The following is a 57,671-nucleotide window of genomic DNA, read 5'->3' as shown; positions in this document are numbered from 1 at the left end:
GCATCACAGAACATATCTGCACAAGTAGAAGAGCTTTTGGCGTCTTCTGAGCAACTTTTGGATATTATAAACAGAGTAGACGAAAATAACACAAAGAATTTGGACTATGTAAATAATCAGGTTGCATTTACAGAGGAACAAAAAGCCAATATGGAAAGCATAACGAAAGTAGTTAAAAAGTTATGATGGTTTTACATTTTCATAAAGATTTGGTATAATTACATTAGATGGCGTGTAACTCTTAATGAGGCATTAGCCGGTAAGGTTTTATTACCTTGCCGGCTATTATTTTTTAGGAAGAAAGGGTGGTAATTTATGAAGAGGATTTTTGAGGTAACATCAAGCGACATCATGAACATGACAGGCAGAGAATTGATTGAAACGATACGGCTATCTGAGGGAAGGACTGTCATGGCAGAGACGATAGTAACTTTTCCAACGCCGATTTATGGTGTATCAAACCCGGAGTTGGCAGCAGCATTTGGTGCAGATCTCATAACGCTAAACTTTTTTGATTTTAAAAGCCCGTTTATATTCGGAATTGATGATCTGGATGTAAATATCTCTAAAGGATTTGGAGAGATAGAAGCGCTTGCAGAAAAAGCATTAAAAAATTCAAACGATCCAAATTACATTAAGAAATTAAAAGAGATAACTGGTAGGATAATCGGCGTTAACGTAGAACCTGTTCCTGATGATGTCCAGTATGTAGAAGGCAGGAAATTAAACAGGGAAAATCTTGAAAAGGTTAGGTTTTATGGCTTTGACTACATCATGATAACAGGAAATCCAAATACGGGAGTAAGCGTCGAAACAATAGTAAATGGCATTGAAATGGCGAGAAGCTTATTAGGTGACGACATGATTATAATTGCTGGCAAGATGCACGGTGCAGGGTCAGGCAATATATACGATCCGCAATTGCTTGAGAAGTTTGTCAAAGCTGGTGCTGACTGCATACTCATACCCGCACCAGGGACTGTGCCAGGAATCGATTTGTCTGTAGCCAAAAGGATGATTGATGTTGTGCACGATGCAGGTGCATTAGCACTTAGCGCCATTGGTACATCTCAAGAAGGATCGCAAAAAAGTGTAATTGAGAACATTGCACTGCAATCAAAAATGGCTGGCAGCGATATACAGCATATAGGCGACGCGGGATTTACATCTGGCATAGCAACGCCAGAAAACATAATGGCTTTATCTATTGCCATAAGAGGCGTAAGACATACGTATAGAAGGATGGCTTATTCAATAAAAAAATAGGTATTGACAAGATAAAGAGTGTAGAGTATAATTGGATTGTAAACGAATAAATGATGATTTCAGCGTGTTACTGGTAAAGCAGGCATGAGCTGGTTAGGTTTTGATACCTTGCCAGCTCTTTTTTATGCCAAAAAAATTTAAGGAGGTATAGTCAATGAAAGGATTAGGTAATTTACAAAAGCTCGGAAAAGCCTTGATGCTTCCAATAGCAGTTTTACCTGCTGCTGCATTGCTTTTAAGGCTTGGCGCAAAGGATGTATTCAACATTCCGTTTATCACAAATGCTGGTGGTGCCATATTTGACAACTTGCCACTTATCTTTGCGATAGGCATAGCAATAGGCTTCGCTGGCGGCGATGGAGTTGCTGGTCTGGCGGCTACTGTTGGATATTTGGTTTTGACGAAAGGTGCAACGACGATAAATAAAGACATAAACATGGGCGTTTTAGGCGGTATCCTTATAGGTATCATAGCTGGTTATTTGTACAATAGGTACCACGACGTAAAATTGCCCGATTTCTTAGGTTTCTTTGGAGGCAAGAGATTTGTCCCTATAATCACATCATTGGCAGCTTTGGTATTGGCTTTTGCTGCAGGTTATGTATGGCCGCCAATACAAAATGTCATATATGCTTTAGGAAAATGGATAATAAGCGCAGGAGCATTTGGCGTATTTATCTATGGAGTATTGAATAGGTTGCTTATTCCTGTTGGACTTCATCACGTGATTAATAGCCTCGTTTGGTTCGTATTTGGGTCGTTTAAATCTGCATCTGGTGCAGTTGTCACTGGTGATTTAAATAGATTTTATGCAGGAGACCCAACTGCCGGTAGATTTATGACAGGCTTCTATCCTATAATGATGTTTGCACTGCCTGCAGCAGCGCTTGCTATGGTGATGGCTGCTAAGCCAAAGAACAGAAAAGCAGTATCCGGTATTATGATTTCTGCGGCATTAACGGCTTTCCTCACAGGTATAACAGAACCGATTGAATTTGCTTTTATGTTTTTAGCGCCTGTTTTGTACGTTGTACACGCAATTTTAACAGGCTTGTCCCTGGCAATAACGTATTTGCTTGGAATAAGGATGGGCTTTGGATTCTCTGCAGGTCTTATAGACTACATCCTAAGCTTTGGAATATCATCTAAACCGCTACTTTTATTGCTGATAGGAATAATTTACGCTGTAGTTTACTTCGTTGTATTCTACTTCCTCATCGTCAAATTGAATTTGCCTACACCAGGAAGGCTTGATGAGGATACGGATGAAAGTAACGAGCAATTGTCAAGTTCTGATATAGGTGAGCTGGCGCAGAACTACTTGGCACTTTTAGGAGGGGCTGGTAACATCGTGTCTTTAGAATCCTGCATCACAAGGCTGCGCTTAAGCGTCAAAGATGACACTGTCATAAACGACGATGAACTTAAAAAAGCTGGAGCGAATGGCGTCATAAGGATGGGCAAAGGAGCACTACAGGTTATTGTTGGTACAAAAGCTGATTTAATAGCACAAGAGATGCAGAAGAGAATGAAGAAAAAATGATCATTAGCGGCCTTTACGGCCGCTTAAAATATATTTTACTATTGACAATAAATTATATATTATTATTTTATGCACAATATTATTGAAAGGATTGGTTCTTATGTTCAATATATTTAAGAAGAAGTTTATAGGCGAAACAATAGTATCACCATTTAACGGAAAACTGATAAATATTGAAGATGTTCCTGATCCAGTATTTTCAGGAAAAATGGTTGGTGATGGTGTCGCGGTTGAACCTAAAGATGGCATGGTGTACTCGCCTGTAGATGGGGAGGTAATTCAACTTTTTCCTACGAAACACGCCATAGGCATAAGATCGTCTGGTGGGCTTGAAATACTTATTCACATTGGAATGGATACAGTTGAGATGAAAGGGGAGGGCTTTGAAAGTTTTGTTGAAGAAGGGCAGAAAGTTAAAACAGGTGATAAACTTATAGTGTTTGACATTGACAAGGTAAAAGAAAATCATCCTATCATAAGCCCTGTAATCATTACTAACATGGAACTTGTAGAAAAGATGAAGAAAAAAGAGAATGGAGTCACAGTTGAAGGGGGAAAAACTGAAATAATGAAAATAAATTTAAAATGACATATAAAAACTTTAGGAGGGGAGGGTAATGTTCACTGCTTTAAAGGTATTGAATAACAATGTTGTGATGGCCTGTGATGAAAAGAATGTAGAGTGTATAGTTGTAGGAAAAGGCATAGGGTTTTCTAAAAAGCCAGGCGATGCGATAAATGAAAGAATTGAGAAGGTTTATTATCTGCAAGAAAAAGCCAATGTTGTAAAGTTTTCAGAATTACTTAACAATATAAGAGATGAAGTTATTGGAATATCTGAGGAGCTTATAGCATACGCTGAAAATGTGAAAGGTCGGAAACTGAATGAACACATCCACATAGCGCTTCCTGATCATATAGCATTTGCCATTGAAAGAATAAAAGGTGGAATAGACATAAAAAATCCTTTTAATCAAGAGATAAGTGCCCTTTATAAAGATGACTATAAAATAGCACTTAGGGCCATAGATTTAATAAACGACAGGCTAAATGTAAAGCTTCCTGAGGATGAGGCGGGGTTTATTGCGCTGCACCTTCATGCGGCATTTGAGAATTCAGGCGTGTCAGTCACTATGAAAAATACGAGGTTGGTTTCAGAGCTTGTGAAAAATATTGAAGAAATGATAGGCAGGAAGATTGAAACTGATTCTATTGACTATTTAAGGCTTATTACGCACTTGAAATTTGCAGTAGACAGAATAGAAAGGGGCATGCCGATTTCAAATGAACTTCTTCTTCCAATAAAGCGAAAGTTTAAGAAGGCTTATAAAATAGCTGCAAGCATTGCCAAACACATTGGAAATTCATTAGGGACGAATGTGCCTGAAGATGAAATAGGCTATTTAGCCATACACATACAGAGATTGATGAATGATGTGCAAAAACCAGATTAGTAAGTATAATCTGGTTTTTGCAATTTTATATATAAAAAATTGCAAAAACTATTGACTTTATTTCTTTATATGAATAAAATATATACATAAGTTTCTTTGATTTAAGAAGGGGGAAGTTCGATGAAATTCAAAAAAGAGGATGGTAAATTGTACCTCGTTGATACAACACTGAGAGATGGAGAACAGACAGCCGGTGTTGTTTTTGCTAATAGTGAGAAGATTAGGATTGCGAAAATGTTAGATGAAATTGGCGTGCATCAACTGGAAGTTGGAATTCCAACAATGGGCGGAGATGAGAAAGAGACGATTGCAAAAATTGCAAAACTTGGACTAAATGCCAGCATAATGGCATGGAACAGAGCTGTTGTAAATGATGTGAAAGAATCATTAGAGTGCGGTGTTGATGCTGTTGCGATTTCAATCTCGACTTCAGATATACACATAGAACACAAGCTAAGAACTTCAAGGCAGTGGGTTTTAGATCACATGACAAGCGCTGTTGAATTCGCTAAAAAAGACGGCGTATACGTTTCTGTAAATGCAGAGGATGCATCCAGGACAGATATGGACTTTCTCATAGAGTTTACAAGATGTGCAAAACAAGCAGGTGCAGATAGATTGAGATTCTGTGATACTGTAGGCATATTGGATCCTTTTAAAACGTACGACATCATAAAAAAGATTAAAGAAGCCATAGATATAGATATTGAGATGCATACGCACAATGATTTTGGAATGGCGACGGCAAACGCTCTTGCTGGTTTTAAAGCTGGTGCTAATTTTATAGGCGTCACTGTAAATGGCCTCGGTGAAAGGGCCGGAAATGCAGCGTTAGAGGAAGTAGTGATGGCGCTAAAGCACGTATATAAGTACGACATCAATATAGACACAAAAAGGTTTAGAGAGATTTCAGAGTACGTATCTACAGCATCTGGAAGGCAACTGCCGTCTTGGAAGGCAATTGTTGGCACAAATGTGTTTGCACATGAGTCAGGAATACACGTTGATGGGGCTCTTAAAGATCCTCACACATATGAAATATTCGACCCAGACGAAGTAGGTCTTGAAAGACAGATTGTAATAGGCAAGCACTCAGGTACAGCAGCGCTAATAAATAAGTTCAAAGAGTACGGAAGAGTATTGCCTGAGGAGGAAGCAAAAGAACTTTTACCTTATGTGAGAAGTTTGTCTATTCAGCTTAAAAGGCCGCTTTTTGATAAAGAATTGATATATCTCTATGAAGAGCACATATCTAAGATTAAGGCAATTTAATTAGAGGGGGATGACAAGTGAATTTAACGCAAAAAATTTTGAAGAAGCATTTGGTGGAAGGAGAACTTGTTAAAGGACATGAAATAGCTATTAAAATAGATCAGACACTGACGCAGGACTCTACAGGCACTATGGCTTATCTGGAGCTGGAAGCTTTAGGAGTAGACAAAGTCAAGACAGAGCTTTCTGTAGCTTATGTTGATCATAATATGCTGCAGGAAGGTTTCGAAAATGCAGATGACCATAAGTACATCCAGACTGTTGCTGCGAAACATGGAATATACTTCTCAAGGCCGGGTAATGGTATTTGCCATCAAGTCCACCTTGAGAGGTTTGGAAAACCGGGTAAGACGCTATTAGGATCTGACAGCCATACGCCAACAGGTGGTGGCATAGGTATGCTGGCAATAGGCGCTGGTGGACTTGATGTGGCATTGGCTATGGCAGGTGAGCCGTATAGGCTGGTAATGCCAGAAGTGATTAACGTTAGACTCACTGGAAAATTAAAACCATGGGTATCATCGAAAGACATTATACTTGAGTTATTAAGAAGGCTTACTGTAAAAGGTGGAGTCGGCAAGGTATTTGAGTACACAGGCGATGGCGTTGCAACACTGTCCGTTCCTGAAAGAGCTACTATAACAAATATGGGAGCAGAGTTGGGAGCGACTACATCTATCTTCCCATCTGATTTCCGCACGTATGAATTTTTAAAAGCCCAAAAGAGAGAAGATGACTTTGAAGCACTGCTGCCAGACGATGATGCTGAGTATGATGGCGTCATTGAAATCAATCTTGACGAATTAGAGCCGATGGTTGCATTGCCACACAGTCCTGACAATGTAATAAAAGTGAAAGATGCAGGAAAGTTAAAAGTCGATCAAGTGGCGATTGGATCTTGCACAAATTCGTCCTACATGGACATGATGAAGGTAGCGGCCATATTAAAAGGTGGTCTTATCGCAGAAGGTGTAAGCTTGGTCATATCGCCTGGTTCGAGGCAAGTTTTAAATATGCTTGCAAAAAATGGTGCATTATCAGACATGATTTCGGCTGGCGCCAGGATTTTAGAGACAGCTTGCGGCCCGTGTATAGGCATGGGTCAGGCTCCTGCTACAAATGCTATATCCCTTAGGACATTTAACAGGAACTTTTATGGAAGGTGTGGCACAAAATCAGCAAAAGTGTATTTGGTAAGTCCTGAAGTAGCTGCTGCATCCGCATTGGCTGGTTATCTCATAGATCCGAGGGAGTTAGGGGAAGAAATCAAGATAGAGATGCCCAGTGAATTTTTGGTGAATGACAATATGATAATAAAACCGCCTGTAAATGCAGATGAATTTGACGTTGTAAGAGGTCCAAACATAAAGCCTTTTCCAATCAACACTCCTCTTGCAGATATTGAAAAAGCCGTTTTGATAAAGGTGGGAGACGACATTACGACAGACCACATTATGCCGTCTAATGCTAAGCTTTTGCCACTTAGATCAAATATTCCAGAGCTTTCAAAGCATTGCTTTGAGACGATAGATCCTGATTTCTCTAAGAGAGCTTTAGAAAATGGTGGCGGCATAATAGTTGGCGGAAATAACTACGGTCAAGGTTCCAGCAGGGAACACGCTGCGTTGGCGCCGCTTCAACTGGGAGTAAAAGCAGTAATAGCAAAGTCATTTGCAAGGATACACAAGGCAAACCTTATAAATAGCGGAATTCTTCCTTTAACATTTGTAAGTGAAGATGATTATGACAAGATCGATGAAGGCGATGTGCTTAAGATTGAAGATGCTGTAAATCAAGTCAAGTCAAAAGGCAAGATTGTCGTTAAGAATGTGACTAAAGGGTACGAATTTGAAGTGGATCTGGATGTTAGTGACAGAAATCGGGAAATTCTAATAGAAGGCGGACTCATAAATTACGTGAGAAAAAAAGATAAGGTTTAATGAAAAAGCATGCTACGGCATGCTTTTTTTAGTAGGCTCTTTGGTATATAATAAAAATATATGCGAAAAGAGGGGTATTTACTTATGGAAAATGAAAGACTAAAAAAGCAGATAGAGTTTTTGAAAGAGATAGACAAGTTAAAGCAAGTATTTAGGCAGACGCTTCTTATGGATGGCACACGCCATGAGAACGACGCTGAGCATTCTTGGCATCTTGCAATGATGGCTATGGTTCTTTCTGAATATGCATCTGAAAAGATAGATATAAGCCATGTGATTAAAATGGTGATTGTACACGATATAGTAGAGATTGATGCTGGTGACACATTTGTATACGATGAGAAAGGATATGAAGACAAAGCAGAAAGAGAGAAAAAAGCGGCAGAGAGGCTATTTAATATTTTGCCTGAAGATCAGGCAAATGAGATAAAAGGTTTGTGGGAAGAATTTGAAGAGCGCAAAACTAAAGATGCAAAATTTGCATCTGCTCTTGATAGGATGCAACCTATAATACATAATTACTATACGAATGGTCATTCGTGGAGAGAACATGGTGTAAAAAGCTACCAAGTGCTTGAGAGAAACAAAATTATAAGCGAGATAGCGCCAGAGCTATGGCAGTTTATTAATGATATATTGGAAGATTCAATAAACAAAGGATATATTGAAAGATAATTAAAATTTTTGAAAAATATTATGAATATAGGAGGTCAATTTGATGTCGGTTTTTGATGTGTTGAAAGAGAGAAATTTTATACAGCAGATGACTCATGAAGATGAAATCAAAGAATTATTGGAGAAAGAAAAGGTTACTTTTTACATAGGTTTTGACCCGACGGCAGATAGCCTGCATGTTGGACATTTTTTGCAGCTTATGGTTATGGCTCACATGCAAAGGGCAGGACACAGGCCTATTGCTTTAATTGGCGGTGGCACTGCCATGATAGGCGATCCGACTGGCAAGACAGATATGAGAAAGATGCTGACGAAAGAGGAGATATCTCACAATGCAGAGGCTTTCAAAAGACAAATGAGCCGTTTTATAGATTTTTCAGATGGCAAAGCGATACTTGCTAATAACGCTGACTGGCTTTTAAATCTTAACTATGTGGAGTTCTTAAGAGATATAGGAGTACATTTTTCTGTAAATAAGATGCTTACTGCCGAATGCTTCAAGATGAGGCTTGAAAGAGGACTTTCTTTTTTAGAGTTTAATTACATGCTTATGCAAGCGTACGATTTTCTTATGCTAAACAAAGAGTACGGCTGTGTGCTTCAGATGGGCGGAGACGATCAGTGGTCAAATATATTGGCAGGCGTCGATCTGATAAGGAGGAAAGAAGGAAAACAAGCATACGGCATGACATTTACTCTGCTTACTACAAGTGAAGGGAAGAAGATGGGTAAGACTGAAAAGGGAGCTATTTGGCTTGATGCTGATAAGACGCCGCCGTATGATTTTTATCAGTATTGGCGAAATATAGATGATTCAGATGTTGAAAAGTGCCTCTCATTGTTGACATTTTTGCCTATTGATGAAGTCAGAAGACTTGGCTCTTTAAAGGATAAGGAGATAAATGAAGCCAAAAAAGTTCTGGCGTACGAAGTTACAAAACTTGTACATGGTGTGGATGAGGCTGAAAAAGCAAAAAAGGCAGCAGAAGCCTTGTTTGAGGGCAGAGGAGATTTAAGCAATGTGCCTACTTCCACGATTACAAGTGACATGTTAGGATTAAATTTGTTGGATGTTCTTGTAAAGACGGGCATAATTCCTTCAAAGAGCGAAGGAAGGAGGCTTATTACTCAAGGTGGCCTTTACGTAAATGATGAAAATGTAAAAGACGTAAATGCTGTAGTTACAGAAGACATGTTTAAGGAAGGTTACATGATTTTAAGACGAGGTAAAAAGTCTTACAACAAGATAATCCTTACATGATGTGTGGCGTACATAGTGTGCGCCATATTTTTTATAAATTTTATAATTAATTAATTATTACTTATTTGTAAAATATTATATAATTATACATGGGATAAAAGAGGTGGGCATTGTGAAAAAATTTATAATTTCTGTACTTGTGATGATAGCTGCATTTTTTATATCGTACGGGATGACAATGGGCAAAAATGGCATCATACAAGAAGCTTCTAAAGTTGGCAATGATAATTTAAAGCAGACGGCATCAAATGGCGATAAAAATGTAAATAATGCTTCGATAAAGATCACCATAAGCGCTGCAGGTGATACGACGCTGGGCTCTGACGAAAGCTTTGGAAAAGAGTACACATTTGACGCAGAGTTTCAAAAACACAGTAGCGATTACGGATACTTTACTCAAAATGTGAAAAGCATCTTTACAAATGATGACCTGACAATAGTCAATTTAGAAGGGACGTTGACAAATGCTTCAAAAGAGGCTGACAAAGAGTACAAATTTAAAGGAAATCCCATTTATGTAAATATATTAAAAGATGGAGGGATTGATGCTGTAAATTTGGCTAATAACCATTCTTTTGACTATGGAAGACAAGGATTTGATGACACAGTTTATACCCTTAAAAAAGCAGGAATAGGCTTTTTTGGATATGGGTACAAGTACATAAAGGAAATCAAAGGAATAAAAGTTGGAATTTTAGGTTATACAGGTTGGAGTTTTCCTGAAGATTTGAAAAAGCAAATAAAGGAAGATATTCAGGATATGAAAAGGCAAACCAATTTAGTCATCGTATGCTTTCACTGGGGTGATGAGGGGAAATACTATCCCAATAATACACAGATTGCATTAGGACATTATTCAGTTGATGAAGGGGCAGATCTCGTTTTGGGCACACACCCTCATGTGATTGAGGGCATAGAAAAGTACAATGGCAAGTACATAGTCTATTCTTTAGGCAATTTCATCTTTGGCGGCAACAGAAACCCATCAGACAAAGACGCATTCATCTTTCAACAGACTTTCACATTTGATAATTCAAAAAGATTGATCGATTCAAACATGAACTTAATACCTATATCGATTTCCTCTTTAAAAGAGCGGAATGATTTTACACCTGTTATATTAGAAGACAGCGAAAAAGAAAGGGTATTAGAAAAGATTGCGGATCTATCAAATGGGATTAAATAAAATAAAAGAGCAATGTATTGAAATTACACTGCTCTTTTTAAATTTTTAGTCTTTTAAAGGCCTATTTTTTTCGTCAACAAATACGACTTTCGGTTTATAAGTTTTAGCTTCTTCATTATCCATCATTGCATATGAAATTATGATCACAATATCACCGGGGAGGCAAAGTCTTGCCGCAGCACCGTTTAAACATACAGTGCCTGAATCTTCTTCCCCTTCTATGACGTACGTTTCGAATCTTGCGCCGTTGTTGTTATTGACGATCTGCACTTTTTCTCCTGGCAGAATGTCGGCAAGATCCATTAACCTCTTGTCAATAGTTATAGAGCCCATGTAGTTTAGGTTTGCATCTGTGACAGTTGCTCTGTGAATTTTAGATTTCATCATAAATCGCTGCATTATTCATCAACACCCCATAGTAAATTATCAATTAATCTCGTATTCCCTATATAACATGCAATTGCAATCAATGCTTTATCGCCTATAGTTGTCAGATCTTCCAACGTATCAGGGTGAACACATGAGACGTACTGTACTTTGCACTGAGGCTCGCTTTCTAAAGTTTTTCTCACAGCGTCTAAGACTTTTTCTGCACTTCTTTCTCCAGATACAAGGAGTTTTTCAGCCACCTTTAATGACTTGTTTAAAATTAGTGCTGCATGTCTTTCCTCATAAGTTAAGTAAGTATTCCTTGAACTTAGTGCTAATCCATCTTCATCCCTTACTATAGGCGATGCGATTATTTCGACTGGAATATTTAAGTCTTCTACCATCTTCTTTATTACAGCTACTTGCTGAGCGTCCTTTTGGCCGAATACTGCTATATCAGGCGCAAATATATTAAAAAGTTTTGCTACTACAGTGCATACACCATCGAAATGTCCTGGTCTATATGCCCCGCAAAGCTTGTCTGTGATTTTACTTACGGTTATTGTCGTAAGCCTTTCGTTTGGATACATTTCTTCTACCGATGGTATAAAGACAAGATCACAACCTTGATTTTCCAACAGTTTAATGTCTCGTTCAATATCTCTTGGATATTTGTTATAATCTTCGTTTGGGCCAAATTGAATTGGGTTTACAAATATGCTGGCACATACGAAGTCCGAATTTTCTTTAGCTTTTTTTATGAGGGAAAGGTGCCCTTCATGAAGATAGCCCATGGTAGGCACAAGCCCTATCTTTTTATTTTGCTTCTTTTGTGACTTTATGATTTCTCTGACATCTTTTATCTTTTCAACAACCATCATTTTTCATCACTCTTTCTATTAGCAAATGAGTATTCTTCGGTTGGAAATAATCTATTTTGGACATCTGATATATAGTTTCCTACGGCATCTTTTATTATTTGGCTGATGTTTGCGTACTGCTTTACGAATTTTGGCTTGTGTCCTTGAGTAAGCCCTAACATATCGTGAAGTACAAGTATCTGACCATCGCAGTATGGCCCTGCTCCGATACCTATTGTAGGTATTGATAGGGATTCAGTGATTTCTTTCGCCAAATCCATTGGCACGCATTCCAGGACAAGAGCGCAGATACCGGCATCTTCTAATGATTTTGCATCGCTTTTTAGTTTTGATGCTGTCTTATCATCCTTGCCTTGAACCTTGTATCCACCTAATTGGTTCACAGATTGAGGTGTAAGGCCTATGTGACCTACTACTGGGATGCCGGCATTCACGATCGCTTTTACTGTTTCAGCTATTTCGACGCCGCCTTCCAGCTTTACGGCTTGAGTGCCTCCTTCAGCCAAAAGGCGAGCAGCATTTTTAAGCGCATCTTCTTTAGATATGTTGTAAGACATAAAAGGCATGTCAGCCACAACAAAAGCATTTTTCGCTGCTTTTGCGACAGCTTTTGTGTGGCGCACCATGTCATCCATTGTGACGGGTATGGTGCTTTCATATCCTAATACTGCCATGCCGAGGGAATCGCCTACAAGTATAAAATGAATACCGATTTCGTCCAATATCTTTGCTGTCGGATAATCATAGGCAGTCAATGCAGTTATCTTTATGCCGTCTTTTTTGAGCTTCTTTAATGTAGAAACTGTTATTTTATCATTCATTAAAAATCTCCTCCAATTCGGCTATTTTTTCATCACCTGAAATTTTAAAAAATTTTATTGTGGCATTCCCCATAGCTTTGTATAGCATTAAAAGTTCATCATCGGTTATGCTTTTAATATGTTTTTTGACCGTTTCCATGTCGCATCTGGCAATAGGACCTGACAACGATGCGTCACATCCTCTTTCACTTATGTTCTTCAAAGTTCCATTTATAAGTGGCAAAAGTAAATTTGGATGTTTGTCAAAAGGAAATCCAGAAGCTTTTAAAAGTTCATTAGCAGCTTTTATAAGAGTAACAAGGTAATTTGATGCCATGACACATGCTGCGTGATAGAGGGGTTTATTAATTCCATCTATCACTATTGGTCTTGCCCCTATTTCCTTTGCGATGTTTATTCCAGCATTTACAGCGAAGTTATCTCCTTCAATTGTAAAATAACTTTCCGGAAGCAGAGAGACTGCAGCTTCTATTGATGGGCATGTTTGGACAGGATGTAGGACCATCGTGTGTCCATATTCTTTAAGAGGCTTTAGTACATCAATGGAAATTGAGCCGCTTAAGTGTGCAAAGATTTTATTTTTTATAATAGATTTGTACTGTAGGATTTCTTCAACGATGGATTTTATACAGTCATCTTTTGTGCTTATTATGATCACGTCTGACGCATTTATGATGTCTTCGTATTTTAAGAAGGCAGTGGAATTTGTCAGAGATGATGCTTTGAGTGAAGAACCAATATTACGGCTTAGATATCCTGAAGCTTTTATTGATGAATTTGTAAGCAAAATACCAAGTCCTGTGCCAACCTTTCCTGCACCAATGAAACCTACTTTCATTTAAACAACACTCCCTTCAAATATGGGAGATAACAAAAAAAACCTTCCGTACGGAAGGCATAATACACCTTTTTATCTCCCGTCCCGGTCATATGATCCTGGCGAGGCATGAACTTTAAAATTTTAGCCTTATGTATGGTTCCACTCGGGATACCATCATAATAAAAATAGCACTTTGATTCAATAAAGTCAAGAAAATTTGATTGTCTTAAGATTTGTATGGTAAAATTTCGTCTAATACAGCAACGAATTTATTGATTGTATACATGGAAAATGGTAAGATTTAATTGTAAAAGATGGATTTAAAATTTAGAATATTACGAATGATTCTGCCAATAGGAAGTGTTAGTTTGGATAAAATAGATAAAAAATTACTTTTTGACAATAATGATGAGATTGAGGCAATAGCAAAAAAATTCAATTTAAAGCTTTTAATCTTGTTTGGCTCTTATGCAAAAGGCTTAAATCATGAAAACAGTGATATAGATCTGGCCTTTGAAAGCTATAAAGCATTATCGTACGATGAAGAGATGAAATTGCTTTTAAATTTATCTCTATATTTTAGAACCGAAAAAGTGGATCTCGTCAATATAAAAAAGGCCGATCCATTGCTGTTATATCAGATTGCAAAATATGGGAGACCTCTTTACGGCTCAACAAATGATTTTGTGGAATTTAAGTGTTATGCATCTTTTAGATATGCTGATACTCAGTTTTTGAGAGAGCAAAGGAGACAGTATCTGAGAAAAGAAATAGACAAATTATTGAGGGGTGAATAAAATGGATGATACATTTCAAGTGATACAAGAAAAATTGGTTAGAATGTTAGAACATATAAATGAGTTAAAGCAGTTGTCTTCGTGTACATACGAGGAATATGTGCATGACATTAAACTGAAATATGCTATTGAAAGGTTATTGCAATTAATAGTAGATTTAGCTTTAGATATAAATAATATGATTCTTGCGTATTTAAAAAGACCGCCTGCTTCGGATTATTTCAATTCGTTTATTGATTTGAGCGAAATTGGAATTCTGGATGTGGACTTTGCGGTTAAGATAGCTCCAGCTTCTGGTTTGAGAAATAGATTAGTGCACCAGTATGAAAAGATTGATGATAAAATTGTATACAACAGCGTCAAGATGACAATAGAGGATTTTAGCAAATATGTAGATATAATAAGCAGGTACATTGGCGTATGATAAGCCATGCTGTTTTGATAACATTCCTCTATGTGGTATAATTCTATTTAAAAATAATATTATTACGAAAGAGGGTATTGCATTATGGAGAATGCTTTAATTAATAGGGATGAAGCTTATAAATTATTAAAGGATTACAACAAAAGTGAAAGCCTTATCACACATGCGTTGGCTGTTGAAGCGGTTATGAGGCATTTTGCTGAGCTTTTTGGCGAAGATGAGGAAAAATGGGGTATCGTAGGACTTTTGCATGACCTTGACTATGAGATGTATCCAAATGAGCATTGCAAGAAAGTAAGAGAAATATTAAAGGAACGTGGATGGCCTGAAGAATATATTCATGCAATAGAAAGCCATGGGTGGAAATTGTGCTCGGATGTAGAACCGGTACATAAAATGGAAAAGGTTTTGTACACAATTGATGAGCTGACAGGACTTATTACAGCTACAGCGCTTATGCGCCCCAGCAAAAGCATACTTGACTTAGAAGTGAAATCTGTAAAGAAAAAGTGGAAACAGAAAAGTTTTGCAGCAGGTGTCAATAGGGACGTCATAGAGGAAGGCGCAAAAATGCTTAACATGGACTTAGATAAAGTGATAGAAGAAACCATCATAGGCATGAGAAGTGTAGCGGATGAGATAGGGCTAAAAGGCAATGTTTGATTCAAAAATTTAATGTCAATGTGGTATTGCCTGACGCTGCTAAAAACGCGAAAGAGTTGACAGTTCCAGCACAAAATTAATTTGTACACTATAAAGACCCGGGAAACCGGGTTTTTATAGTATGTTTTCAAGTGTCAGCTTCTCATTTGATGGTATGTGGCTGTAAAGCTCTTTCAATGTTTTAAGCTCTGATAGGCTTAAATCTTTGTCTTTAGTTTCGATAAAGCTTTTAAGCTTTGAAAGACTCATATCAATGTCGTCTATTTCTCTGTGTTCAATTAAAATTGCCCATTTGTTGCTTATTTTTCCCCAAATCTTTTCTAAATCATCGGCATTTGTTTTGGCACTCATCCACTTCTCACTTTTTATGTCTTGCTCTATAACATCAAGCTTTTTTTCTATGCTGTTGGATGAAGCATATAAGTAGTTGTACGAAGCTATGTCTACAAGTATTATTAAGATAGTTATGGTTGCAATCAATGGAATTACGTGCTTCATTTAATGTATCACTCCTTCTTGTAAACTGTCAATACGTTATTGGGGTCAAGTGATGCCAGTATTACATTATCTATGCTGCTTATATTCCACATCTTCAATTGTTCATTAAGCCAATTCATATCTACATTTGCCATTTCCATGTTCTTACTTATGATTTTTCCGTCTATAATTATAGGAAGAGGTAGTCCTTCATACTGTGGTGTCAGATTTAAGTCATTAGGCGTTACAGGTCTTTTTTCGACTTTTGGTATTACGCTTAAACAGCCATTTGTCTCCAATATTGCATACTCTACATCTGCAATATTTGGATAGCCCATGACTCTAAGCTCTTCTAAAAGATCGTTTATATTGTACCTTTCCTTTTGAAGTTCTTTTGTTAGGATTTTGCCTTTGTCAATTAAAACTGTAGGTTTTCCACAGATGATTTCACGTCCGTGTAGGCTTTTCATTGATACATACGACAAAAAAAGCTGTGATATAAGCAAAGTAAAAATAGGTATTATGCCTGTTAAAAGAGGTATACCCTTGTTTTGCATAGGTACGGCTACCAAATCAGCTATCATTATTGCTACAACCAATTCATATGGCTGCAATTGCCCTATTTGCTGCTTTCCCATTATTCTCATGACTACTACTACCAAGAAATACAAGATCAGTGTACGAAAAAATATAATAAGCATAAGCCCACCCTTCCATTTAATATGTCACAAATATATTTTGAGAGTATTGATGCAAAATATACATTGTAAAAAGTTTGTTAAATAAAAAATGAAAATGTAAAATTTTCAGTGTTAACGTTTTATACTAAATTATGATATAGTATGTAAATTTACAAACTGTTATAATATAGTTATAGAAAAATAAACGTAGGGGTTGAAATATATGTGTAAGTTATTTGTAACAGATGCTGATGGAAGCCTTTTAGATAGCAATAACAAAATATCTGAAGCAAATATTAATGCCATAAATGAATTAAGAGAAAAGGGAGTCATTTACACAATTGCCACAGGCAGGATGTTTTCATCAATATTACCATACGCTTTAGAGCTTAGGGTAAATGCACCTGTCATTTGCTTTAACGGAGCTTTGATAAAAGATATTTACACGAAAAAAGTGTACTATTATAACCCGATTCAGCCAGATGATGCCATAGAGGTCATCGATGTATTAAAAAGTAGTGGCTACCAAGTAAATCTATATATCGATGACAAGCTGGTGGTTGAAGAAATGAATGAAAGGGTTGAATGGTATTTGTCGTTTAATACAGTCGAAGTGGACGCTGTTGGTGATCTTGCTGAATGCATCAAAAATACGGGAAAAGGCACTGCTAAAATATACGCAATAGGCGACATTAAAAATCCTGCCCCTGTAGACCCGGAAGTTTACGATAAACTTTCAAAGATAGTTTCTGTTTCAACATCTGGCGGTGGCCATTTGGAGCTTAATGCTAAAGGTGTTAGCAAAGGCAATGCATTAAAGACGCTGGCAAATATGTACAACATTAAAAGGGAACTTGTTGCTGCTGTAGGTGACAATCTCAATGATTTATCGATGATAGAGTACGCTGGATTTGGTATTGCGATGGCAAATGCGCCTGAACTTGTAAAGATAAAGGCAGACTTTGTTACGAAGTCAAACAATGAAGATGGCATTGCATTTGCGATAAATAGGATTTTTGCAAAGCAACAAATTATGGCTGTTTAGGATACCAAAAACCACCTTTTGCATATAATGTAGTAGGCTTTATAAGTGCCGGAGGTGGTTTTTGTGGAACAGTTGGTTATAAAACTAAGCATTCTTGTGGTCTTAGTTGTAGGCATAATGTACATGGCTATGTCATTTATACCTGTTCTCGTCTTAAAAGATAGAAAAAAAGATGATGATGAGGATGAAGACAAATGATCTTCGTCTTTTTTTGTTGATTTATGAAAAACAATGTAAAATTTTTTCGAAAATCTATTGACAAATTTTCATTAAAAAAGTAAAATATCCATAAGGTATGAGAAAACGATAACTTAGAGGTGGTAAAGAGTGAATGCTACTATTAAAGATGTGGCCAGGGAAGCGAAAGTTTCTATAGCTACAGTGTCGAGAGTTTTAAATAACAGCGCTGTTGTTACTGATGAGACAAAGCAAAGGGTGTTGGATGCCATAAAAAAGACAGGCTATAAGCCAAATGCTTTAGCCAGAAGCCTGAAGATACAGAAGACTCACACGATAGGGCTTATTGTGCCTGACATATCAAGTCCTTTTTATCCTGAAGTTGTAAGAGGCATAGAAGACATTGCCAGCATGTATTCTTACAATATATTTCTGTGCAACACAGACCAAAAAGAAGAAAAAGAGATGAATTATATAGAGATACTTAGCGAAAAACAAGTTGATGGCATCATATACATGGGCGATATAATTAGAGATTCAGTAAAGCAGCAGCTAAAAGACATAGGTATACCGATTGTCTTAGCAGGCACAGAGGATGCTGAGTCGGAGTTTCCAAATGTCAATATAGACAACAAAAAAGCTTCCTATGATGCTGTGAAGTATTTGATTTCTTTAGGGCACAAGAAGATAGGTATGATATCTGGACCTGCTGATGATCCTATCGGGGGCGTACAGAGGATAAATGGATACAAAGAAGCCTTATCTGAGGCGAAAATAAGATTTAAGCCGTCGCTTGTTGTAGAAGGCAGTTTCAAAGCAAGGCAAGCGTACCTTGCAATGCTAAAGCTTTTGGAAAACAATGTTGACGCTGTTTTTGCAGCATCAGATGAGATGGCTGCCGCTGCAATAAATGCCATATTTGACTCTGGATTTAGCGTGCCTGAAGACATTCATGTTATCGGGTTTGATAACACGTATCTTTCATATATGTTTAGGCCTACTATAACTACTATTCAAAGGCCTGCATACGATATAGGCGCTGTAAGTATGAGACTTATGACAAAATTGCTTGCTAAAGAGCCTATTGATGATATGCACGTGGTTTTGCCTCATCAGCTTATTGTCAGAGAATCAACAGGATATGGTGAAGAAAAAAAATAGCCTTATTGGCTATTTTTTTCATAGACGATTTTCCCACCGACAATCGTCTTTTTTATCTCTATATTTTCGTCAAAGATTACTATATCTGCATCGTATCCTTCTTTTATAAGGCCCTTTCTGTCATCAGCACCTATTACTTTTGCACTGTTGTAAGACGCCAGTGCGACAGATTCAGGTAATGATAAATCTGTATTGGATAAAATATTCTTGATAGCCTTGTCTAATGTAAGGGTGCTTCCTGCCAAGACTCCGCTTTTTAGTCTTGCAGCACCGTCTTTGACGTATACGTCTTGACCACCCAACTGATAAAGGCCATCTCTTAAGTTTGCAGCCATCATTGCATCTGTTACAAGATTTACTTTTTCTTTGCCTTTTAGCTTTAGAAGTGTCCTTATGGCTGGGAAGACGGAATGTATTCCGTCAGCGATCACTTCTGCGCTTATGTCAAGATCGAAGACTGCTCCTACTGTTCCTACTTCACGGTGGTGAAACCCTTTCATGGCGTTAAAGACGTGGGTGGCGTGTGTTATACCTGCTTTGTATCCTAAAGCTACATCATCATAAGTAGAATCAGTATGTCCAACAGATGCGACGATGTTTTTTTCTTTTAAATAACGTATAAGCTCTAATGCTCCATCAACTTCAGGTGCTATTGTTACAAGTTTCACAATATTCATGTATTCGCCGCAAATTTCAGTGAAATTTTCTACTGTAGGTTTTAAAATAAATTTATCATCTTGTGCTCCCTTTTGTTTTGGGTTTATGAAAGGACCTTCCATGTGTACGCCTAAGATTTCAGCACCTTCAACACGGTCTTTGTTGTAAAACACATTTTTTATAGCATTTTTGATTTTGTTTTTATCTTCTGTCATGGTTGTGGGGAGAAATGACGTGGTGCCGTGCATTGCTACAGACTTCGATATTGCATTTATTGCTTCAAAAGTACCGTCCATTGTATCAAATCCGGAAGAACCATGTATATGTATGTCTACGAAACCTGGTGATACGTAGTTTCCTTCAGCATCTATTATGTTGTCGCCATAAAGACCACATCCGATAGCGCTTATTTTATTTCCTTCAATCAATACATCTTTGCCGTCTACTATATTTCCGTCAATTAATAATCTGCCATTTACAATTAGCGTCTTCATATTATCACCTCAATTAAATTGTAGACTTATTTAAACATAAAATCAATTATATACAATTTTTACATAGAATATGATATACTAAAAATGGAGGTATCGGCTATGGAAAACATTTTAATTATCGATGATGAAGAAATGCTTGTAAAAGGGTTAAAGCTATCACTCATTCAAGAAGGATACTACGTTGATTGTGCCTATGATGGCGAAGAAGGTTTGGAAAAAATTAAAAATGGCAATTATGATTTAGTTATATTAGATTTGATGCTGCCGAAAATCGACGGTCTTACACTTTGCAAAGAGGTAAGGTCATTTTCAAATATACCTATTATAATGCTTACAGCAAAAGGTGAAGATGTGGATAAGATAGTAGGCATTGAGATGGGAGCAGATGATTACCTTGCAAAGCCTTTCAACACGAGGGAATTGATTGCCAGAATCAGAGCTTTATTTAGAAGGACAACGACGCCTTATGTAAAAAAGCACGACGTAATCAAGTTAGGTGATATTACGATAAATGTTCCTGACAAAATAGTCCAGAAGAATGGCAAAGACATCGATCTTACAAATAAGGAGTTTGAATTATTAGTTCTTTTAGCTTCGAATCCGGGTAAGCTTTATTCTAAGGACAAACTGATGGACTTAATATGGGGATTTGACTTTTATGGAGATACGAATACTGTAAATGTCCATATAAGAAAGCTTAGGGAGAAAATAGAAGATGACCCGGCAAATCCAAAGCATATTTTCACAAAGTGGGGCTCTGGCTACTACATGAAATAGGGTGATACGTTGAGTTTAAGGTGGAAGATATTTTCGATTTATTTTATTATTCTAATAGTTTCGTTAGCTTCTACAGGTATTTATCTTTTCAACAATATTTATGAAAGCTACCTTGCAAATGAAAGAGTTACTAATTTGACTCAGGCTAATATGATTGCAAATTTGGTTTCTAAATTTATAGGCGTCTCCTCGTATTTGATTGAGCCTACCATTGTTGACTATGCAAACCAGATTAACTCGCGGATCCTTTTTACTGATGTAAATGGAAAAGTGATAGTTGATTCTGCAGGAAATGGCGGTATTGAAGGCAAAGATATAAATAACTACAGTGATATTAAATCTGCTTTAAAAGGGACAGGCTCTACAAGCATACATTACATCACAGGTTCTGGTTGGACCATGTATTCTGCCGTTCCTGTGACTATAAAAAATGAGATTGTAGGGAGCGTCCTATTATCTACGTCTATTGATGACGTGATGAATTTTTTGTACTCTATTAAAATGCAGATGATATACACATTTACTGACATAGGTTCAATTGTAAGCATATTAAGCTTAATAGTCGCTGCATTTATAACTAAGCCTTTAAAAAGGCTTACAGACGCTACAAAGATAATATCCGAAGGTAAATTTGACTACAAAGTTGATGTTAAGGGAAATGATGAAATAGGCAGGCTGGCAGATGCATTTAACGATATGGGTACTAAGCTTATGAAGATAGACGAGGAGAGAAAAAGATTTGTTTCTGATGCATCGCATGAACTTAAAACGCCATTGGCGGCAATAAAAGCCCTCGTAGAACCGCTTATATCCAGTGATAATGTCGATATATCTGTGTATAAGGAGTTTTTAAAGGACATAAATTCTGAAGTTGACAGAATGACGAGGCTTGTAAATGAATTGCTGGTTTTAGCAAAGATTGACAAAATACGCTCGATCGAAAATAAAACGGAAAATATTACTGAGATTGCTTACAATGTCATTGAAAACCTTGAAGCCATAGCTGATCAAAAAGGTGTTTCACTGATATTTGAAAACGAGAAAAACATTTTTGCAGATGTTGATGCAGATAGATTTTACAGGATGATATACAATGTTGTTGAAAACGGCATAAAGTACACTCCAAGTGGCGGCTCGGTCAAACTGACTCTTGATTCAGATGATAAAAATGTCTACATCACCATATCTGATACAGGAATAGGAATAAGTCAGGAAACGCTACCTAAGGTGTTTGAAAGGTTTTCCAGAGGCGATACGGCAAGATCTCAAAAGACTGGAGGTTTTGGATTGGGTTTGGCCATAGTAAAGGAGATTGTAGATTTGCATAAAGGACACATAGACGTTAAAAGCACCGTCGGCGAAGGCACCGTTTTCTACATAACGATTCCGGTTAAGAACATTTAAACAAAAATTTATTAAATTTTAAGGTTCTGTTAATACAGGTGTAATAAAAATGTTGTATCATATTTTTAGGAGGGGATAACAATGAAGAAGGCGTTTTTAGTCTTGATATTGATCGCTGCAATTTCTTTGTCGGGTTGCTTTACAAACACGAAAACTAAGACGGAAAAAAATGCCCCTATAAGCCCGAAATCTACTGTTCAAGCTGTTAAAGAAGTTTCGCTGTATTTTTTAAATAGCAAGATGTCAGGATTGAATATGGAAGTAAGAAGCGTATCCGAAAATGCGGACTTACTGAAACAGGTGATAAATGAATTGATGAAAGGCCCTTCAGATCAATATTCAAAACCTATAATTCCTGACAACACAAAGCTTCTATCGGTTCAGTTGAAAGATACTACAGCATATGTCAACTTTTCTAAAGATTATACATCTTCAACAAGCATCGATGGGACTACAGCTAAGTACATGGTTGCTGCACTCGTAAATACACTTACTGGACTTCCAAACATAAACAGTGTCCAGATTTTAGTGGAAGGCAACAAGATAGATTCACTTTATGGTTATAAAATAGGCCTTGATCCATTGAATAGGATTGTGCTTACAGGAGAAGTGTACATTGATAAAGACAGGATTAAAAAACTTCAGGAGAGTACGTCATTTGGAAAGGATTCATGGAGATTGGATCCGATGAAAGTAATACAAGAGGAAGGCGGCATTGTTGGATTTTCGCCTGATGACGATTTTTCATTAGAATCTAAAAAGGGTGGGATTGCACTCATAAATGCTATCCATGACAATAAGTCTTATCTTGTGACACTTGTCCAACCAGAAGGTGATAAAGAAGGCAATATATGGGTTATAAGTGATGTCAAGCCGAAATTTACGAAGATACCTGAAGCAGATCCTACAAAAGGAGAAACATTCATATATGGCATCGTACAAGCTATCAATTACGATACGAGAGTCGTTACGATAGAGCGGGAATACCAAGATACAAGTGATATAAATAATGTAGCAGGTCCAGATATTAAGGTATTGCCAAATGCCATAATACACCGCCAGTCAAAGATCGGCTACGACAGTCAAGGTGGTTACCAGTATTCAGAGACAGACATGGATTTTACAGATATAAAAGTAGGTGATGAGCTTGGCATGATTTTGACGAAAAATAAAGAAGCGCGGGCTGTGATTGATTCTGACAAAAACACAATCACATCCTACAGTAGCCAGGAGGCAAACATAATCGTGTTGTCGCCTATGAGAAACAACAGCGTTACAAGCCCTATAAAAGTGGTAGGAAAGGCCAGGGTTTTTGAAGCTGTTGTTAATATAAGGCTGTTGGATTCAAATGGCAATATATTGACGCAGACATCTGTGCAGGCAAGTGCTGGTGCACCATCGTGGGGAGATTTTCAAGCAGACATACAGTACAATCCATTATCAACACCACAAGATGGCACACTGCAGGTATTTTCATTAAGCCCAAAAGATGGCTCTGTGCAAGATCTTGTGTCAATACCATTGTACCTAAAGTAAAAAAGATTAGCTCTGACTTACGTCAGAGTTATTTTTTATGGTTGCTTTCAAATAAAAAGCTCTATGTATGCTCATGGCTATGACTTCTGCCATCTCAAATACAAATCCAAGCCTTGTATTATGTACAGGTATTATGTCAAAGGCGTCAATCACGCCTATTATAGATATGTCGCCGACGGCAGGCAATACTTTTCCTACTCCTTTGCCTGGATATATCGGCGATTTTTTTATGGATATTTTACCTATGTTGTCTTTATCTCCAAGGCAAGCATCAACAGCAATGATGTTGCTGTATGGATGCTTTTTCTTAATGTGTGCGATGTTTTCTTCAAGGTTCATTGCATGTATCGGATTTTTTAATGTTCCATATACGCTTATGCCGCTGGTCATTTTTGATATCATGTCTCCTACAATAGGCCCTAACGAATCTCCGATGCATTTATCGGTTCCTATGCAAAGTATCACAGAATCAAAGTTTATCTGCTCTGCTAAATACGCTGACATGAGATTGATGGCGTTTTTGTCGTCATATCTAACCCGCAATTCATCCATAAAATCTTCCTCCAAAATTTGTATTAAATGCTGTTAAGGATGAAATAATAAAAGTATTCGAAGGGAGTGTTTTTGGTGAAAAAATCAATCTGTAGCATTGGGTTCGTCATCGCTATTACGGTTGTCAGTATTATATTTATGCTTGATATTTTTATAAAAGAACAGCCACCTCCAAACGAAGTCTTAAAACCGGTAAATAAAAGTACATACTATTCATCTACGGGTAAAATCAATCAAAATGAGTTGCAGGTTCCTGTTTTCAATACCACTCCAAATTTGAAAGAAGATGAAGATAAATCAGCAGTAGATAATGAAAAAAGCGAGAAGAAAAATTCTGATAGAAAGAACAGTGAGGAAAATGACACAAGAAAATTTGATGAGAAATCGCTGGAGAAATTGATTCAAGAGAGGAACAGAAATTTTACAAATATAAACGGCAACAACAATTCAAAAGAAAGCAGTGAAAATTTAAACTTGAATAGAATAGTTGTAACGCCTGAAAAAATATTAAGCGTTCAAAGAGAGATGGATTTTACAACAAAATCTAAGGCTATAAGCATATTGATGAAATTAGGTCCCTCAGGCATAGGAGAGATCATGAAAATGTCTCAAGATGGTGTGACACAAAAAGAAAGTTATGAGATGATGGATATACTTAAAAAGCACCTGTCAGAAAGTGATATAGATTTTTTAAAGAGTGTGGTAGAAAAGTATTTTGACGAGAAAAATACATCAAAGTAAAAGATGCGCATAAAGCGCATCTTTTACTTTGTAAACAAATTCTTATCTTGATAGTAAATGTCTTTTCCATTTACCATTATTGAAATGTATCTTGCATTATTGTATATGTCTATATTGCCACCGTCATAATTTGTTCCGTAATTAGATATATATCTTATGCTATCATTTAAGGTTGTATAGAAAGGTGTGTCGCCATTGTATATTATCCATACGTTTTTACCTGTATCTTCTTTGAATTTTTGCAGTGTATCCTCAAACAGTTGAGATTCTCTTGTATCTTTAAATCCATCGGAGCCCCATACAGGTTTTGGCAAAACTACAAATAGATTATCTCCTTTTACGTTGTTTAATGTGTTTAGAAACCAACTCCACTGGTCTTTATTGGATGATAGCAAACCTCCATTAGTATCATCCAACATGATAAATGTCGAATTTCTAAAGTCATATACTCCGTAAGAATTACCTGCTTTTATATACGGAATCGTAAGTGATTTTAAGACTTTGTCATTTACATCCCCTGTGAAAACTACTAAAGGATAGCCTTTATTGGCTATGCTGGCAGCTTTTAAAGAAATTTGAAGCTTCAAAAGCGTATTGTAATCTGTGTCCCCAAATACCATGAATTTAAACGAATCGTTAGTGTTGCTGACGCTTACTTCTCTATTTTTGCTGTCAATAGATTCAAAGTCCAATGGCTTTGGAAGTTGTGATACGTCAAAATCTGATCCTTGTCCCACTTTTACCATTAAATTGCCCACTTTTCCATTTATATTTGCCGACAAAGCACCAGATAGATCGATATTTGATGCTTTGAAGACTCCATTTGAAATAGTGCCCACATTGTTGTAAACCGTCCAGCTTATGTCTCGGTCTTCTATAGGTGCTCTATAGCCGTTTATGTCTTTCCCTATCACAGATATTGATGCAGTCCCGCCTTTATCGACATTGACCGAATAAGGTGTAAATCTTATGTCTGCTATAGCATCTAAAGCCTTTATTTTCAATGTACCAGTCACATTGCCTACTCTTGCTATTATTACGCCGTCACCTGCACTTTGAGGCATAAATTCATTTCCATCAAATCTTCCTGCTATGCCGCTTATAGAAAATGATACAGAGTTTTGATCGATTTTTACTGGTTGATAATTTGCATCATATCCCTTTACGATGATTGCTCTGTGGGTGCCTACAAAGACATTTGGGCTATCTGCTTCAACTTTTATGGCGTATAGATTTCCTGTTGGTGCTGTGTTGAATACTCCAACGCCGTTGGCTACATTTCTTTCGAAGCCAGGAACTTCATTTTGGACCTTTGCTTGACTATCTCCTAAAGGTCTTATGGCCATTTGAGTTGAGCCGCCACCGTCTAAGTTCATAGCATCATAAGCGCCTAAGCTTAACATAAGCTGCGCTAATTCACTTTCTGTCATCCCTCTCGTGTTGGCGTTGTCAACTGTTGCTATTATTACATGCTTCTTATCTTCAGTATAGCCTATAGCTGTCCTTGCGTATATGCCATCTACATTGTCGGTAAATTGCGACGGTATTGAACCGTTTTGTACCAAAATGGTTCCTCCGCTTACAGCCATCTTAAAGTTGTCAAATGGAGGGTCTGTAGAGATATTTTTGATGATTTTATCTCCTTGTTTTAGATTTAATAAAATCTTTGCTACGTCGCCTGTTGCATCTATAGAATAACCTCCATCGGGAATCGCTGCGGGACCTTGGCTTTGCCTTACCTCTAAGACACTGCCGTTTTTGTCAACCAATACTTCAACAAGGTCTTTATAGCTATCGATTAGACCCGGTGTCTCATCATTCCAGTCTTTCGTAAATATGACGCAAGATGTACCACTGCCTATGGAACCTACGTTGTTTAAAGCACTTACGGGAACTTGATTGCCATCTGGAAGTGTTATGCTAAGAGAAGTGCTTTTCCAATATCCTATTGATGGCACGTTGTTTTTGTCAATGGCAAATGTGGCGTAATTCCCTTGATAGTATGGGACAGTTAAAAGATTTCCGTCTTTAACTGATGCTCCTACGATAAACCCTTGCTTAGTGTCAAAAAAATCGCCATTTACTGCGGCTATAGCACCGTTGCCATTTGCCATGTCTTCTACATCCATTCTGTCTTTAAAACCAGATGGATTAAAAATGGTGGATATTGATGTGTTACTGTCGCTTAAGTCCACATCCAAAACATTGATATTGATAAAACCATCTGTCGTAAAATATGTAATATTCTTTTCTGTAACACCTTTGCTTAATATTTGCTGGCTTTCATTTGAAGTTATTACAGTGTAAGCATCTGCAGCAATACCATTCATAAAAATCGATGAAAAAATAATTATTAAAGATATACACATGCTTATAGCTTTTCGGTACTTCAAGAAAATCCCTCCTATGTATTTAGCAATTGTTCTTTAAAACTTATCTTCGGCAATTTAGCGCTGTTGATAAATTTTCCATAGCATATAACCATATTGTACCTTTTGTATATTACAGCCGTGTTACAATTTCATAAAATAAAAATAAAAACTGATATTATTATTGCCTAAATTGCGTATAATGATTATAAAAGATAAATGGAGTATAAGCGAAAGATATCGAAAAAATACCAAATTAACTTATGGAAACCGGCTAAAATGAGGAATAATAAATCTTGTGAAATTGATAGATTTCAACTATAATCAAATATGTCGCAAGACACCGGGGTGTAGCGCAGTTGGTAGCGCACGTGCTTTGGGAGCATGGGGTCGGGGGTTCGAGTCCCTCCACCCCGACCATGATTGGTCGTATAGCTCAGCTGGGAGAGCACCTGCCTTACAAGCAGGGGGTCATAGGTTCGAGCCCTATTGCGACCACCATTTCTATTTGTGAAGATTTTTCTCACATTAAAATAAAATAATCATGGAGGGATACCCAAGTGGCTAAAGGGGGCAGACTGTAAATCTGTTGGCTGGTGCCTTCGATGGTTCGAATCCATCTCCCTCCACCATGGATACAAGGCTAAGTGGCCTTTTTTTATTTTGCCTTTCAATATTTCCTCATCGTAACGATTTTCAAAGACATCGATAAAATATTTTCCAAATCCTATTGACATAAAAAATAATTGATGTATAATAATACTTGTGAAGGGAAAATAGTTATTAATAGAAATAAAATATTAATAGTTTATCCGATGTGATGATTAATTAGAAATAGATGAGAGGTGGGTACATATGTCATTGGTAGGTAAGAAAGCTCCTGAATTTAAGTTAGACAGCACAAAAGGTCAAATATCCTTAAGCGATTATAAAGGTAAATGGGTAGTACTTTTCTTTTATCCACTTGACTTTTCGTCAGTATGTTCAACAGAAATACCTGAGTTTAACAGGATGAAACCTGAATTTGACAAGCTCAATGCTGAGTTATTAGGTATTAACACAGATAGCGTTTACTCGCACAAGGCATGGATAGATAGTCTTGGTGGTGTTGATTTTCCGCTTTTATCTGATTACAACAAAGAAGTCACAAAGCAGTATGGAATACTTATTGAAGATGCTGGTATAGCATTGAGAGCTGCATTCATCATTAATCCTGAGGGAAATGTTGATTACGAAGTTGTACATGAGCCAGTAATCGGCAGAAATGTCGATGAAATATTGAGAGTGCTTAATGCACTTCAAACAGGTCATGCTTGCCCTGTAGGTTGGAAACCAGGGGACAAAGTATTAGATTAAAGAAGGAGGAGATTTTGAAATGAGAGAAATGACGACAAAAAATCTAAGCGATGCATACGCAGGTGAAAGCCAGGCTCACATGAGGTATCAAATTTTTGCTGATGTTGCTGAAAAGGAGGGTAAGCCAAACATAGCAAAGCTTTTTAGAGCTATATCTTACGCCGAATTAGTTCATGCTACAAATCACTACAAGACATTAGGCGAAGTGAAAGACACAGTAGCAAATCTTGACAAGGCAATAGCAGGTGAGACGTTTGAAGTAGAAGAAATGTATCCAGCATATAAAGCTGTAGCAGATCTGCAGGAGGAGAAATCTGCAGATAAAAGCTTCAACTATGCTCTTGAAGCTGAGAAGTTACATGCTAAGATGTATACAGATGCAAAAGCAGCGGCACTTAAAAATGAAGACATAGCTATATCTAAAGTGTATATTTGCCCAGTTTGCGGGTATACGGCAATTGATACAGCTCCAGAAAAATGTCCAGTATGTGGAGCACCAAGAGATAAGTTTGTTGTATTCTAAAAGGCATAAAACCCCTTCATTATCATATATTAACTTTAAAGTGCTTGATTGTCATCAAGCACTTTTTAATTTTTAATTGACTTATTTTTTGTACTGTGATATTATATTTTAAGTTAAATAAGTGAAACTCTTATCAAGAGAGGTGGAGGGAAGAGCCCTATGAAGCCCGGCAACCTGTCTTAAGACAAGGTGCTAATTCTCGCAGAAGTTTGCTTCTGAAAGATGAGGGTGGATGTGCCTCTTCTTTTGGAGAGGTTTTATTTTGTTTTAGGTCTTTTATGTGATTTAAAAAGGAGGATACAGATGAAAAAGTATTTTACTTCAGAATCAGTTACTGAAGGACATCCAGATAAAATTTGCGATCAGATATCTGATGCTATTGTAGATGAGATCCTAAAAAATGATCCTTATGCAAGGGTAGCTTGTGAGACTGCTGTCACGACAGGTATGGTATTGGTAATGGGCGAAATATCCACAAAGTGCTACGTTGACATACCCAAAATTGCAAGAAAGGTTATAGAAGAGATAGGGTATACGCGGGCAAAATACGGTTTTGATGCTGACACATGCTCTGTGCTTACATCAATAGATGAACAGTCTCCAGATATAGCATTGGGAGTTGATAAGGCTCTGGAAGTTAAAAAAGGCATCTCCCACGATGAGCTGGAAGAACAAGGTGCTGGAGACCAAGGTATGATGTTTGGATACGCATGTACAGAGACGCCTGAACTTATGCCTCTTCCAATATCATTAGCCCATAGACTTGCTCGCAGATTAGCAGAGGTAAGGAAAAATGGCACTTTAGATTATCTAAGACCTGATGGCAAGACACAGGTGACGATTGAGTACGTTGATGACGTACCAAAAAGAGTTGATTCAATCGTCGTATCTACACAACACTCGCCAGACGTTGATCATGATAAGATTGAAAATGATGTAAAAGAGTATGTAATAAAACCTATCGTTCCACCAGAGCTTATTGATGAAGATACGAAGATATATGTAAATCCGACAGGAAGATTCGTAGTTGGTGGACCGCAAGGGGACAGTGGCCTTACAGGAAGGAAGATAATAGTCGACACTTATGGTGGATATGCAAGACATGGCGGTGGTGCTTTTTCTGGCAAAGACCCGTCGAAAGTTGACAGATCTGCTGCGTACGCTGCACGGTATGTAGCGAAAAACATTGTAGCTGCTGGACTTGCTGAAAAGTGTGAAGTTCAATTGGCATATGCTATAGGCGTAGCTACACCATTAGAAGTCAATGTAGATACTTTTGGCACTGGAAAGATATCTGATGAAGAGATATCTGAAATAGTCAAAAAGGTATTTGATTTAAGACCTGCTGCTATCATAAGAGATCTTGATTTAAGAAGGCCTATTTATAGACAAGTTGCAGCGTATGGACATTTTGGCCGAACAGATCTTGACCTTACATGGGAGAGAACTGACAGAGCTGAAATATTGAAAAAACTTGCTTTTAATAAATAATAATTTTAAAGCCCGGAGGAAACTCCGGGCTTTGCGGCGTTTATGTATATTTATAGCCGCAGTTTTTATAAAAATTGTACGCTCCGCTACTTTTATTATAGCATAAATTAGATGGCTATTCCATTGCTTTCTCTATTTTTTCCAAAAACTTTTGCATTTGTTTTAATCACGTTTTCTAATGCTGAAACAAGCATCTGATTGTATTTTGCATCGCACTCTCTCAAATCCTGTATCGCTTCAATAGCACTTTTGGCTTTTCTATACTGTCTATCGTTTGTCATTGCGTCGAAAGAATCACACACTGCTACAATCTGTGCACCAAATGGAATGATTTTTAAACCATAAGGATAACCTGTCCCATCAAGCCTTTCATGATGATATAGCACAGTAGACGTCAAGTATGAAAGTGGGGTCAAGGCTTCAAGTATATCGGCGCCGTATATGGGATGCAATTTCATGACGTCGTATTCTAATTCTGTAAGTTTGTCTGGTTTTGCAAGAATATTAATTGGAATCATCACTTTGCCTATATCATGCAGTAATGCACCCTTATATATTGCTATTTTTTCCTTCATGTTAAGTCGCATCATGTTCGCTACATTGTATGACAATTTTGCGACTCTGATGCTGTGCTTGTACGTTTCGTAATGGTAGTTTCTTAGCGAAATCAAAAGATGCGACATCAGTTTTTCTTCATCATAATTCATCTCATTTTTCCCCTTTTTTCGACAATTAATATTATATTATAATTCTTTGGAGTAGTCAATAATTTCATGCATTGTAATAAAATTCAAAAAAAAAAAAAAAAAAAAAAAAAAAAAAAAAAAAAAAAAAATTCAGAAAAATTATTTAAAATTTTATCCATATATTGACTTTAAAGTTGTTATAATATATAATATGTACAAACATTAGTTCGTAAAGGAGTAATGGAGATGAAGAATTTTGATATACCTGATGTGTACATTGCCATATTGCCTTGTTATCTTGATGATTACGGTGATGGAACAGAATTAATAGACTTAAATGGCGATGTATTGCGTATAAAATCCAGTGTCAAAAGTTGTCTAAAGAGGACTTTGAAAAAGTATGCTGTAGATTTAAGTGCCATGAAAGAAAAGTACGCCAAAAGCCTTGGCATAAAAAATAATTTTCCAATTCCTTTAGCTGGCAACTTTACGCTTGTACAGTTAAAATCGAGGATTCCAAAAGTAGCAAAGGATGTATCTTACGGATATGTGTGCTATGAGAAAATAAATGAGATTGAGGAGCATTCTACGTATTGCATTGTAAATGTTGGCAACATCAAGATAAAAGTATATCAAAAGAAATCGACAATTGAAAAACATTTGAGAAATGCTGCAATGATAAAGACTTTTTTTGCAAATTTAAGTCCATTAAATTTTGAAAGCGACAGATCCATGTACAACCTTCCAGCAACTAAAGCAGATATAGCCCTTTTGTACGAAGAAATTGTAAATATAAAGTATAAAATCGAGAAAATATGATATGTGCTTCAAATGTATATGAAAATAATATACAATTAAAGATAGAAAATAAAAAAGTAGGGATAGATATGGTTGAAATAATAGGTACAGTTGAGGAGATAATTTTTAAAAATGAACAAAATGGGTATGCTGTATTAGAACTTAATTCGAAAAATGACACTATCACCGTTGTAGGATATATGCCTTTTGTTGGAATAGGTGAGACGCTTAAAGTTGAAGGTGAATGGATGACGCATCCTGACTATGGGGAACAGGTGAAAGTTTCGAAGTATGAGACGATAGCGCCGTCAACGTTGTATGGGATGGAGAGGTTTTTATCATCTGGACTCATTAGAGGTATAGGTCCTGTCATGGCGAAAAAGATTGTCTCAAAATTCGGCGTCGATTCTCTAAACATTATAGAATCTCATCCAGAAAAATTATTGGATATACCTGGAATAGGCGAAGAAAGAGTAAAGATGATATCAGAATCTTATGAGCAGCAGAAGACATTGAGGGACGTGATGGTTTTTTTACAAGGTTATGGCATTTCTACCACAAATGCAATTAAAATATATAGGCAATACGGCGATGATTCTATAGAACTCATAAAGCAGAATCCGTACAGACTATCGGATGAAATTTTTGGGATTGGCTTTAGGACGGCTGATAAGATAGCTCGAGCAATGGGTGTTGACTTGCATTCCAGCTATAGGATTTCATCTGGCACAAAGTACGTTTTGATACAATATGCATCAAATGGCCATACGTATGTGCCACTTGAACTTTTGCTTAAAGAAGCAGCAAAACTTCTTGAAGTATCAGAAGAAGAAGTTTATGATTCGTTGGTTCTTCTGGCACAAAGCGAAAAAGTGAAGTTTGAGACATTTGAAGATGGCTCTCACGGCGTGTATTATATACCGTATTTTGTAGCTGAAAACAACACCGCAGATAAGATTTTAAACATGACGCTGACAGATGTAAAGCCTGAGGATATTGATATTGAAAGTGAAATATCGAAGATAGAATCAGATATGGGAATTCATCTTGCAGACAATCAGCGTGTTGCAGTTTTAGAATCTGTCAAGAACTCAATTCTCGTCATAACAGGTGGACCTGGGACGGGAAAGACCACCATAATAAATTTCATTATAAAGCTTTTTAAAAAATTTAAAAAATCGGTAGCATTAACTGCACCTACAGGAAGAGCTGCAAAGAGGATGACTGAAGCTACAGGTTTTGAAGCTAAGACGATACATCGCCTTTTAGAGTATTCATACACTGAAGAAGAAGGACGAGGGTTTGGAAAGGATGATAAAAACCCATTGACAGAAGATGTCATAATAGTAGACGAGGCTTCGATGATAGACATATTGCTTATGAATGCTCTTCTTAAAGCTATTCCGTTAAGCTCAAGATTGATACTTGTTGGAGATGTGGATCAGCTTCCGTCTGTTGGAGCTGGCAATGTGCTTAGAGACATCATAGATAGCGGCTTGGTAAAAGTTATAAGGCTTAATAAGATATACAGGCAAGGGAAGGAAAGTTTGATAGTAGTAAATGCCCACAAGATAAACAATGGAGAGTACCCTGTGTTAAATGATAAAGAAAATGACTTTTTCTTTATAAATGCTTCATCACAAGACGAAATTTTAAATATTATATTGGATTTATGTAAAAGGCGGTTGCCTGAAGCGTATGGATTTAACCCTTTTACAGATATTCAAGTTTTAAGCCCCACGAGAAAAGGCTTGATAGGTGTAATAAACATGAACAATGAACTGCAAAGGTGCTTAAATCCTTCGAAAAAGGGATTGGATGAGAGGCAGATGAAAGATTTTACTTTCAGAGTAGGAGACAAGGTGATGCAGATGAAAAACAACTACAAGATGAAGTGGACAAAAGGAGACGAAAAAGGTGAAGGCGTCTTTAATGGTGATATGGGTATCATAGAGTCTATCGATAATGATTCACAGGAGCTTACTGTTTTATTTGATGATGATAAGCGGGTTGTTTACGATTTTGCAGATATAGATGAGTTAAGCCTTTCTTACTGTGTGACTGTCCACAAAAGCCAAGGAAGTGAATTTCCGGCTGTCATCATGCCTATGAGCTTTGGACCGCCTATGCTTCTTACCAGAAACCTTCTGTATACGGCTGTTACGAGGGCTAAAAAGCTTGTGGTAATAGTTGGCCAAGAAAAATACTTAAAAAGTATGATCGACAATAATCTTATATCAAAGAGGTACTCAGGGCTTTTACCTAAACTTATGAAAGTCCTTAAATTCATGGTGGAAGAAAATTGATTAATTTCACGAAAGTTAAATAAATTTTAAAATATGCCGATATAAAAGTTAAATAGATGGACGGAAGGATGCACTATGATTTTTCTTGATTTACTTTTTCCGCCAAAGACAAATTGTTTGCTTTGCGGCAAAGTCATAAAAGAAGGCAAAATATGCTTTGAATGTGAAAATAAATTGCCATTCATTATCGGGAATAGGTGCTCTGTGTGTGGAAAGCCTATTAGAGATGGCGATAGATGCCCTGACTGCATGGAAATAAACCATGTTTTTACTCGCAGCATAAGTCCTTTTGAGTATGACGAAACGATAAAATCATTGATTGCCAGATTCAAGTACTACAAAGAGAGAAGTTTAGCTGAATTTTTTGCAGAATACATGTATAGATGTATTCAAGAAGCTGGTATAAAGTTTGATGTTATAGTACCTGTACCACTTCATAGGACGAAGCTGGATGAGCGGGGATACAACCAATCAGAGCTTTTGGCGAGAGAGCTTTCTTATAGATTCGACGTAATCATGTCAAAGCCTTTGAGACGTATAAAAAACACTAAATCCCAGACCGAACTTAAAAGAGAAGAGCGCATGAAAAACTTAAAAGGTGCTTTTAAGGTAGTTTATGGCGATCTTGTTAAAGACAAGACCATACTTTTGGTGGATGATGTTTTGACAACAGGTTCTACCCTTGATGAATGTGCAAAAGTTTTAAGAGAAAGCGGTGCAAAAGATGTTTTTGCAGCTACAATTGCAACAGGAAGGAATGTGTGAGGTGTGCTATGGATATAAAGAATTGTAAAAGATGTGGAAAGCTTTATAACTATACTGGGTTTGATTTATGTCCAGAATGTTTTAACAAAGATGAAGAAGACTTCATAAAAATCAGAGATTACATTGAGAGAAATCCGCAAGCCACAGTTGTAGAAGTGTCTAAAGCAACAGATGTGGAAGTAAAAAGAATATTGGACTTTTTAAAAGAAGGCAGACTCATATTGGGCTCTAAAAACACCAATATTTCATTGACTTGTGAAAGATGCGGTAAAAAGATATTGTCAGGCAGATACTGTGAATCATGTTCAAGAGAACTTGAAAGGTCTTTAAAAGGTGCATTAAATGCTGATAAAATTGACGAAAGTTTTGAAAAACTTTATTTGAGAGATGAAAAAAAGGACACTAAAAGAAAATATTAAGTGAAATTGAATTTAGCCGATATAATATTGGGAAGGTGGGAATAGAATGAAAATATACAATAATATTAATGTTAACAATATTTACGACATGTATAAGTCTGCAAATGCTAATGCTGTAAATACAAGTAAGACAAACAAAGTTGACAAAGTGGAAATATCAGATAATGCTTCTAAGATCAGCAAAAGCTTTGCGGAATATGATAAGTTGAGGGAGAAAAAGGTGCAGGATATAAAGGCTAAGGTTGATAGTGGCAATTATAACATAAAATCTGATGATATCGCTGAGTCCATGATAAAAGGAGCTATTTTAGATAAAAAAGTTTAAAGGTGGTATGATTATGCCAAATCCGAATATAGATGAGCTTATTGATGTATTGAATGGGGAAATGCTTTTGTACAAAGATTTATACGACATAGCCACTAAAAAGACCGATGTCATAGTGCTGGGAGAGATACAAGAACTTGATAACATGACAAAAGTAGAAGGTGGCATAATAAGTAAGCTAATGATTTTAGAAGATGAAAGAGAAAAATTTTTAAATGATCATTTCGACAGTCAAATGACCATAAGCCAACTTTGCAGAATACTGCCTGAAGATGACGCTAAAAAATTAAAGATAGTTCAAGAGGAATTTAATGATCTTTTAAAAGCACTTAGCAATAGGAATGAGTTGAATAAATCGCTTCTCAAACAGTCCATCGAATTCGTAAACTATTCGATTGGCGTCATATCAAATAATTTATTAGAGGACGATGGTATATACGGCGAAAGTGGCGTATCAAAAAGGATAAATAGAATCATAGATAGAAAGGCGTAAGAAATAATTTTAGCTATGAAAGGAATGAAATGCAGTGTCTACTTTTCAAGGATTGGAGATAGCAAAAACAGGTCTCTTTGCAAGCCAACAGGCACTTAATTTGACTGGACACAATATCTCAAATGCAAACACGCCTGGATATACGAGGCAAGTCATAGACCTGTCTGCAATAGCGCCTCCTACGACTTACGGCATGGCTGACCAATGGGGCAAAGCCATAGGAGGTGGCGTCAATGTTGACGGCTATCGACAGATAAGAGATCAATTTTTAGATCAGCAGTACAGGAGAGAAAATACCACACTCGGTGAATGGGAGACTAAGTCAGATACATTGTCTGCTATAGAAGACATCTTAAACGAGCCATCTGATACGGGAATCACAACCGTTTTAGACAATTTTTTTAATTCACTTCAAGATTTGTCAAAAAACCCGGAAAGCCTTGAAGTGAGGGCTGAAGTTAGAGAAAATGGCATATCACTGACAGATACCATTAATACTATTTATCAGCATCTTGATGATCAAGAAAACCAAATAAATAGCACTATTCAAAGCCGAGTACAGCAAATCAATTCATATGCAGATCAAATATCGAAACTAAACAATGAGATCTACAGATTTGAACTTACAGGGCAGACAGCCAATGACTTAAGAGATCAGAGAAACTTGTTGGTTGACCAGCTTTCTGAGATAGTTAACATAAATACTTATGAAGATTCAAATGGAAATTTTAGGGTAGACATAAGCGGACAAGCTCTTGTGGATGGGAATAATGCCTATACAATGAGCATAGACAATACAGGAACAATAAAGTGGGATCTTGCCGGAACGCCTGTGAATCCGACAGGTGGCATATTAAAGGGACTTTTGGATATGAGAGATGGCGATGGCACAAATGGTGTAAAAGGGATTCCTTACTATGAGCAGCAATTGAATCAATTTGCGTACAACCTTGCGACGGTTTTTAATGCACAGCATGCTGCAGGATATGGGCTTGATGGAAGCACTGGCATCAATTTTTTCAACATAACAGATACGACGTATAATCCAACTGCAGAATATGCTAAAAATATACAAGTTTCATCAGACATACTTGCAGATGATGGACTTCAAAAGATTGCCGCAGCATCATCAGCAAGTTCGCTGCCTGGAGACAATACAAATGTCTTAAATCTTATAGCGCTTAGAGATACGAAGATCAGCGGATTGAACAATGGGACGTTTGATGATTTTATAAGCTCTTTGATTTCCAACCTTGGCGTTGATGCACAGCAGGCAAATCAGATGCAGACAAATCAAAGTACAATGGTAAAACAGGTTGATTACAACAGACAATCTGTGTCTGGTGTTTCTCTGGATGAAGAGATGGCAAATATGCTTAAATACCAAAAGTCTTATGAAGCATCAGCAAGGATGATAACTGTCATGGATGAGCTTTTAGATACGCTTATAAATAAAATGGGAGTAACATAAAAGGCAGGTGTAGACAATGCGGGTAACGAATAACATGCTTGTGATGGATTTTATGAATGACTACAACAAAAATCTTGAAAGGCTTCAAAAAGATCAAAATATGTTGTCAACTGGTGAAAAAGTAAGCAAGCCATCAGACGATCCTGTTGCAGTGGCAAGTATTTTAAGGATAAAGACGGAAATCGCGAGAAACAATGCGTATACCAAGAATACAGACGATGCAAAATCGTGGCTTAGCCTTACTGATACGGCATTAGGGCAAATAGGAGATATGCTGCAAAATGCCAGAGAGTTAGCAGTGCAGGGATCTAATGGCACTCTTACTCAAAGCGACATGCAAAGTATTGCGGCACAAGTGGATCAGCTAAAGCAGCAGATTATACAAGTAGGCAATACCCAGTACAATGGTAGGTACATATTTGCTGGATACAAGACCGATACAAAGCCTTTTAGCGATACAAGCAATGGGTATGCTGGCGATGATGGCGCTATAAAATTTGAGATAGGTGCAGGTGGTAATACAATTCAGGTGAATGTGACAGGCGATAAGGTGTTTGATGTATCTTCTGGCACTTCACAGCTTCTTACTGTGATGGACAATCTATCAAATGCATTGAAATCGGGAGATAACCAAGCTGTCAGCAACATAATAGGAGATATAGATAATCAATTGCAAAATATCCTATCAATCAGGGCTGATGCAGGAGCAAAGGCAAATAGAATTGATTTGACTGCAAACAGGCTAAGTGATGATAACTACAACTTTACATCATTGCTTTCCAAGAATCAAGATGCAGACATAGCACAGGTTATTACCAATCTAAAGATGGATGATAATGTGTACAGAGCATCATTAGCTTCAGGCGCTATGATCATTCAGCCATCTTTGGTAGATTTTCTGAGGTAAAGGAACGGTACTATGGATATAGCAATACACCAAACGTTCGGCAGGATAGGTATTGACACTACTCCTGCCGCAATTAATATTCACAATCAGAATGCAGATCTTAATATACATCAAGAGATGCCTAAGGTAGAAATTGATCAGAAATTGCCACAGGTTCGTATAGATCAATATCAATGTTTCTACGAGTCTGGACTAAAAAACATATTTGATCTTATACACGACGAGGCAGAAAGAAGCTATCAGATAGGTCTTGAAGCCATAGGGAAAATTGCTGAAGATGGAGATGCCTTGGCATCAATAGAGAACCATCAGAATGTCATACCAGAGTTAGCGTCTCAGGCAGGTGTTGAGAATATAGACTTTAATGTAGACCTTATGCCAAAATCAAGGCCTAAGATATGGTTTGATGGTTATCTCAACATAAACTGGCAGGATGGTAAGGCGTATATAGATGCCACACCTAAAAAACCTGAGATAGACGCAACAAGGGCAAATGTAAGCATATACATGCTTCAGTATCCTTCTATAAAAATCGACTATATAGGTCAGAATGTGGATGCAATAGTTTGAATTTGAAAGAGAGGCATGAGCGATGGATATAGAGACAAGAAATTTTGGCGTTGTCAGCTATAACGAAGAAGATGTACTTCACTTTGAGGAAGGCATACCAGGCTTCGAGAGACTTAAAAGCTTCATTCTTCTAAGCATTGATGAATATACCCCTTTTAAGTGGCTGCAGTCCCTCGATGATACAGATATAGCTTTTGTGATAGTCGATCCTAAAGTTGTAATAAAAGATTATAAGGTTGAATTAGATGAGGAGACGATAAAATCGTTGGACATAAAGGACTTAAACCATGTACTTGTTTATGCCATCGTTGTAATACCTGATGAAATTGAAAAGATGACTGCCAATCTAAAAGCCCCTATAATCATAAATGCAGAAAACAACAAAGGTATGCAGATAATCATGGACAATGACAAATACATGATAAAGCATCCCTTACTTAAGGAGCTAAAAAATGCTGATACTTACTCGTAAAATAGGGCAGTCTCTGATTATAGGGGATGACATTGAGGTAATGGTTGTAGGAATCGATGGCGAAAATATAAAAATAGGCATATCCGCTCCAAAGGATGTAACTGTCATGAGAAAAGAGCTTTTAGAAGTAAAAGACGAGAACAAAAAAGCAATTAATATAGATAAATCATCACTTAAAATGTTAGAAAAAATTATAAAAAAAGACTAAAGTAAAAAAAAATAAAATCGATATATATAGTGTAAAACAAAAGACAAGCAGTTGGCCAACTGTGAAAATTTATGGTCGATATGGCATGGATGCCAAATAAAAATTCAAGGAGGAAGAAAATATGGTAATCAACACAAACTTAAGTGCTATAAACGCATGGAGAGCACTTGAGACAAACAACACAAACACACAAAAAGCATTGCAGAAGCTTTCATCAGGCTACAGGATCAACAGCGCAGCAGATGATGCAGCAGGTCTTGCAATATCTGAAAAGATGAAAGCGCAGATAGCTGGATTAGATCAAGCTCAAAGAAATGCACAAGATGGTATATCACTTTTGCAGACAGCAGAAGGTGCATTAAACGAGACAACATCGATTCTCCAGAGAATGAGAGAACTTGTAGTACAGGCATCAAATGATACCAATACAAATGAAGACAAAGTTAATATACAAAAAGAAATTGATCAGCTTAAAAATGAAATCAATAGAATAGCTACTACAACGCAGTTTAACACTAAAAATCTTTTAGATGGTACTGCTAATGTTACATTGCAAATTGGAGCTAATTCAAATCAAACTATTAATGTTGCTATAGGACGAATGACTGCATCGGCATTAAAAGCGTCAGCCGCTGCTATGAGTATAGCTTCTATATTTGTAGGTTCGGCAGGTGCTAGTGTTACAGCAGCTAGCATATCAGCTCAAATTGATGTTATAGATAAAGCTATAAATCAAGTTTCTGGTCAGAGAGCAGATTTAGGTGCATATCAGAACAGACTTGAACACACGATTAACAATCTTGGTACAGCATCAGAAAATTTGACAGCTGCAAATTCACGTATAAGAGATGTAGACATGGCTCAAGAGATGATGGAATTCACAAAGGATAACATACTAAACCAAGCAGCGACGGCAATGCTTGAGGAAATAGCTGCATAAGCTGTTTCATACAGGCGTCCTGAAGAGTAATTTTCAGGATTACCACCGGGTGAATTGCTGGAAAACCCTTAGAGCCTTATACCCTACAACATAATCCGAAAGGATAGATGTGATAGGTTAAAAAGTATAAGGATTGGGCAATCAGCAGCCAAGCCCCTGTACCGAAAGGTTGGGGAAGGTTCAACGATCAGGACATACCACCTAAAAGAAAATCTCATGGTGATGAAGTCCGTAGGGATAAATCCCGAAGTGCCCGGCTCCTATATGATATAGGATGAAGATATGATCTATTCGGTATCGAAAGATATCGGCCTGGAAGAGCTCAGGCAAATCAACAACCACAGACAGTATTACAATTATTAAGATAGTAAGGAGGGAGGCTCTGCCTCCCTTAAAATATAGAATATTCTCGGCAACTTCTGTTGCCTGAAACATCTGAATTTCAGGAGACATCTTTTAAATTTATCCCCCAAAATTTCATTCTGAAATCATTTTTCGATTTCCAATTCATTTACATCTTTATTTACATTGTAAAATTTTTTCTTTATATTTCCCTTTATTTAACATATATGGTTGCATTCTATCTTGACTTTTTTAAATCGCCCCAATAATCGAAATGGATGGTGTTTTTACCATACTACTTGTTATTGAGGTGATTTTATGTTGGGCGCATGGCGTTCGCATTCTGATTATCAGTCTTTCCTTGTCGAAAATATTCAACCCATTTATGCTTCAGATAAAAATCGTGTCCTTCAATTTTCTGAAGCTTTATCTAAACTCTATAATTTAGATCTTGATGTTCTTAAACCTGTACTGGAACCTTATTACTCTAATACTGGTTCTCCAGCCAAAAACCAGCCTGAAGTTTTTCGGTCTTTTGTACTTATGTCTCTTCTTAAATGTCACAGTATTACTAAATGGGTTTACATGCTTCATCATGATGACCTTTTGTGTTACATGATTGGCGTGTCTCCTGATAATATTCCTGGTGTTGGTACTCATTATGACTTGATTAACAGGTTATGACTTGAGGATCCTGATATTGAAAAAGACCGACAGGATTCTCTCCATCCTTTTAAACGCAAACCACGTAAAAAACTTGCTAAAAATCAGAAGCTTCCACCACGCCACCCTGGTATTATACAGAAATTTGTTGATTTGGCTTTACAGGGTAAAATTTTTGAGTCAAGACCTGAGAAGCTTCTTCAACAAATTTTTGCCGATGTTGCTGTTAGGCCTTCCGCCAATGATGGCATCCTCGGTGATATTGAAAAACTTACTATTTCCGGTGACGGTACTTGCATTAAAACCGGCGGAAGTCCTTTCGGTATTAGAACTTGTGATTGTGCTAATAAGGGTATATTTAATTGTGACTGCCATCGCAAGTTCTCTGACCCCGATGCTCGCTATGGTTGGGATAGTTATCATGAGACATGGTTTTATGGTTATTCTGGTTATTTTTTAGTGACATACAACGAAGAGCTTAAATCTGATATTCCGATTTATCTTCGCTTGGTTGAGGCTCCTCGTTATGATGGTGTTACTGCTATTATTGCTTTGTCTGAAGCAAGGGCTTTGTATCCTGATTTCGTTTTTGATAAATTTATTGGTGATTGTGCTCATGATAATTACCCTACTTATCATCTTCTTAATAAGTGGAATATTAAACCTGTAATTCCGCTTAATAAGAAGAATAAAAACAACAGCAAGTACCAAGGTACTATTAAAATCAATGAAAATGGTATTCCTGTCTGTATGGCAGGATTATCTATGGTTTACAATGGTTTTATGAAAGACCGTAACAGAATTAAATGGCGCTGTCCTTTTGCGACTGGTAAAGTTGATTCATGTAATTGTAAAGATAAGTGCTCCTCTTCTGATTATGGTAGAACCGTTTATACGAAGCCTTCATCTGATCCTCGCTTGTTTACCGTCATTCCACGTGGTTCTGATGAATGGAAATGCGAGATGAAAAAGCGAACTTCTTCTGAGCGTGTTAACAAAAGGCTTCTTAATGACTATGAGTTGGAGCTATCTAAAACCAGAGGCAAAAAGCGTTGGTCTTTCTGGATTATGATACACTCTATTAATATCCATCTTGATGCTAGATTGAAAAAATCTAAGTTTGATTTTATTTCTATGCTTGATGGATTATTAGGTAGAGCAGCATAAATATTGAGATTCCATATACTGTTAATTTTTAAACCTATTTTATTAGGCTTTATTTCTTATACTCTTTTTTTAAATTGATTTTCATTATTTTACATTTTCTTTCCTCTTTTCAGTATTTTATCGCAAAGGCTTTGTTATTTTCTGTATCTAATTTTTAATGTCTGTATAATGGGGTTAAATCCCTCAGCTTAAGCTGAAACCTTTAGGTCAACGAATAAAAATAAATAATCACTTCTAGTAAAAAATAAACTAGAGGTGATAAATATGCAAAATTATAGAAAGTCGTCACATGCTACATATGATCTAAAATATCATATAGTATGGATAACAAAATATAGAAAACCGGTATTGGTTGGGAAAATAGCTGAAAGGACAAGAGAACTAATAAGAATGGTATGCAAAAATAATGAAGTAGAAATATTATCAGGACATGTATCAAAAGATCATATACATATACTAGTGTCGGCACCACCACATTTGTCAGTAAGTAAGCTAGTGCAATATATAAAAGGATATAGTTCGAGAAAGCTGCTAATGGAGAATAAGGAGCTTAACAAACAATTTTGGGGACAACATTTATGGGCACGAGGATATTTTGCAGCAAGTAGTGGCAATGTAACAGATGAAGTGATAATAGAGTATATACAAAATCAAGACATAGAAGAAAATCAAAAGAATGATAATTTTACTTTAGGCGAGTTTTAAGCTGCTTAAGCGGCATATCCAACCCACCTGCTTTAGCAGGTGGTGGTTGAGGTGCGCCCGGCATGGGCGGTAACTTGGCGGTGAAAGTCCGCTGTGGGCTTGGTAGTGGGAACCACTAGCTGAACCGCAAGGGTGTCCATCGTGAGGTGGAATCTGAAGGAAGCGGTAGGCAAAATCTCGGTCTGAGGAATACAAACCAGATAAGAGGCTGAATTGGGGCGGATGAGTTTGCCTTACAAAACAAAGTCCAACACTACCCGAATCCCATACAGTAAATCTGGCAGATATATGAGATGAAGGTTATCGTTCTTACCCGGGGAGGTCTGAATGATATGCTCAAGGCAAGAATAAATTTTCTCCATGAGTAACCTATATCGTGAGGTATAGCTGAGCATTCAGAAGTCAGTTCAAGTCATAGTACTATTTGAACCTACCGAAAGGATAGGTAAGGGAAGGACTTGACGGTAGTAATTAAGTAGATATTAGGATAGACTGTTCATGTTTGAAAGCTGTCAACCCTGATAGGGACTGCCTAACAGAAAATAGAGTGGAACTCGAAGATAAAGGTTAGGAGTGCTTAGTGAAATCTACACCTAATATATGGAGGTAATCTCACTTATTTATTTACCGAACCGCCGTATACCGAACGGTACGTACGGTGGTGTGAGAGGACGGCGGTTAGTCACCGCCTCCTACTCGATTTTATGCCATAGTATGACGCTGGAAATTAGTTTCCGAAATCACACATATATATATGCGGCACGGGTGATATCTAGGCGCTAAAAGTTGTTGTGAGTGAGAACATGAGAATTGCTAGCCGAATTTAATGATGTCCACCGTGAAGTTTGGTATCTGCCAATGAGAATAATGAATATAACTTAAGGCAAAATCTTAAAGTTGTTTTATTAGAAAATATTTAGTTATTATTTCTTTTTGTAGTTTTTGTAGTTTAAATATAATTGAATTGCTTTAAATATTAAATCGATATAATCATATGTACTCAATAATATCACCACCTTTTTCATTTTAAGTTAAGATTTTAATTATTTTGTCTTATAAGCCTTCCATTCCTTATATACGATGTGAGTATAAAATAGTTAAGTTAAAAATATTTTTTATCAAATAACTTCTTGGCATTAGATACATACGATAATAAATTCTAAAAGTTAATCTTAATAATATGCTAATTTGAATAGCAATTTTTTTTAAAAATGTTTATTAAAGTTGATTTATATAGAAGCTTAAACTTTTATTCTATTAAGCCGATAATTATTGTAGAAATGTAAAAATGTTAGGTGGGTTTATATGCTTAATGATATGATGAAAGAAACTGTAGCAGAGAGCCTTAAGTATGTACCGAGGCTTATTGATGGTATCGACGATGTGATAAGGTTAATAGACGAAGGCATGTATGCAGAAGCAAATTCATTGCTTATAAGTGTTATTGATGGTCTTAATTGGTCAGTACAAGCGATAACGTTGACTGTGTCACTTCATGGCTTTAATTTAGATATTACAAAGGTCAATGAAAGTTTAAGTGCTTTAATGAATGGAATTGAAAATTCAGATTATCAATTAATATCCGATTCACTGAATTATGAGATTAAGGATATCTTATATGGATATATGAATCACTGCAAAAAAGGAGAGCTTAACTGATGAATTCATTTGAAATATTAAAAGCAAAAGATGGCAACGATACTTTGGTATATAAGAATGAAAGTAAAAAGTATTTTTTGCATAGTTCATATTATCCGGACAAAGAAGCTAAAGAATGGGCTGATGCTATTGAGATTAATGATGAGTCTATATTAATTATATATGGTGTAGGTTTAGGATATCATATTAATTATCTTTTAAGTAAATTGTCACCAAATAATAGGCTGATATTGGTTGAGCCATCTAATGAGATATTTCAATTTGCACTAAATAATGGATACTACGAGAGATTTAAAAATAGGGAGAATTTATATTTTATAAGTGAAGAATCAGAAGAAAAATTAAATGTAATATTACAGACTTATATACCATGGGATAATTTTGAAAATGTAGTGTATAAAGAATTTAAGCAATATCCTAATGTTTTTGGCGAATATTATGAAAGGTTTAACAAATGTTTGATTGAAACAATAAATTCGATGCGAATTAACAGAAATACAGCACTTTATTTTGCTGAACAATGGCAATCAAATTTTATGGAGAATTTGGAGTTTGTTTTTAGAAGTGCAGCTGTTAAGTCTTTTTTTAATTTATTTAAAAATATTCCAGCAGTAATAGTATCTGCTGGTCCTTCACTTGACAAAAATATTGAACAATTAAAAGAGGTAAAGGGTAAATGTGTCATAATATGTGTTGGGACAGCTTTAAAAGCACTTTTGCAAAAAAAAATTGAACCGGATTTTGTTGTATCAATAGATGGCGGAGAAAAGAATTTTGAGCATTTTGATGGATGCAAAATCAATTCTCCACTTGTGTATGATTTAACTTTGTACCCAAAAATATTGAAAGAATATGAAGGACCACTTATCATCGCAGAGATTGCTTCAACATATACGAAATTGCTTAGTGATAAATTATCGCTAGACTTTGGAAAGTTAAGTACAGGACCATCAGTTGCTAATTTATCTTTGGATTTTGCGTATATGTTAGGATGCAACCCTATTATTTTTATAGGGCAAGATTTAGCGTATTTGGATAATAGAACACATGCATCTGGAACAACTTATGAAAAAGACAGAATAAAAGAGAATTCTGACGAAAAAGAGTACATATATGTTGATGGCAATTATGAAGAAAAAGTCTTGACAGATCGCGTTCTGCTTTCATTTAAAACATGGTTTGAAAATTATATATATGGCCATCAAGATAGAATATACATAAATGCTACTGAAGGTGGTGCTCTTATAAAACGGACAAAGATAATGAGATTTAAAGAAGCGATCGAGCTATTTATGAAAAGAGAAATAAATATAAAAGAAGAGATAAATAGTGCATTAAAAAAAGGGGAAATTAGATTAGATAAGAGGCAGATAAATGCTTTTACGAAAGAATTTGAAGATGCAATTAAAAAATTAGAAAAAATTAAAAATGACTGTATGCGTGGTGCAAAGCTTTCGAAAAAAATGTATAATGAATATCAAAAGGATGTTAATGCAGATGTATCTCATATAACATCGATATTGGATAAAATAGATAAAAGATTAAAAAACTCGAAAGATAGTTTTGTGTATATATCTTCTATATTAAATATAGTTACTACAAAAGTTCTTAAAGGGTTTAATCCTGAAAAAGATGAGACTAAGAAACAAAAGAAACTCAGAATTGCAATGATGTCATATACACTTTATCAAGGTATATACGAGGCAATTGAAAAATCAGAAGATGGATTAAGAAAAGCATTAAAGACAGTTGATGAAATCAAACAGTAATCATGGAGATTTTTAGGAGGATATGTGATGAACTTAAAAAATAAGAAAGTTTTAGTTACAGGGGCGGGAGGATTTATTGGTTCACATTTAGTAGAAAGATTAGTGGAAATAGGTGCAAAAGTAAAAGCTTTTGTCAGGTATAATTCTAATAATAATTGGGGTTGGTTAGAAAAATCTAAGTACAAAGATGAGATCGAGATTTATAGGGGAGATATAAGAGAGTATGATAGTGTCAGAGATGCTATGAAAGGAGTGGATGTTGTATTTCATCTGGCAGCGCTAATTGGAATTCCATATTCCTATGTATCACCTCTTGCATATATAAAAACTAATATAGAAGGAACATATAATGTATTGCAATCTGCAAGAGAACTTGATATAGAAAGAGTTATACATACTTCAACAAGTGAAGTTTATGGAACGGCAAGATATATACCCATTGATGAGTTACATCCACTGCAACCTCAGTCACCATATTCAGCAACTAAAATAAGTGCTGATAATATGGCTTTAAGTTTCTATAATTCATTTGATTTACCTGTAACGATTGTGAGGCCTTTTAACACATATGGTCCACGTCAATCAGCAAGAGCAGTTATTCCTACAATAATAACTCAGATATTAACTGGCAAAAAGCAAATAAATCTCGGAAATTTAAGTCCTACTAGAGACTTAAATTTTGTAAAAGATACAGTTAATGGTTTTATTAAAATTGCTGAATGTGATGAGCTTATAGGGAATGTAACAAATATTGGTTCCGGTAATGAAATATCAATAGGTGCATTAGCCGATATGATAGCTAAGCTGATGGGTGTTGATATTGAAATAGTACAAGAAAAGCAAAGACTTAGACCGAATAAAAGTGAGGTTGAAAGGCTGATATGCAATAATGATAAAATAAAAAAGTATACAGATTGGAATCCTGGATATTCTCTTGAAGATGGACTTAAAGAAACAATAGAGTGGATTAGAGCAAATATTAGTTTATATAAACCGGAGGCATACAATGTTTAACAATATTCAACTTGATTCTCCTAATTTAGGAGATAAAGAAAAGGAATATTTAATAAAATGTATTGAAAGCGGATATGTATCAACTGCTGGTCCTTTCGTTCCTGAATTTGAAAGAAGATTTGCGGAATTTTTAAATGTAAATCATTGTGTCTCGGTTCAAAGTGGAACAGCAGCACTGCACATGGCACTTTATGAATTAGGCATTAAAGATGGTGATGAGGTTATAGTTCCTGCTATTACATTTGTTGCGACTGTTAATCCGATAGTTTACTGCGGAGCAACTCCTGTATTTGTTGATGTTGATAAAGACACATGGAACATAGATCCAAGAGAAATAGAAAAAGCGATTACACCTAAAACAAAAGCAATTATTCCTGTACATTTATATGGCAATCCATGTGATATGGATAAAATAATGGAGATAGCAATGAAGAACAATATTTATGTTATAGAAGATGCCACTGAAAGTTTGGGAGCTTTATATAAAGGAAAAATGACTGGAACAATTGGTCATATAGGATGTTTCAGTTTTAATGGTAATAAAGTAATAACTACAGGAGGAGGAGGTATGATATCTCTGAACAATGAAGAATGGGCCTCACATATAAGATTTTTAGTTAACCAGGCAAGGGATATAGCACAAGGATACTATCATTCAGAGATAGGTTTTAACTATAGGATGACAAATTTAGAAGCGTCTCTTGGAATTGCTCAGTTGGAACGCTTACAAGAATTTCTGGAAAAGAAGCGTATGTATTTTGAACTATATAAAGAAATTTTTAATGGTATTGAAGAGATAACTGTGCAGAAAGAATATGAAGGTGCAGAAAGTTCTGCTTGGTTACCTTCAGTAAAAATTGATTGTAAAAAAGTAGGTATGACTATACCTCAAATTCAGGATGAATTAAAAAAAAGAGGCGTTCCAACAAGGAGAATATTTAATCCTATAGTAGATTTTCCTCCATATAAAGAATATAAAAAAGGAAATTATTTTAATTCTTATGAAATATTTGAAAATGGATTAAATCTGCCCGGGTCTACCTTAAATGCATTTGAAAATATAGAATATGCTGCAAAGGCTTTGCTGAATATTTTAAACATTAAGAGAGAGGTGAATATATGAAGAAGATTGCTGTTGTAACAGGAACAAGAGCGGAATACGGTTTACTTTATCCTCTATTAAAAAGAATTAAAGAAACAAATTTGTTTGATCTTCAAATAATAGTTACAGGAATGCATTTATCACCTGAATTTGGATTAACTTTTAAAGAAATTATTGATGATGGCTTTAAGATAAATGAAAAAATAGAAATGCTATTATCAAGTGATTCAGAAATAGGCATTACAAAATCGATAGGGTTAGGAATAATTGGTTTTGCAGATGCATTGAATAGATTAAGGCCTGATATAGTAATTTTATTGGGTGATAGATTTGAAACATTTGCTGCTGCTGTAGCATGTTTAGTTGCTAAAATACCAATAGCTCATCTTTATGGAGGAGAATTAACTGAAGGTCTAATTGATGATGCTATTAGACATTCGATAACAAAAATGAGTACATATCATTTTACATCTACTGAGATTTATAAAAATAGAGTTATTCAACTTGGAGAGAATCCTGAAAGAGTTTTTAATGTGGGTGCTTTAGGAATTGACAATATAGAAAATATTAAGTTGCTTTCAAGGGAAGATTTACAGGAAGAGTTGTCGTTTAAGTTAGGAGAAGTAAATATTTTAGTTACGTATCATCCTGTTACACTTGAAAATAATACTTCACAGGCCCAATTTATTGAATTATTAAAGGCTTTGGATAGTTTTGAAAATATAAAAATAATATTTACAAAACCAAATGCCGATACAGATGGTAGAATTATATCTATGCTTATAGACAAATATGTAAAAACTAATTCAGATAGGGCAGTAAGCTTTACTTCGTTAGGACGCTTAAAGTATTTATCTTTGATGAAAAATGTTGATGTTGTATTAGGGAATTCATCAAGTGGAATAATTGAGGCACCAACATTTAAAAAACCAACAGTAAATATCGGAGACAGACAAAAGGGAAGAATAAAGGCGAAAAGTGTAATAGATTGTGAAGCGAATTCTGAAAAGATAGTATTGGCGCTAAAAAAAGCATTGTCTACAGAATTTAAAAAATTATGTGAAACTATTGATAACCCATATGGTGACGGCAAATCATCAGAAAGAATAATAAATATACTTAAGAAGATTTTAGACACAAATATATCAATTAAGAAGACTTTTTATGATATGGTGATGTAAAGTGAGGATATCATTTATTGGAACTGTTGAATTTTCAAAAAGGATATTAGAAAAATTAATAGAATTAAACTGTAATATTGTGTCTGTATTAACAAAAGAAAAATCTAAGTATAATTCTGATTTTGTAAATTTATCTGAATTATGTATTCGCAATAATTTAGAATATAAATATTTTAATAATATTAATGAATTTGAAACTATAAAGTATATAAAGAGTAAAGAACCAGATATTATATTTTGTTTTGGCTTATCACAGCTAATAGGAAAGGAACTATTGAATATACCTCCAATGGGAGTTTTAGGCTATCATCCAGCTTTGTTGCCGCAAAATAGAGGTAGACATCCGATAATATGGGCATTGGCGCTAGGCTTAAAGGAGACAGGATCTACATTCTTCTTTATGAATGAGGATGCAGATAGTGGTGATATCTTATCACAGGAGAAAATTGAAATAAATTATTCAGATGATGCCAAAAGCTTATATGAAAAGATTACATCCATTGCACTTAAACAAGTTGAAAATTTTATTCCTCTATTGGAAAATGGAACTTATAAAACAATTAAACAAGATAATGTTATATCCAATTATTGGAGAAAGCGAAGCGAAAAAGACGGAGAGATAGACTGGAGAATGTCATCATATACAATTTATAATTTAGTCAGGGCTTTAACTAGACCTTATCCCGGTGCATATTTTTTTTATAAAAATAAAAAAGTTAGGGTTTGGAAAGTAAATGAGGTAAGAACTAATAGATATGATAATTTAGAACCTGGCAAAGTTATTAAAAATAACAATGGCGTATTATTAATAAAAGCAGGAGATAATTGCATTGAGATTACGGATTGTGATTTAGGAGAAATAATTATGGAAGGTGAATATTTATGATTTTAATGGTAGTTTCTCCACATCCAGATGATGAAACACTTGGAGCGGGAGGTACAATACTTAGATATAAGAAGAATGGATATAAAATTGCATGGTTAAATTTTACTGATAAGAAGGAGGAATATGGATATTCTATAACTGAAGTAAATAAGAGAACTAGTCAAATTAATAATGTGATTAAATCGTATGATTTTGATTACTTTTATAATTTAAAATTGCAACCATCTGGTTTAGATAAGTATCATAAAAAAGATTTAATAGAGGAGGTATCAAATATAATAAGACAAATTGAGCCTAATAGAATAATTTTACCATATAAATACGATGTTCACTCAGATCATAAAGTCGTTTTTGATGTTTTAAATTCGTGTACGAAAGTTTTTAGATTTCCTTTTATTAAATGTGTTTTAATGATGGAAATTCCATCTGAATCTGATTACGCAAATCCTGATAATGGTTTTGTTCCAAATTACTTTATAAATATTACTGATTTTATTGAGAATAAGATTAAAATATTAAATATTTATGATGATGAGATTAAAGAGCATCCTTTTCCAAGAAGCGAAGATAGTGTAAAGTCTTTAGCTCTAATTAGAGGTTGTGCTTCAGGTTTTAGATATGCTGAAGGTTTTAGAATTTTAAAATTTATAGAAGATTAGATGCTGGAGTGTGTAAATATCATGTTCAAAATAGCAAATAAAACAATATCAGAAGATTCTCCTGCATTTATTATAGCTGAAGCAGGTGTGAATCATAATGGTGATTTAGAAACAGCTATTAAATTAGTTGACGCTGCGTCTGAAGCAGGTGCAGATGCAATAAAATTCCAAATATTTCAAACGGGAAATTTAGTAATTAAAGATGCGGAGAAAGCTGAATATCAAAAATTGGCTACATCTTCAGATGAAACACAGTATGATATGTTAAAAAAGTTGGAACTATCTTATGATGATCATATTAAAATAATGGAATATTGCAAAAGGCGAAATTTAATCTATTTAGCAACTCCTTTTGATTATGAAAGTGTCGAAATGTTGGAACGAGCTGATGTACCTGTATTTAAAATTGCTTCTGGCGATATAACAAATATTCCATTTTTAAAATACGTTGCCAAAAAAAAGAAACCAATAATACTTTCCACAGGAATGTCTAATTTAGGTGAAATCGAAGAAGCTATAGAGGCGATTAAAAATACTGGTAATAATAGTATAATCTTATTGCATTGTACATCAAATTATCCAACCGAATACAAAGATGTTAATTTAAATGCAATGATTACTATGAAAAATGCTTTCAAGCTGCCTGTTGGTTATTCAGATCATACTCTTGGCATTGAAATTGCGATAGCAGCAGTTTCGTTGGGAGCGTTAATTATTGAAAAACATTTTACGCTTGATAAAAACATGCCAGGTCCCGATCACAGGGCATCACTTGAACCAAGCGAACTTAAGCTTATGATTAAAAGCATTAGAAACATAGAGGCGGCATTAGGAAATGGAATAAAAAGATGTAGAGAGAATGAAGAAAATGTTAGAGATGTAGCAAGGAAGTCAATTATTGCAGCTAAAGATATACCCAGCGGCAGTATCATAACAGAAGAGATGTTAACTACAAAAAGACCGGGAACCGGCTTGCCTCCTAAGTTTTTTGATTATTTAATTGGTAAAAAAGCCAGAATTCATATTTTAAAGGATACAATTATTGACTTTTCTATGCTTGAATAATAATTATATGCTTTTTCCAAGGAGGAATTCTTTTGGATAAATTAGTTTTAATTGGTGCAGGTGGTCATGCAAAAGCGGTGATAGACATACTGAAAAAAAATAATACAATACATATTGAAGGACTAATAGGCAAATCTGATGAGATTGGCAGAAAAGTTTTAGGCGTACCGGTTATTGCAACTGATGAGCAATTAAATGATTTATTAAAACGTGAGATAAATTATGCACTAATAGTTGTTGGAAGTGTTGGTGATAATTATTTGCGAAAAAGTTTGTATGAAAAAGTAAAGGAGATTGGCTTCACCTTTATTAATGCGTTTCACCCATCAGCTATTATTTCAGAGTATGTAAAATTTGGATTAGGAAATGTTGTAATGGCCGGTACTTTTATAGGTCCTGATACACAAGTTGGAAATAACGTGATAGTAAATACGGGATCTATTATTGAACATGATTGTATAATAAGCGATCATGTTCATGTTGCTCCAGGCGTTAAAATTGCTGGAGGAGTTAAAATAGGAGAAGCAAGTCATATTGGAATTGGATCTATTATTATTCAAGGGATAAAGATAGGTAAAAATTCATTAATTGGAGCAGGTACTGTAGTTATAAATGATGTACCTGATAATGCTGTTGTTGTAGGTGTTCCAGGGACAGTAAAAAAATATAGATATGATATAGGGAGAAATCAATAATGGAAAATAAGGTTAAATCCGTTATTATCAGCGATAAATGTATTATTAAAAATGCTATAAAGCAGTTAAATGAAAATAGATTGCAAATTCTTTTAGTCGTTGATGATGAATATAGGTTAGTTGGAACCGTCACAGATGGAGATATAAGAAGAGCGATATTGAATAATGTATCTTTAGAACAGCCTGTCTTCGTTATTATGAATAAGAAGCCAAAATATGTTTATAATGGACAAGAAGAAGTTGCTAAAGAGTTGATGTTAAAATATAAAATAAAAACTATTCCTGTATTAGATAATGAAAAAAAAGTTATAGATTTAATATTGATGGAAGAATTTATTGGAGTGAAATGTGAATATTCAAAGAAAAATAACTGTGTTTTTATTATGGCTGGTGGTAAGGGTACCAGGTTAGATCCGTTTACTAAAATACTTCCGAAACCGTTAATACCTATAGGTGATAAGCCTATAATAGAAATTATAATGAAAAATTTTAAAAATTACGGCTTTAATAATTTTATAGTTTCACTTAATTATAAAGCCGAAATTATAAAATTATATTTTGCAGAAAATCCAGACGGATATAATATAAATTTTGTTCATGAAAAAGAATTTCTTGGGACCGCAGGTTCATTAAAGCTTGCAATTGATAAATTAAATGATACTTTTATTGTATCAAATTGTGATGTTATTATAGATATAGATTTCGACGAGCTTTTAAAATATCATAAAAAAAATGGAAATCACGCCACTATATTAGGTGTTGTTAAAAATATGCAGATTCCATATGGTGTTATGGATGTCAACAATGGTGAATTGATAAATATGATAGAAAAGCCGGAGTATAATTTTGTTATAAATTCAGGTGTGTATGTTTTAGAGCCAGAATTGATAAAACTTATTCCAGATGGACAATCTTTTAATATGCCGGATTTGTTGTTAAAGTCAAAAGAGTATGGATATAAAGTTGGCGTATATCCTGTAAGCTCGAAGTGGTTTGATGTGGGACAATGGGAAGAATATCGTAGTACATTGGAATATTTTAAAAAGGAGGATAATGTATAAGATGTATAAAGGAAAATCAATATTAGCGATAATACCTGCAAGAGGCGGTTCAAAAGGTGTTAAAAGAAAAAATGTGAGACTTTTATTGAACAAGCCTCTAATAGCATATACTATTGAGGCTGCGTTGCAAGCGAATTTTTTAGATAAAATAATTGTTTCAACAGAAGATCCAGAAATAGCAAGTATATCAAAGGAATTTGGAGCAGAAATTCCTTTTATGAGGCCTGTTGAATTAGCTTCTGACGATGCAAAAGGGATAGATGTTATTTTTCATGCGATGAATTGGTTGGGAAAAAATCATACTGTATATGATTTAGTTATGCTTTTACAGCCTACATCGCCATTAAGAAAAGCGTATGACATAAAAAATGCAGTTGATATTTTATATGAGAAAAAAGCAGGCGCGGTAGTTTCAGTTTGTGAGGCTGAGCATTCTCCTTTATGGATGAACGTCTTAAATGAGGATTTGTGTATGAAAGATTTTTTAAGAAAAGATATTTTAAATAAAAATAGGCAAGAAATAAGTAAATATTATAGAATAAATGGAGCAATATATGTATCTGATTGGAATTATTTGATACAAAACAAAGGCTTCTTTGGTGAAAAAACATACGCGTATATTATGCCTAATGAAAGATCTATAGACATTGATACAGAACTGGATTTAAAATTTGTTGAATTTTTGATGAATAATTTTCATATGCAGAAATAGACATATATTAAAATCTTTATAATCGTTAAAGATCTGTGGAGGTGTTCCATATTATACCGGGTACAAAGTCTGAGATGCTTGATGCCGAATACTGGTTAAAAAAAATACCCGATGCTGATTGCCTTATAATGGCGGAAAATGATATTATGAAGTTTAATCAAGAGATTGTGGGAAAATGCGATAGCGTCTATGATTTAAGAAGCTATAGGGATAGTCTTACTTACGATGAATTGCTGTCTTTGATAAAGGAGTATAAATTACCAGAAAAAAAGATGTATTTTAGAAATGGTGAAGCAGTGAAAAGGGATTTTTACAATTATATATCTGATAATTTGAATATCACTGAAATAAAAGAAGTCAATTCCGTACAGTACGGCATCACTATAAGAAAGACATTTCTTAGAAGTTTTCCTACAGATATAGCGGTGTACAGCAGAAAAGGTGATATCGAATTTGATAGATTTCAAGAGACATCGTGTCAAGCATTAGAGCCTGTTTTGGTACTTCACGAAAGTAAAGATAAAAAGTGGTATTTTGTACAGATGTACAACTACAGAGGATGGGTTAAGGCTACTGATATAGCAATTGCAAAAAATAAAGAGGAAGTATTTGACTATCTCGACACAGATGATTTCATAGTTGTTACAGGAAATCGCGTAAGGACGCAGTCAAACCCATACGATGATGACGTATCTGAAATTCAGTTTGACATGGGGACGAGAGTACCATTGGAAAAGGATATGCCTGATACTATAGGTAATCAATCTACTTATGGCAATTATGTTGTCAAACTGCCTTCAATGGACGATGAAGGCAACCTGATTTTTAAATATGGCCTTATATCGATAAAAGAAGATGTTTATTGGGGCTATGTACCATACACGAGGGCAAACATATTAAATCAGGCGTTTAAACTTATTGGCGATAGATATGAATGGGGAGATAGCTTCAATGGTAGGGATTGCTCCAGCTTTATCATGTACATCTACAAGACATTTGGGTTTAGACTACCCAGAAATGCTGATGAGCAAGAAAGATGTCCCGGAATAGTACATCAGTTTTCTGATGGATTATCATTAGATGGGAGAATAAAGGTTTTTGATAAGATTAAGCCTGGTGCAGCTTTATATATGCCGGGTCATGCCATGATGTACGTTGGAATGGATGGTGGAGTACCATACATCATACATGACTTTACTGGATATGCAGAGAGAAACGGTGACAAGTATGACTTTATACCAGTTAATGAAGTCATGGTCACATCATCACTTCTACCTGCATCAAATGGCATACCATTTATAGAGAGATTTTCTTCTGCCATTCAGTTTGAGATGTAGCTATTGCTTTTCTGTAAGCATATCCCAGTATTTTTTAGGCATGTGTTGTCTTTGAAGCCTTAAGTTTTTTCTTTCTTCTATAGAGATGCTTTTATGATACATTTTCCATAGGATTTCGTAGTCTTTGGTTTCTTTCATATTGGATATATTTTCAAGAGGTATGTCGGTGATTATCCATGCTTTTTTATCATATACTGCCGATAAGTTCCTTTTTTGGTCGTGTATTATGAAATACTGATCTTGAAACCTTTCAGCAAAGTGGGGCATTATGACAGGCAGTACGTTGTAGTCTGGATGTATCTTGGCAATAAACAACCCTTTTTTGACTTCTTTAAATCTGATTAATTCGATCATTTTGTACGCTTCATGTTTTACTCTACGGCTTAATTTTGTCACTTCATGGACTATGTCATTTTGAATGAAGTAGTCTATTTTTTTGCCTATCTTAAAACCTAATCTAATATATTTATATATCAGCATGT

Annotated in this window: 62 protein-coding genes, 3 tRNA genes and 1 riboswitch (2 of these 66 only partly in view); of the genes, 53 read left to right on the top strand and 12 right to left on the bottom strand. The window is 35.7% G+C overall.

The window, feature by feature from the left end; translation table 11 throughout:
- The 10 genes from THEXY_RS09815 to THEXY_RS09770 all read left to right on the top strand — a co-directional run.
- Positions 1–186, top strand: the final stretch of a protein-coding gene (locus THEXY_RS09815; RefSeq protein WP_013788680.1) for a methyl-accepting chemotaxis protein. 1,461 nt of this gene lie to the left of the window's left edge; 186 of the gene's 1,647 nt are visible here — the last part of the coding sequence; its start codon lies off the left edge, out of view; the stop codon is at positions 184–186.
- Between the two features lie 129 nt (positions 187–315).
- Complete coding sequence (locus THEXY_RS09810; RefSeq protein ID WP_013788679.1) at positions 316–1,266, top strand: DUF7916 family protein; 951 nt, start codon at positions 316–318, stop codon at positions 1,264–1,266.
- 154 nt (positions 1,267–1,420) lie between these two features.
- Positions 1,421–2,809: an N-acetylglucosamine-specific PTS transporter subunit IIBC gene (gene nagE / locus THEXY_RS09805; RefSeq protein ID WP_013788678.1), complete on the top strand. Its 1,389-nt coding sequence runs from the start codon at positions 1,421–1,423 to the stop codon at positions 2,807–2,809.
- Between the two features lie 100 nt (positions 2,810–2,909).
- Positions 2,910–3,398 carry a PTS sugar transporter subunit IIA gene (locus THEXY_RS09800; RefSeq protein ID WP_013788677.1) on the top strand — a complete coding sequence of 163 codons (489 nt, stop codon included), beginning with the start codon at positions 2,910–2,912 and terminating at the stop codon, positions 3,396–3,398.
- A gap of 28 nt (positions 3,399–3,426) precedes the next feature.
- On the top strand, positions 3,427–4,263 hold the full coding sequence (gene glcT / locus THEXY_RS09795) for a glucose PTS transporter transcription antiterminator GlcT (protein ID WP_013788676.1): 837 nt from the start codon (positions 3,427–3,429) through the stop codon (positions 4,261–4,263).
- A 120-nt stretch (positions 4,264–4,383) separates the two neighbouring features.
- Positions 4,384–5,535: a homocitrate synthase gene (gene nifV, locus THEXY_RS09790; protein ID WP_013788675.1), complete on the top strand. Its 1,152-nt coding sequence runs from the start codon at positions 4,384–4,386 to the stop codon at positions 5,533–5,535.
- Positions 5,536–5,552: 17 nt separating this feature from the next.
- Positions 5,553–7,475, top strand: coding sequence for an aconitate hydratase (locus THEXY_RS09785; RefSeq protein WP_013788674.1), 1,923 nt, complete (start codon positions 5,553–5,555; stop codon positions 7,473–7,475).
- An 84-nt stretch (positions 7,476–7,559) separates the two neighbouring features.
- The gene (locus tag THEXY_RS09780) at positions 7,560–8,150 is read left to right on the top strand and encodes an HD domain-containing protein (RefSeq protein ID WP_013788673.1); all 591 of its coding nucleotides are present in this window, start codon (positions 7,560–7,562) and stop codon (positions 8,148–8,150) included.
- Positions 8,151–8,193: 43 nt separating this feature from the next.
- Complete coding sequence (tyrS, locus tag THEXY_RS09775; protein WP_013788672.1) at positions 8,194–9,411, top strand: tyrosine--tRNA ligase; 1,218 nt, start codon at positions 8,194–8,196, stop codon at positions 9,409–9,411.
- A 112-nt stretch (positions 9,412–9,523) separates the two neighbouring features.
- A complete protein-coding gene (locus THEXY_RS09770) occupies positions 9,524–10,597 on the top strand; it encodes a CapA family protein (protein ID WP_013788671.1) in 1,074 nt (357 codons plus the stop codon).
- A gap of 45 nt (positions 10,598–10,642) precedes the next feature.
- On the opposite strand, the gene panD is transcribed toward THEXY_RS09770, so the two are convergent.
- From panD to THEXY_RS09750, 4 genes are read right to left on the bottom strand one after another with little or no spacing between them, the layout of a single operon-like run.
- A complete protein-coding gene (gene panD / locus THEXY_RS09765) occupies positions 10,643–10,996 on the bottom strand; it encodes an aspartate 1-decarboxylase (protein WP_013788670.1) in 354 nt (117 codons plus the stop codon).
- Entirely contained in the window at positions 10,996–11,847 is an 852-nt protein-coding gene (panC, locus tag THEXY_RS09760) for a pantoate--beta-alanine ligase (protein ID WP_041592120.1), read from the bottom strand. Before panC ends, panD begins: the two co-directional genes overlap by 1 nt.
- Entirely contained in the window at positions 11,844–12,668 is an 825-nt protein-coding gene (panB, locus tag THEXY_RS09755; protein ID WP_013788668.1) for a 3-methyl-2-oxobutanoate hydroxymethyltransferase, read from the bottom strand. Before panB ends, panC begins: the two co-directional genes overlap by 4 nt.
- Positions 12,661–13,506, bottom strand: a complete 846-nt coding sequence (locus THEXY_RS09750; RefSeq protein ID WP_013788667.1) for a Rossmann-like and DUF2520 domain-containing protein — start codon at positions 13,504–13,506, stop codon at positions 12,661–12,663. The genes panB and THEXY_RS09750 overlap by 8 nt, the downstream gene beginning before the upstream one ends.
- 350 nt (positions 13,507–13,856) lie before the next feature.
- On the opposite strand from THEXY_RS09750, the gene mntA reads away from it, so the two are divergent.
- The 3 genes from mntA (at position 13,857) to THEXY_RS09735 (ending at position 15,372) form a co-directional block, all read left to right on the top strand.
- Entirely contained in the window at positions 13,857–14,285 is a 429-nt protein-coding gene (mntA, locus tag THEXY_RS09745) for a type VII toxin-antitoxin system MntA family adenylyltransferase antitoxin (RefSeq protein ID WP_230197584.1), read from the top strand.
- Between the two features lies 1 nt (position 14,286).
- A complete protein-coding gene (gene hepT, locus THEXY_RS09740; protein WP_013788665.1) occupies positions 14,287–14,709 on the top strand; it encodes a type VII toxin-antitoxin system HepT family RNase toxin in 423 nt (140 codons plus the stop codon).
- Between the two features lie 84 nt (positions 14,710–14,793).
- Positions 14,794–15,372, top strand: a complete 579-nt coding sequence (locus THEXY_RS09735; protein ID WP_013788664.1) for an HDIG domain-containing metalloprotein — start codon at positions 14,794–14,796, stop codon at positions 15,370–15,372.
- A gap of 114 nt (positions 15,373–15,486) precedes the next feature.
- Here THEXY_RS09735 and THEXY_RS09730 read toward each other — a convergent pair whose 3' ends face one another.
- Positions 15,487–15,870, bottom strand: a complete 384-nt coding sequence (locus THEXY_RS09730; protein WP_013788663.1) for a DUF4363 family protein — start codon at positions 15,868–15,870, stop codon at positions 15,487–15,489.
- A gap of 8 nt (positions 15,871–15,878) precedes the next feature.
- Positions 15,879–16,550, bottom strand: a complete 672-nt coding sequence (locus THEXY_RS09725) for a YetF domain-containing protein (protein ID WP_013788662.1) — start codon at positions 16,548–16,550, stop codon at positions 15,879–15,881.
- Between the two features lie 202 nt (positions 16,551–16,752).
- Between THEXY_RS09725 and THEXY_RS09720 the strand changes: the two genes are divergently transcribed.
- The 3 genes from THEXY_RS09720 to THEXY_RS09715 all read left to right on the top strand — a co-directional run bounded on the left by THEXY_RS09720 (position 16,753) and on the right by THEXY_RS09715 (position 18,912).
- Positions 16,753–17,574 (top strand): Cof-type HAD-IIB family hydrolase, encoded by an 822-nt coding sequence (locus THEXY_RS09720; protein WP_013788661.1) that lies wholly within the window; start codon positions 16,753–16,755, stop codon positions 17,572–17,574.
- Positions 17,575–17,637: 63 nt separating this feature from the next.
- Entirely contained in the window at positions 17,638–17,772 is a 135-nt protein-coding gene (locus THEXY_RS12915) for a hypothetical protein (RefSeq protein ID WP_268257772.1), read from the top strand.
- A 129-nt stretch (positions 17,773–17,901) separates the two neighbouring features.
- Entirely contained in the window at positions 17,902–18,912 is a 1,011-nt protein-coding gene (locus tag THEXY_RS09715; protein WP_013788659.1) for a LacI family DNA-binding transcriptional regulator, read from the top strand.
- Between the two features lie 2 nt (positions 18,913–18,914).
- Here THEXY_RS09715 and nagA read toward each other — a convergent pair whose 3' ends face one another.
- Positions 18,915–20,063 (bottom strand): N-acetylglucosamine-6-phosphate deacetylase, encoded by a 1,149-nt coding sequence (gene nagA, locus THEXY_RS09710; protein WP_013788658.1) that lies wholly within the window; start codon positions 20,061–20,063, stop codon positions 18,915–18,917.
- A gap of 99 nt (positions 20,064–20,162) precedes the next feature.
- On the opposite strand from nagA, the gene THEXY_RS09705 reads away from it, so the two are divergent.
- The 3 genes from THEXY_RS09705 (at position 20,163) to THEXY_RS09695 (ending at position 23,780) form a co-directional block, all read left to right on the top strand.
- Positions 20,163–20,840 (top strand): response regulator transcription factor, encoded by a 678-nt coding sequence (locus tag THEXY_RS09705; RefSeq protein ID WP_013788657.1) that lies wholly within the window; start codon positions 20,163–20,165, stop codon positions 20,838–20,840.
- Between the two features lie 9 nt (positions 20,841–20,849).
- The gene (locus THEXY_RS09700; protein ID WP_013788656.1) at positions 20,850–22,244 is read left to right on the top strand and encodes a sensor histidine kinase; all 1,395 of its coding nucleotides are present in this window, start codon (positions 20,850–20,852) and stop codon (positions 22,242–22,244) included.
- An 81-nt stretch (positions 22,245–22,325) separates the two neighbouring features.
- Entirely contained in the window at positions 22,326–23,780 is a 1,455-nt protein-coding gene (locus tag THEXY_RS09695) for a Gmad2 immunoglobulin-like domain-containing protein (protein ID WP_013788655.1), read from the top strand.
- 6 nt (positions 23,781–23,786) lie between these two features.
- On the opposite strand, the gene yyaC is transcribed toward THEXY_RS09695, so the two are convergent.
- Positions 23,787–24,332, bottom strand: coding sequence for a spore protease YyaC (gene yyaC / locus THEXY_RS09690; RefSeq protein ID WP_013788654.1), 546 nt, complete (start codon positions 24,330–24,332; stop codon positions 23,787–23,789).
- A gap of 75 nt (positions 24,333–24,407) precedes the next feature.
- Here yyaC and THEXY_RS09685 point away from each other — a divergent pair, with 75 nt between their 5' ends.
- Entirely contained in the window at positions 24,408–25,073 is a 666-nt protein-coding gene (locus tag THEXY_RS09685; RefSeq protein ID WP_013788653.1) for a hypothetical protein, read from the top strand.
- Positions 25,074–25,096: 23 nt separating this feature from the next.
- On the opposite strand, the gene THEXY_RS09680 is transcribed toward THEXY_RS09685, so the two are convergent.
- Positions 25,097–27,466, bottom strand: a complete 2,370-nt coding sequence (locus THEXY_RS09680) for a phosphodiester glycosidase family protein (protein WP_013788652.1) — start codon at positions 27,464–27,466, stop codon at positions 25,097–25,099.
- A 320-nt stretch (positions 27,467–27,786) separates the two neighbouring features.
- On the opposite strand from THEXY_RS09680, the gene THEXY_RS09675 reads away from it, so the two are divergent.
- The 6 genes from THEXY_RS09675 to metK all read left to right on the top strand — a co-directional run bounded on the left by THEXY_RS09675 (position 27,787) and on the right by metK (position 30,812).
- Positions 27,787–27,862: transfer RNA gene (locus THEXY_RS09675), tRNA-Pro, on the top strand.
- Positions 27,863–27,867: 5 nt separating this feature from the next.
- A tRNA-Val gene (locus THEXY_RS09670) sits at positions 27,868–27,943 on the top strand.
- A 45-nt stretch (positions 27,944–27,988) separates the two neighbouring features.
- Positions 27,989–28,074 (top strand) — tRNA-Tyr (locus tag THEXY_RS09665).
- 223 nt (positions 28,075–28,297) lie between these two features.
- Entirely contained in the window at positions 28,298–28,798 is a 501-nt protein-coding gene (locus tag THEXY_RS09660) for a peroxiredoxin (protein WP_013788651.1), read from the top strand.
- Positions 28,799–28,817: 19 nt separating this feature from the next.
- On the top strand, positions 28,818–29,321 hold the full coding sequence (locus tag THEXY_RS09655) for a rubrerythrin family protein (protein WP_013788650.1): 504 nt from the start codon (positions 28,818–28,820) through the stop codon (positions 29,319–29,321).
- 127 nt (positions 29,322–29,448) lie between these two features.
- Positions 29,449–29,550, top strand: a riboswitch (SAM riboswitch).
- Positions 29,551–29,624: 74 nt separating this feature from the next.
- The gene (gene metK / locus THEXY_RS09650) at positions 29,625–30,812 is read left to right on the top strand and encodes a methionine adenosyltransferase (protein WP_013788649.1); all 1,188 of its coding nucleotides are present in this window, start codon (positions 29,625–29,627) and stop codon (positions 30,810–30,812) included.
- 107 nt (positions 30,813–30,919) lie between these two features.
- Here the strand turns inward: metK and THEXY_RS09645 are convergent, their stop codons facing one another.
- A complete protein-coding gene (locus THEXY_RS09645) occupies positions 30,920–31,519 on the bottom strand; it encodes an HD-GYP domain-containing protein (protein WP_013788648.1) in 600 nt (199 codons plus the stop codon).
- Between the two features lie 225 nt (positions 31,520–31,744).
- Here THEXY_RS09645 and THEXY_RS09640 point away from each other — a divergent pair, with 225 nt between their 5' ends.
- The 12 genes from THEXY_RS09640 to THEXY_RS09585 all read left to right on the top strand — a co-directional run bounded on the left by THEXY_RS09640 (position 31,745) and on the right by THEXY_RS09585 (position 41,172).
- Positions 31,745–32,317, top strand: a complete 573-nt coding sequence (locus tag THEXY_RS09640) for a hypothetical protein (RefSeq protein ID WP_013788647.1) — start codon at positions 31,745–31,747, stop codon at positions 32,315–32,317.
- Between the two features lie 68 nt (positions 32,318–32,385).
- Positions 32,386–34,602 carry an SF1B family DNA helicase RecD2 gene (gene recD2, locus THEXY_RS09635; RefSeq protein WP_041592246.1) on the top strand — a complete coding sequence of 739 codons (2,217 nt, stop codon included), beginning with the start codon at positions 32,386–32,388 and terminating at the stop codon, positions 34,600–34,602.
- A gap of 75 nt (positions 34,603–34,677) precedes the next feature.
- Positions 34,678–35,367: a ComFC family protein gene (locus THEXY_RS09630; RefSeq protein ID WP_013788645.1), complete on the top strand. Its 690-nt coding sequence runs from the start codon at positions 34,678–34,680 to the stop codon at positions 35,365–35,367.
- An 8-nt stretch (positions 35,368–35,375) separates the two neighbouring features.
- Positions 35,376–35,786, top strand: a complete 411-nt coding sequence (locus THEXY_RS09625; RefSeq protein WP_013788644.1) for a TIGR03826 family flagellar region protein — start codon at positions 35,376–35,378, stop codon at positions 35,784–35,786.
- A 46-nt stretch (positions 35,787–35,832) separates the two neighbouring features.
- Positions 35,833–36,111, top strand: a complete 279-nt coding sequence (gene flgM, locus THEXY_RS09620; RefSeq protein WP_013788643.1) for a flagellar biosynthesis anti-sigma factor FlgM — start codon at positions 35,833–35,835, stop codon at positions 36,109–36,111.
- 13 nt (positions 36,112–36,124) lie between these two features.
- Entirely contained in the window at positions 36,125–36,604 is a 480-nt protein-coding gene (locus tag THEXY_RS09615) for a flagellar protein FlgN (protein WP_013788642.1), read from the top strand.
- 34 nt (positions 36,605–36,638) lie between these two features.
- Complete coding sequence (flgK, locus tag THEXY_RS09610; protein ID WP_013788641.1) at positions 36,639–38,075, top strand: flagellar hook-associated protein FlgK; 1,437 nt, start codon at positions 36,639–36,641, stop codon at positions 38,073–38,075.
- Between the two features lie 16 nt (positions 38,076–38,091).
- The gene (flgL, locus tag THEXY_RS09605; protein ID WP_013788640.1) at positions 38,092–38,982 is read left to right on the top strand and encodes a flagellar hook-associated protein FlgL; all 891 of its coding nucleotides are present in this window, start codon (positions 38,092–38,094) and stop codon (positions 38,980–38,982) included.
- Positions 38,983–38,994: 12 nt separating this feature from the next.
- Positions 38,995–39,552: a DUF6470 family protein gene (locus THEXY_RS09600; RefSeq protein ID WP_013788639.1), complete on the top strand. Its 558-nt coding sequence runs from the start codon at positions 38,995–38,997 to the stop codon at positions 39,550–39,552.
- 22 nt (positions 39,553–39,574) lie between these two features.
- Positions 39,575–40,024, top strand: a complete 450-nt coding sequence (gene fliW, locus THEXY_RS09595) for a flagellar assembly protein FliW (RefSeq protein ID WP_013788638.1) — start codon at positions 39,575–39,577, stop codon at positions 40,022–40,024.
- Positions 40,005–40,232 (top strand): carbon storage regulator CsrA, encoded by a 228-nt coding sequence (gene csrA / locus THEXY_RS09590; RefSeq protein ID WP_013788637.1) that lies wholly within the window; start codon positions 40,005–40,007, stop codon positions 40,230–40,232. Before fliW ends, csrA begins: the two co-directional genes overlap by 20 nt.
- A gap of 121 nt (positions 40,233–40,353) precedes the next feature.
- Positions 40,354–41,172 (top strand): flagellin N-terminal helical domain-containing protein, encoded by an 819-nt coding sequence (locus THEXY_RS09585; RefSeq protein WP_013788636.1) that lies wholly within the window; start codon positions 40,354–40,356, stop codon positions 41,170–41,172.
- 201 nt (positions 41,173–41,373) lie between these two features.
- Here THEXY_RS09585 and THEXY_RS09580 read toward each other — a convergent pair whose 3' ends face one another.
- A complete protein-coding gene (locus THEXY_RS09580) occupies positions 41,374–41,625 on the bottom strand; it encodes a hypothetical protein (protein ID WP_041592118.1) in 252 nt (83 codons plus the stop codon).
- Between the two features lie 207 nt (positions 41,626–41,832).
- Here THEXY_RS09580 and THEXY_RS12815 point away from each other — a divergent pair, with 207 nt between their 5' ends.
- The 15 genes from THEXY_RS12815 to THEXY_RS09510 all read left to right on the top strand — a co-directional run bounded on the left by THEXY_RS12815 (position 41,833) and on the right by THEXY_RS09510 (position 57,189).
- A complete protein-coding gene (locus tag THEXY_RS12815) occupies positions 41,833–42,198 on the top strand; it encodes a hypothetical protein (RefSeq protein ID WP_013788635.1) in 366 nt (121 codons plus the stop codon).
- 132 nt (positions 42,199–42,330) lie between these two features.
- The gene (locus tag THEXY_RS09575; protein ID WP_013788634.1) at positions 42,331–43,344 is read left to right on the top strand and encodes a transposase; all 1,014 of its coding nucleotides are present in this window, start codon (positions 42,331–42,333) and stop codon (positions 43,342–43,344) included.
- 264 nt (positions 43,345–43,608) lie between these two features.
- Complete coding sequence (gene tnpA / locus THEXY_RS09570; protein ID WP_013786953.1) at positions 43,609–44,049, top strand: IS200/IS605 family transposase; 441 nt, start codon at positions 43,609–43,611, stop codon at positions 44,047–44,049.
- 1,305 nt (positions 44,050–45,354) lie between these two features.
- Positions 45,355–45,708 carry a DUF8042 domain-containing protein gene (locus THEXY_RS09565; protein WP_013788633.1) on the top strand — a complete coding sequence of 118 codons (354 nt, stop codon included), beginning with the start codon at positions 45,355–45,357 and terminating at the stop codon, positions 45,706–45,708.
- Entirely contained in the window at positions 45,708–47,477 is a 1,770-nt protein-coding gene (locus THEXY_RS09560) for a motility associated factor glycosyltransferase family protein (protein WP_013788632.1), read from the top strand. The genes THEXY_RS09565 and THEXY_RS09560 overlap by 1 nt, the downstream gene beginning before the upstream one ends.
- A 27-nt stretch (positions 47,478–47,504) precedes the next feature.
- Positions 47,505–48,491, top strand: a complete 987-nt coding sequence (locus THEXY_RS09555) for an NAD-dependent 4,6-dehydratase LegB (RefSeq protein ID WP_013788631.1) — start codon at positions 47,505–47,507, stop codon at positions 48,489–48,491.
- Positions 48,484–49,614, top strand: a complete 1,131-nt coding sequence (locus tag THEXY_RS09550; RefSeq protein WP_013788630.1) for a LegC family aminotransferase — start codon at positions 48,484–48,486, stop codon at positions 49,612–49,614. Before THEXY_RS09555 ends, THEXY_RS09550 begins: the two co-directional genes overlap by 8 nt.
- The gene (neuC, locus tag THEXY_RS09545; protein ID WP_013788629.1) at positions 49,611–50,774 is read left to right on the top strand and encodes a UDP-N-acetylglucosamine 2-epimerase; all 1,164 of its coding nucleotides are present in this window, start codon (positions 49,611–49,613) and stop codon (positions 50,772–50,774) included. Before THEXY_RS09550 ends, neuC begins: the two co-directional genes overlap by 4 nt.
- Position 50,775: 1 nt before the next feature.
- Positions 50,776–51,660 (top strand): methionyl-tRNA formyltransferase, encoded by an 885-nt coding sequence (locus THEXY_RS09540; protein WP_013788628.1) that lies wholly within the window; start codon positions 50,776–50,778, stop codon positions 51,658–51,660.
- A complete protein-coding gene (locus tag THEXY_RS09535) occupies positions 51,657–52,319 on the top strand; it encodes a PIG-L deacetylase family protein (RefSeq protein WP_013788627.1) in 663 nt (220 codons plus the stop codon). Before THEXY_RS09540 ends, THEXY_RS09535 begins: the two co-directional genes overlap by 4 nt.
- 21 nt (positions 52,320–52,340) lie before the next feature.
- On the top strand, positions 52,341–53,384 hold the full coding sequence (gene neuB / locus THEXY_RS09530; RefSeq protein WP_013788626.1) for an N-acetylneuraminate synthase: 1,044 nt from the start codon (positions 52,341–52,343) through the stop codon (positions 53,382–53,384).
- A gap of 32 nt (positions 53,385–53,416) precedes the next feature.
- Entirely contained in the window at positions 53,417–54,079 is a 663-nt protein-coding gene (locus tag THEXY_RS09525; protein WP_013788625.1) for an acetyltransferase, read from the top strand.
- A complete protein-coding gene (locus THEXY_RS09520) occupies positions 54,079–55,140 on the top strand; it encodes a nucleotidyltransferase family protein (RefSeq protein ID WP_013788624.1) in 1,062 nt (353 codons plus the stop codon). The genes THEXY_RS09525 and THEXY_RS09520 overlap by 1 nt, the downstream gene beginning before the upstream one ends.
- 1 nt (position 55,141) lies before the next feature.
- A complete protein-coding gene (locus THEXY_RS09515) occupies positions 55,142–55,852 on the top strand; it encodes an acylneuraminate cytidylyltransferase family protein (protein WP_013788623.1) in 711 nt (236 codons plus the stop codon).
- Positions 55,853–55,893: 41 nt separating this feature from the next.
- Positions 55,894–57,189 (top strand): C40 family peptidase, encoded by a 1,296-nt coding sequence (locus THEXY_RS09510; protein ID WP_230197583.1) that lies wholly within the window; start codon positions 55,894–55,896, stop codon positions 57,187–57,189.
- Here the strand turns inward: THEXY_RS09510 and THEXY_RS09505 are convergent, their stop codons facing one another.
- Positions 57,190–57,671, bottom strand: partial view of a TIGR03915 family putative DNA repair protein gene (locus THEXY_RS09505; RefSeq protein ID WP_013788621.1) — the 3' portion only. Its footprint extends 253 nt past the window's final position; the window shows 482 of its 735 coding nt (coding positions 254–735); its start codon lies off the right edge, out of view — the gene reads right to left on this strand; its stop codon occupies positions 57,190–57,192. It abuts the gene before it with no gap.

The sequence above is a fragment of the Thermoanaerobacterium xylanolyticum LX-11 genome (assembly GCF_000189775.2).
Classification (GTDB): Bacteria; Bacillota; Thermoanaerobacteria; order Thermoanaerobacterales; family Thermoanaerobacteraceae; genus Thermoanaerobacterium; species Thermoanaerobacterium thermosulfurigenes.
Note: the sequence above shows the minus strand (reverse complement) of the source record. Positions and strands in the feature narration are given on the sequence as shown.

Coding starts and splice junctions, on each gene's coding strand:
- THEXY_RS09810 (WP_013788679.1), top strand. CDS start 316: ATGAAGAGGATTTTTGAGGTAACATCAAGCGACATCATGAACATGACA.
- nagE (WP_013788678.1), top strand. CDS start 1,421: ATGAAAGGATTAGGTAATTTACAAAAGCTCGGAAAAGCCTTGATGCTT.
- THEXY_RS09800 (WP_013788677.1), top strand. CDS start 2,910: ATGTTCAATATATTTAAGAAGAAGTTTATAGGCGAAACAATAGTATCA.
- glcT (WP_013788676.1), top strand. CDS start 3,427: ATGTTCACTGCTTTAAAGGTATTGAATAACAATGTTGTGATGGCCTGT.
- nifV (WP_013788675.1), top strand. CDS start 4,384: ATGAAATTCAAAAAAGAGGATGGTAAATTGTACCTCGTTGATACAACA.
- THEXY_RS09780 (WP_013788673.1), top strand. CDS start 7,560: ATGGAAAATGAAAGACTAAAAAAGCAGATAGAGTTTTTGAAAGAGATA.
- tyrS (WP_013788672.1), top strand. CDS start 8,194: ATGTCGGTTTTTGATGTGTTGAAAGAGAGAAATTTTATACAGCAGATG.
- panD (WP_013788670.1), bottom strand. CDS start 10,996: ATGCAGCGATTTATGATGAAATCTAAAATTCACAGAGCAACTGTCACA.
- panC (WP_041592120.1), bottom strand. CDS start 11,847: ATGATGGTTGTTGAAAAGATAAAAGATGTCAGAGAAATCATAAAGTCA.
- panB (WP_013788668.1), bottom strand. CDS start 12,668: ATGAATGATAAAATAACAGTTTCTACATTAAAGAAGCTCAAAAAAGAC.
- THEXY_RS09750 (WP_013788667.1), bottom strand. CDS start 13,506: ATGAAAGTAGGTTTCATTGGTGCAGGAAAGGTTGGCACAGGACTTGGT.
- hepT (WP_013788665.1), top strand. CDS start 14,287: ATGGATGATACATTTCAAGTGATACAAGAAAAATTGGTTAGAATGTTA.
- THEXY_RS09735 (WP_013788664.1), top strand. CDS start 14,794: ATGGAGAATGCTTTAATTAATAGGGATGAAGCTTATAAATTATTAAAG.
- THEXY_RS09730 (WP_013788663.1), bottom strand. CDS start 15,870: ATGAAGCACGTAATTCCATTGATTGCAACCATAACTATCTTAATAATA.
- THEXY_RS09725 (WP_013788662.1), bottom strand. CDS start 16,550: ATGCTTATTATATTTTTTCGTACACTGATCTTGTATTTCTTGGTAGTA.
- THEXY_RS09720 (WP_013788661.1), top strand. CDS start 16,753: ATGTGTAAGTTATTTGTAACAGATGCTGATGGAAGCCTTTTAGATAGC.
- nagA (WP_013788658.1), bottom strand. CDS start 20,063: ATGAAGACGCTAATTGTAAATGGCAGATTATTAATTGACGGAAATATA.
- THEXY_RS09705 (WP_013788657.1), top strand. CDS start 20,163: ATGGAAAACATTTTAATTATCGATGATGAAGAAATGCTTGTAAAAGGG.
- THEXY_RS09695 (WP_013788655.1), top strand. CDS start 22,326: ATGAAGAAGGCGTTTTTAGTCTTGATATTGATCGCTGCAATTTCTTTG.
- yyaC (WP_013788654.1), bottom strand. CDS start 24,332: ATGGATGAATTGCGGGTTAGATATGACGACAAAAACGCCATCAATCTC.
- THEXY_RS09660 (WP_013788651.1), top strand. CDS start 28,298: ATGTCATTGGTAGGTAAGAAAGCTCCTGAATTTAAGTTAGACAGCACA.
- THEXY_RS09655 (WP_013788650.1), top strand. CDS start 28,818: ATGAGAGAAATGACGACAAAAAATCTAAGCGATGCATACGCAGGTGAA.
- metK (WP_013788649.1), top strand. CDS start 29,625: ATGAAAAAGTATTTTACTTCAGAATCAGTTACTGAAGGACATCCAGAT.
- THEXY_RS09645 (WP_013788648.1), bottom strand. CDS start 31,519: ATGAATTATGATGAAGAAAAACTGATGTCGCATCTTTTGATTTCGCTA.
- THEXY_RS09640 (WP_013788647.1), top strand. CDS start 31,745: ATGAAGAATTTTGATATACCTGATGTGTACATTGCCATATTGCCTTGT.
- recD2 (WP_041592246.1), top strand. CDS start 32,386: ATGGTTGAAATAATAGGTACAGTTGAGGAGATAATTTTTAAAAATGAA.
- THEXY_RS09630 (WP_013788645.1), top strand. CDS start 34,678: ATGATTTTTCTTGATTTACTTTTTCCGCCAAAGACAAATTGTTTGCTT.
- THEXY_RS09625 (WP_013788644.1), top strand. CDS start 35,376: ATGGATATAAAGAATTGTAAAAGATGTGGAAAGCTTTATAACTATACT.
- flgM (WP_013788643.1), top strand. CDS start 35,833: ATGAAAATATACAATAATATTAATGTTAACAATATTTACGACATGTAT.
- THEXY_RS09615 (WP_013788642.1), top strand. CDS start 36,125: ATGCCAAATCCGAATATAGATGAGCTTATTGATGTATTGAATGGGGAA.
- flgL (WP_013788640.1), top strand. CDS start 38,092: ATGCGGGTAACGAATAACATGCTTGTGATGGATTTTATGAATGACTAC.
- THEXY_RS09600 (WP_013788639.1), top strand. CDS start 38,995: ATGGATATAGCAATACACCAAACGTTCGGCAGGATAGGTATTGACACT.
- fliW (WP_013788638.1), top strand. CDS start 39,575: ATGGATATAGAGACAAGAAATTTTGGCGTTGTCAGCTATAACGAAGAA.
- csrA (WP_013788637.1), top strand. CDS start 40,005: ATGCTGATACTTACTCGTAAAATAGGGCAGTCTCTGATTATAGGGGAT.
- THEXY_RS09585 (WP_013788636.1), top strand. CDS start 40,354: ATGGTAATCAACACAAACTTAAGTGCTATAAACGCATGGAGAGCACTT.
- THEXY_RS09580 (WP_041592118.1), bottom strand. CDS start 41,625: ATGTCTCCTGAAATTCAGATGTTTCAGGCAACAGAAGTTGCCGAGAAT.
- THEXY_RS12815 (WP_013788635.1), top strand. CDS start 41,833: ATGTTGGGCGCATGGCGTTCGCATTCTGATTATCAGTCTTTCCTTGTC.
- tnpA (WP_013786953.1), top strand. CDS start 43,609: ATGCAAAATTATAGAAAGTCGTCACATGCTACATATGATCTAAAATAT.
- THEXY_RS09565 (WP_013788633.1), top strand. CDS start 45,355: ATGCTTAATGATATGATGAAAGAAACTGTAGCAGAGAGCCTTAAGTAT.
- THEXY_RS09560 (WP_013788632.1), top strand. CDS start 45,708: ATGAATTCATTTGAAATATTAAAAGCAAAAGATGGCAACGATACTTTG.
- THEXY_RS09555 (WP_013788631.1), top strand. CDS start 47,505: ATGAACTTAAAAAATAAGAAAGTTTTAGTTACAGGGGCGGGAGGATTT.
- THEXY_RS09550 (WP_013788630.1), top strand. CDS start 48,484: ATGTTTAACAATATTCAACTTGATTCTCCTAATTTAGGAGATAAAGAA.
- neuC (WP_013788629.1), top strand. CDS start 49,611: ATGAAGAAGATTGCTGTTGTAACAGGAACAAGAGCGGAATACGGTTTA.
- THEXY_RS09535 (WP_013788627.1), top strand. CDS start 51,657: ATGATTTTAATGGTAGTTTCTCCACATCCAGATGATGAAACACTTGGA.
- neuB (WP_013788626.1), top strand. CDS start 52,341: ATGTTCAAAATAGCAAATAAAACAATATCAGAAGATTCTCCTGCATTT.
- THEXY_RS09520 (WP_013788624.1), top strand. CDS start 54,079: ATGGAAAATAAGGTTAAATCCGTTATTATCAGCGATAAATGTATTATT.
- THEXY_RS09515 (WP_013788623.1), top strand. CDS start 55,142: ATGTATAAAGGAAAATCAATATTAGCGATAATACCTGCAAGAGGCGGT.